This is a genomic window from Luteimonas sp. A649, assembly GCF_054072735.1.
In genome coordinates this window covers 1-54685 of the sequence record NZ_JBSVRQ010000003.1, presented here as the reverse complement: position 1 = coordinate 54685, position 54685 = coordinate 1, and the positions used below count along the sequence as shown (strand labels likewise).

General features: G+C 68.2%; 60 protein-coding genes and 1 pseudogene (1 of these 61 cut by a window edge). 11 read left to right on the top strand and 50 right to left on the bottom strand.

Annotated elements, in window-relative coordinates; all coding sequences use genetic code 11:
• Positions 1-230, bottom strand: the 5' portion of a protein-coding gene (locus ACW5E8_RS12155; protein ID WP_456965795.1) for a response regulator. The gene continues 145 nt to the left of window position 1, outside the view; the window shows 230 of its 375 coding nt (coding positions 1-230); its start codon is at positions 228-230; the stop codon falls past the left edge of the window.
• On the bottom strand, positions 227-2518 hold the full coding sequence (locus ACW5E8_RS12150) for a response regulator (RefSeq protein ID WP_456965794.1): 2292 nt from the start codon (positions 2516-2518) through the stop codon (positions 227-229). Before ACW5E8_RS12150 ends, ACW5E8_RS12155 begins: the two co-directional genes overlap by 4 nt.
• Before the next feature lie 184 nt (positions 2519-2702).
• On the opposite strand from ACW5E8_RS12150, the gene ACW5E8_RS12145 reads away from it, so the two are divergent.
• The 3 genes from ACW5E8_RS12145 to lpxH are packed head-to-tail and all read left to right on the top strand — an operon-like array spanning position 2703 to position 6635.
• Positions 2703-5303 (top strand): protein kinase domain-containing protein, encoded by a 2601-nt coding sequence (locus ACW5E8_RS12145; protein WP_456965793.1) that lies wholly within the window; start codon positions 2703-2705, stop codon positions 5301-5303.
• Positions 5300-5872, top strand: coding sequence for an ECF-type sigma factor (locus ACW5E8_RS12140; RefSeq protein ID WP_456965792.1), 573 nt, complete (start codon positions 5300-5302; stop codon positions 5870-5872). Before ACW5E8_RS12145 ends, ACW5E8_RS12140 begins: the two co-directional genes overlap by 4 nt.
• 25 nt (positions 5873-5897) lie before the next feature.
• Positions 5898-6635, top strand: coding sequence for a UDP-2,3-diacylglucosamine diphosphatase (gene lpxH, locus ACW5E8_RS12135; protein WP_456965791.1), 738 nt, complete (start codon positions 5898-5900; stop codon positions 6633-6635).
• A gap of 36 nt (positions 6636-6671) precedes the next feature.
• On the opposite strand, the gene ACW5E8_RS12130 is transcribed toward lpxH, so the two are convergent.
• The 10 genes from ACW5E8_RS12130 to ACW5E8_RS12085 all read right to left on the bottom strand — a co-directional run bounded on the left by ACW5E8_RS12130 (position 6672) and on the right by ACW5E8_RS12085 (position 20999).
• Positions 6672-8855 carry a TonB-dependent receptor plug domain-containing protein gene (locus ACW5E8_RS12130; protein ID WP_456965790.1) on the bottom strand — a complete coding sequence of 728 codons (2184 nt, stop codon included), beginning with the start codon at positions 8853-8855 and terminating at the stop codon, positions 6672-6674.
• A 174-nt stretch (positions 8856-9029) separates the two neighbouring features.
• The gene (locus ACW5E8_RS12125; RefSeq protein WP_456965789.1) at positions 9030-10574 is read right to left on the bottom strand and encodes a M23/M56 family metallopeptidase; all 1545 of its coding nucleotides are present in this window, start codon (positions 10572-10574) and stop codon (positions 9030-9032) included.
• Positions 10571-10948, bottom strand: coding sequence for a BlaI/MecI/CopY family transcriptional regulator (locus ACW5E8_RS12120; protein ID WP_456965788.1), 378 nt, complete (start codon positions 10946-10948; stop codon positions 10571-10573). Before ACW5E8_RS12120 ends, ACW5E8_RS12125 begins: the two co-directional genes overlap by 4 nt.
• A gap of 242 nt (positions 10949-11190) precedes the next feature.
• Complete coding sequence (locus ACW5E8_RS12115) at positions 11191-11997, bottom strand: ferritin-like domain-containing protein (RefSeq protein ID WP_456965787.1); 807 nt, start codon at positions 11995-11997, stop codon at positions 11191-11193.
• Positions 11998-11999: 2 nt separating this feature from the next.
• Positions 12000-13472: an amidophosphoribosyltransferase gene (purF, locus tag ACW5E8_RS12110; protein ID WP_456965786.1), complete on the bottom strand. Its 1473-nt coding sequence runs from the start codon at positions 13470-13472 to the stop codon at positions 12000-12002.
• A 33-nt stretch (positions 13473-13505) separates the two neighbouring features.
• The gene (locus ACW5E8_RS12105; RefSeq protein WP_456965785.1) at positions 13506-14603 is read right to left on the bottom strand and encodes an SPOR domain-containing protein; all 1098 of its coding nucleotides are present in this window, start codon (positions 14601-14603) and stop codon (positions 13506-13508) included.
• Positions 14604-14632: 29 nt separating this feature from the next.
• The gene (folC, locus tag ACW5E8_RS12100) at positions 14633-15946 is read right to left on the bottom strand and encodes a bifunctional tetrahydrofolate synthase/dihydrofolate synthase (protein ID WP_456965784.1); all 1314 of its coding nucleotides are present in this window, start codon (positions 15944-15946) and stop codon (positions 14633-14635) included.
• A gap of 4 nt (positions 15947-15950) precedes the next feature.
• Positions 15951-16595, bottom strand: coding sequence for a histidine phosphatase family protein (locus tag ACW5E8_RS12095; protein WP_456965783.1), 645 nt, complete (start codon positions 16593-16595; stop codon positions 15951-15953).
• On the bottom strand, positions 16592-18763 hold the full coding sequence (locus ACW5E8_RS12090) for a S46 family peptidase (protein ID WP_456965782.1): 2172 nt from the start codon (positions 18761-18763) through the stop codon (positions 16592-16594). The genes ACW5E8_RS12095 and ACW5E8_RS12090 overlap by 4 nt, the downstream gene beginning before the upstream one ends.
• Positions 18764-18800: 37 nt before the next feature.
• Positions 18801-20999, bottom strand: a complete 2199-nt coding sequence (locus ACW5E8_RS12085; RefSeq protein ID WP_456965781.1) for a S46 family peptidase — start codon at positions 20997-20999, stop codon at positions 18801-18803.
• 148 nt (positions 21000-21147) lie between these two features.
• Here ACW5E8_RS12085 and tdh point away from each other — a divergent pair, with 148 nt between their 5' ends.
• From tdh to kbl, 3 genes are all read left to right on the top strand, one after another.
• A complete protein-coding gene (tdh, locus tag ACW5E8_RS12080) occupies positions 21148-22182 on the top strand; it encodes an L-threonine 3-dehydrogenase (protein ID WP_456966012.1) in 1035 nt (344 codons plus the stop codon).
• A 68-nt stretch (positions 22183-22250) separates the two neighbouring features.
• Positions 22251-23243: a hypothetical protein gene (locus tag ACW5E8_RS12075; RefSeq protein WP_456965780.1), complete on the top strand. Its 993-nt coding sequence runs from the start codon at positions 22251-22253 to the stop codon at positions 23241-23243.
• Between the two features lie 48 nt (positions 23244-23291).
• Entirely contained in the window at positions 23292-24485 is a 1194-nt protein-coding gene (gene kbl / locus ACW5E8_RS12070; RefSeq protein WP_456965779.1) for a glycine C-acetyltransferase, read from the top strand.
• A 17-nt stretch (positions 24486-24502) separates the two neighbouring features.
• On the opposite strand, the gene ACW5E8_RS12065 is transcribed toward kbl, so the two are convergent.
• The 3 genes and pseudogenes from ACW5E8_RS12065 to ACW5E8_RS12055 all read right to left on the bottom strand — a co-directional run.
• The gene (locus ACW5E8_RS12065) at positions 24503-25258 is read right to left on the bottom strand and encodes a pseudouridine synthase (protein WP_456966011.1); all 756 of its coding nucleotides are present in this window, start codon (positions 25256-25258) and stop codon (positions 24503-24505) included.
• Positions 25255-25788, bottom strand: coding sequence for a hypothetical protein (locus ACW5E8_RS12060; RefSeq protein ID WP_456966010.1), 534 nt, complete (start codon positions 25786-25788; stop codon positions 25255-25257). Before ACW5E8_RS12060 ends, ACW5E8_RS12065 begins: the two co-directional genes overlap by 4 nt.
• 103 nt (positions 25789-25891) lie before the next feature.
• Positions 25892-26110, bottom strand: a pseudogene (locus tag ACW5E8_RS12055) (OmpA family protein); the annotation flags it as partial.
• Positions 26111-26541: 431 nt separating this feature from the next.
• On the opposite strand from ACW5E8_RS12055, the gene ACW5E8_RS12050 reads away from it, so the two are divergent.
• From ACW5E8_RS12050 to ACW5E8_RS12040, 3 genes are all read left to right on the top strand, one after another.
• Positions 26542-28572: an oxidoreductase gene (locus tag ACW5E8_RS12050; protein WP_456965778.1), complete on the top strand. Its 2031-nt coding sequence runs from the start codon at positions 26542-26544 to the stop codon at positions 28570-28572.
• A gap of 318 nt (positions 28573-28890) precedes the next feature.
• Complete coding sequence (locus ACW5E8_RS12045; protein ID WP_456965777.1) at positions 28891-29346, top strand: cell wall hydrolase; 456 nt, start codon at positions 28891-28893, stop codon at positions 29344-29346.
• A gap of 81 nt (positions 29347-29427) precedes the next feature.
• On the top strand, positions 29428-30039 hold the full coding sequence (locus ACW5E8_RS12040) for a glutathione S-transferase family protein (protein WP_456965776.1): 612 nt from the start codon (positions 29428-29430) through the stop codon (positions 30037-30039).
• A 151-nt stretch (positions 30040-30190) separates the two neighbouring features.
• Here the strand turns inward: ACW5E8_RS12040 and prpC are convergent, their stop codons facing one another.
• From prpC to ACW5E8_RS12015, 5 genes are all read right to left on the bottom strand, one after another.
• Positions 30191-31345 (bottom strand): bifunctional 2-methylcitrate synthase/citrate synthase, encoded by a 1155-nt coding sequence (gene prpC / locus ACW5E8_RS12035; RefSeq protein ID WP_456965775.1) that lies wholly within the window; start codon positions 31343-31345, stop codon positions 30191-30193.
• Between the two features lie 44 nt (positions 31346-31389).
• Positions 31390-32271 carry a methylisocitrate lyase gene (prpB, locus tag ACW5E8_RS12030; protein WP_456965774.1) on the bottom strand — a complete coding sequence of 294 codons (882 nt, stop codon included), beginning with the start codon at positions 32269-32271 and terminating at the stop codon, positions 31390-31392.
• A 99-nt stretch (positions 32272-32370) separates the two neighbouring features.
• Complete coding sequence (locus ACW5E8_RS12025) at positions 32371-33357, bottom strand: malate dehydrogenase (RefSeq protein WP_456965773.1); 987 nt, start codon at positions 33355-33357, stop codon at positions 32371-32373.
• A 101-nt stretch (positions 33358-33458) separates the two neighbouring features.
• On the bottom strand, positions 33459-34658 hold the full coding sequence (locus tag ACW5E8_RS12020) for an aminotransferase class I/II-fold pyridoxal phosphate-dependent enzyme (protein ID WP_456965772.1): 1200 nt from the start codon (positions 34656-34658) through the stop codon (positions 33459-33461).
• Positions 34659-34763: 105 nt separating this feature from the next.
• Entirely contained in the window at positions 34764-35258 is a 495-nt protein-coding gene (locus ACW5E8_RS12015; protein ID WP_456965771.1) for a peptidylprolyl isomerase, read from the bottom strand.
• 191 nt (positions 35259-35449) lie between these two features.
• Between ACW5E8_RS12015 and typA the strand changes: the two genes are divergently transcribed.
• Together typA and ACW5E8_RS12005 are read left to right on the top strand one after the other, a co-directional pair.
• Positions 35450-37279 (top strand): translational GTPase TypA, encoded by a 1830-nt coding sequence (typA, locus tag ACW5E8_RS12010; RefSeq protein ID WP_456965770.1) that lies wholly within the window; start codon positions 35450-35452, stop codon positions 37277-37279.
• On the top strand, positions 37276-37860 hold the full coding sequence (locus ACW5E8_RS12005) for a 2'-5' RNA ligase family protein (RefSeq protein ID WP_456965769.1): 585 nt from the start codon (positions 37276-37278) through the stop codon (positions 37858-37860). Before typA ends, ACW5E8_RS12005 begins: the two co-directional genes overlap by 4 nt.
• A 43-nt stretch (positions 37861-37903) precedes the next feature.
• On the opposite strand, the gene ACW5E8_RS12000 is transcribed toward ACW5E8_RS12005, so the two are convergent.
• The 30 genes from ACW5E8_RS12000 to ACW5E8_RS11855 form a co-directional block, all read right to left on the bottom strand.
• A complete protein-coding gene (locus tag ACW5E8_RS12000) occupies positions 37904-39298 on the bottom strand; it encodes a class II 3-deoxy-7-phosphoheptulonate synthase (RefSeq protein WP_456965768.1) in 1395 nt (464 codons plus the stop codon).
• Between the two features lie 67 nt (positions 39299-39365).
• The gene (locus ACW5E8_RS11995) at positions 39366-39884 is read right to left on the bottom strand and encodes a disulfide bond formation protein B (RefSeq protein ID WP_456965767.1); all 519 of its coding nucleotides are present in this window, start codon (positions 39882-39884) and stop codon (positions 39366-39368) included.
• An 85-nt stretch (positions 39885-39969) separates the two neighbouring features.
• Positions 39970-40344: a 50S ribosomal protein L17 gene (gene rplQ / locus ACW5E8_RS11990; protein ID WP_456965766.1), complete on the bottom strand. Its 375-nt coding sequence runs from the start codon at positions 40342-40344 to the stop codon at positions 39970-39972.
• A gap of 25 nt (positions 40345-40369) precedes the next feature.
• Positions 40370-41368: a DNA-directed RNA polymerase subunit alpha gene (locus tag ACW5E8_RS11985; protein ID WP_456965765.1), complete on the bottom strand. Its 999-nt coding sequence runs from the start codon at positions 41366-41368 to the stop codon at positions 40370-40372.
• Between the two features lie 49 nt (positions 41369-41417).
• A complete protein-coding gene (rpsD, locus tag ACW5E8_RS11980; RefSeq protein ID WP_456965764.1) occupies positions 41418-42053 on the bottom strand; it encodes a 30S ribosomal protein S4 in 636 nt (211 codons plus the stop codon).
• A 14-nt stretch (positions 42054-42067) separates the two neighbouring features.
• Complete coding sequence (rpsK, locus tag ACW5E8_RS11975; protein WP_132985250.1) at positions 42068-42457, bottom strand: 30S ribosomal protein S11; 390 nt, start codon at positions 42455-42457, stop codon at positions 42068-42070.
• Positions 42458-42469: 12 nt separating this feature from the next.
• Positions 42470-42826 (bottom strand): 30S ribosomal protein S13, encoded by a 357-nt coding sequence (gene rpsM, locus ACW5E8_RS11970; RefSeq protein ID WP_456965763.1) that lies wholly within the window; start codon positions 42824-42826, stop codon positions 42470-42472.
• A gap of 344 nt (positions 42827-43170) precedes the next feature.
• The gene (gene secY, locus ACW5E8_RS11965; RefSeq protein ID WP_456965762.1) at positions 43171-44508 is read right to left on the bottom strand and encodes a preprotein translocase subunit SecY; all 1338 of its coding nucleotides are present in this window, start codon (positions 44506-44508) and stop codon (positions 43171-43173) included.
• A 7-nt stretch (positions 44509-44515) separates the two neighbouring features.
• Complete coding sequence (rplO, locus tag ACW5E8_RS11960) at positions 44516-44950, bottom strand: 50S ribosomal protein L15 (protein WP_456965761.1); 435 nt, start codon at positions 44948-44950, stop codon at positions 44516-44518.
• Between the two features lie 4 nt (positions 44951-44954).
• Positions 44955-45152 (bottom strand): 50S ribosomal protein L30, encoded by a 198-nt coding sequence (gene rpmD, locus ACW5E8_RS11955; RefSeq protein ID WP_144892887.1) that lies wholly within the window; start codon positions 45150-45152, stop codon positions 44955-44957.
• Entirely contained in the window at positions 45145-45684 is a 540-nt protein-coding gene (rpsE, locus tag ACW5E8_RS11950; protein ID WP_456965760.1) for a 30S ribosomal protein S5, read from the bottom strand. Before rpsE ends, rpmD begins: the two co-directional genes overlap by 8 nt.
• Positions 45685-45860: 176 nt before the next feature.
• Positions 45861-46214, bottom strand: coding sequence for a 50S ribosomal protein L18 (gene rplR, locus ACW5E8_RS11945; RefSeq protein WP_456965759.1), 354 nt, complete (start codon positions 46212-46214; stop codon positions 45861-45863).
• Positions 46215-46243: 29 nt separating this feature from the next.
• On the bottom strand, positions 46244-46771 hold the full coding sequence (gene rplF / locus ACW5E8_RS11940) for a 50S ribosomal protein L6 (protein WP_456965758.1): 528 nt from the start codon (positions 46769-46771) through the stop codon (positions 46244-46246).
• Positions 46772-46784: 13 nt separating this feature from the next.
• Positions 46785-47180 carry a 30S ribosomal protein S8 gene (rpsH, locus tag ACW5E8_RS11935; RefSeq protein WP_456965757.1) on the bottom strand — a complete coding sequence of 132 codons (396 nt, stop codon included), beginning with the start codon at positions 47178-47180 and terminating at the stop codon, positions 46785-46787.
• A gap of 84 nt (positions 47181-47264) precedes the next feature.
• A complete protein-coding gene (gene rpsN, locus ACW5E8_RS11930; RefSeq protein ID WP_456965756.1) occupies positions 47265-47570 on the bottom strand; it encodes a 30S ribosomal protein S14 in 306 nt (101 codons plus the stop codon).
• A gap of 21 nt (positions 47571-47591) precedes the next feature.
• Complete coding sequence (gene rplE / locus ACW5E8_RS11925; RefSeq protein WP_456965755.1) at positions 47592-48131, bottom strand: 50S ribosomal protein L5; 540 nt, start codon at positions 48129-48131, stop codon at positions 47592-47594.
• 10 nt (positions 48132-48141) lie between these two features.
• On the bottom strand, positions 48142-48456 hold the full coding sequence (gene rplX / locus ACW5E8_RS11920; RefSeq protein WP_132985261.1) for a 50S ribosomal protein L24: 315 nt from the start codon (positions 48454-48456) through the stop codon (positions 48142-48144).
• Between the two features lie 22 nt (positions 48457-48478).
• A complete protein-coding gene (rplN, locus tag ACW5E8_RS11915; protein WP_456965754.1) occupies positions 48479-48847 on the bottom strand; it encodes a 50S ribosomal protein L14 in 369 nt (122 codons plus the stop codon).
• 12 nt (positions 48848-48859) lie between these two features.
• Positions 48860-49126, bottom strand: coding sequence for a 30S ribosomal protein S17 (rpsQ, locus tag ACW5E8_RS11910; RefSeq protein ID WP_132985263.1), 267 nt, complete (start codon positions 49124-49126; stop codon positions 48860-48862).
• A gap of 13 nt (positions 49127-49139) precedes the next feature.
• On the bottom strand, positions 49140-49325 hold the full coding sequence (gene rpmC / locus ACW5E8_RS11905) for a 50S ribosomal protein L29 (protein WP_132985264.1): 186 nt from the start codon (positions 49323-49325) through the stop codon (positions 49140-49142).
• Positions 49325-49738, bottom strand: a complete 414-nt coding sequence (rplP, locus tag ACW5E8_RS11900; RefSeq protein WP_456965753.1) for a 50S ribosomal protein L16 — start codon at positions 49736-49738, stop codon at positions 49325-49327. The genes rpmC and rplP overlap by 1 nt, the downstream gene beginning before the upstream one ends.
• Before the next feature lie 3 nt (positions 49739-49741).
• A complete protein-coding gene (gene rpsC, locus ACW5E8_RS11895) occupies positions 49742-50482 on the bottom strand; it encodes a 30S ribosomal protein S3 (RefSeq protein WP_456965752.1) in 741 nt (246 codons plus the stop codon).
• Positions 50483-50486: 4 nt separating this feature from the next.
• A complete protein-coding gene (gene rplV / locus ACW5E8_RS11890) occupies positions 50487-50822 on the bottom strand; it encodes a 50S ribosomal protein L22 (RefSeq protein ID WP_199363299.1) in 336 nt (111 codons plus the stop codon).
• Positions 50823-50832: 10 nt separating this feature from the next.
• Positions 50833-51099 (bottom strand): 30S ribosomal protein S19, encoded by a 267-nt coding sequence (rpsS, locus tag ACW5E8_RS11885; protein WP_132985268.1) that lies wholly within the window; start codon positions 51097-51099, stop codon positions 50833-50835.
• A gap of 6 nt (positions 51100-51105) precedes the next feature.
• Positions 51106-51933: a 50S ribosomal protein L2 gene (gene rplB, locus ACW5E8_RS11880; RefSeq protein WP_456965751.1), complete on the bottom strand. Its 828-nt coding sequence runs from the start codon at positions 51931-51933 to the stop codon at positions 51106-51108.
• A 10-nt stretch (positions 51934-51943) separates the two neighbouring features.
• On the bottom strand, positions 51944-52243 hold the full coding sequence (gene rplW / locus ACW5E8_RS11875; protein WP_456965750.1) for a 50S ribosomal protein L23: 300 nt from the start codon (positions 52241-52243) through the stop codon (positions 51944-51946).
• Positions 52240-52845, bottom strand: a complete 606-nt coding sequence (rplD, locus tag ACW5E8_RS11870; RefSeq protein WP_456966009.1) for a 50S ribosomal protein L4 — start codon at positions 52843-52845, stop codon at positions 52240-52242. The genes rplW and rplD overlap by 4 nt, the downstream gene beginning before the upstream one ends.
• 12 nt (positions 52846-52857) lie before the next feature.
• Positions 52858-53511 (bottom strand): 50S ribosomal protein L3, encoded by a 654-nt coding sequence (gene rplC, locus ACW5E8_RS11865; protein WP_456965749.1) that lies wholly within the window; start codon positions 53509-53511, stop codon positions 52858-52860.
• Between the two features lie 10 nt (positions 53512-53521).
• Entirely contained in the window at positions 53522-53833 is a 312-nt protein-coding gene (gene rpsJ / locus ACW5E8_RS11860; protein WP_024891232.1) for a 30S ribosomal protein S10, read from the bottom strand.
• A gap of 470 nt (positions 53834-54303) precedes the next feature.
• The coding region (locus ACW5E8_RS11855; protein WP_456965748.1) for an EF-Tu C-terminal domain-related protein at positions 54304-54685 on the bottom strand (382 nt) is incomplete at its 5' end.

Sequence of the window (54685 nt, the reverse complement as noted above, 5' to 3'; positions counted from 1 at the left end):
ACCGGGATCGAGGCAGTCCGCGCGTCGTCCTTGAGGCGCCGGGTGGTCTCCCAGCCGTCCATCACCGGCAGGCCCATGTCCATCAGGATCAGGTCCGGGGATTCGCCCAGCGCCATCGCCAGCGCCACGCGTCCGTCCTCGGCAATGAGGACGTCGTGTCCGCGCCGGATCAATCGCCGCGACAGCATGTCGCGATTCATTTCGTTGTCTTCGACCAGCAGGATCTTCATGGCGCGATACCGTCGGCCAGCACGGGGGCCGCATGCGCCGGACCGCGCACCGCGCGCCGCACCTCGTCTTCCAGTTCGCGGCCGCGATAGCTGCCTTTGGCGATCACCCTGGCGACGCGGGGCGACAGGTCGTATTCCTCATCGGGCGTCAGCTCTTTCGCAGTCAGCACGATGATGGGCACGTCGGCCGCGCCCAGTTCACCGTGCAGGGCATCGAGGAACGCGAAGCCGTCCATGCCCGGCATCATCAGGTCCAGCAGCACCAGGGCCGGGGCCATGCTGCCCACGCATGCGAGTCCTTCCGCACCATTGGCGGCTTCGACCACGCGCCATCCCTGTCGCTCCATCTGCCGACGCAGCATGCTGCGCGTGGTGGCGTCGTCATCGATCACCAGGATCGGCCGCGAGATGCCCGACGGCAGGTGGCGGGACACCACCTCCACCAGGCTGTCCTGGTGGACGGGCTTCACCAGGTAGTCGTCGGCGCCGATCGCCAGGCCAAGCGCCTGCTGTTCGGTCACCGAAATCATGACCACCGGGATCGACGCGAACTGCGGATCGGTCTTCAGCTCCGTCAGCACGCTCCAGCCATCGGCGCCGGGCATCAACACGTCGAGCAGGATGAGCTTGGGCGCCCGCTCGCGCGCCATCCGCAGACCGTCCCGGCCATTGCTCGCGAACTCCACGCGCAGGCCCTGGCGCAGCAGCATCCGGCCGATGACATCCGCGCCGGCGGCGTCATCGTCGATGACCAGCACGGTGCGCGCCTCGGCGACGGCCTGCTCCGTGGCCTGTTCCTCGGGCGTGGCGGCGGGATGCAGCTGTTCGGCGTCGCCGGATTGCGCCGGCAGGCGGATGGTGAAGGTGGTGCCGACACCCGGCGCGCTGCGCATGCCGACCTCGCCTCCCAGCATTTCGGCGAAGCGCCGCGTGAGCACCAGGCCCAGGCCGGTGCCGCCGTACTTGCGCGTGGTCGACACGTCGGCCTGCGAGAACGGCTGGAACAGGCCCCGCTGCTGTTTGGGGGAAATGCCGATGCCGGTATCCTCGACGTCGAACGTCAGCCAGTCGCCAGAGGTCCCCTTGGTGCGGCGCGCACGCAGGCGGATTTCGCCGTTTTCGGTGAACTTGGCGGAGTTCCCGATCAGGTTGAACAGCAGCTGCCGCAGCTTGGTGACGTCGGTGCGCATCGTCCCCAGCTCGCCCGCCTCGATCACGAAGCGGTTGCCCTTCTTGTCCACCAGCGGGCGCATCGTGGTGACCACGTCGTCGAGCAACGAGCGCACCTCGACGTCTTCCAGGTCGAGCTGCATCTTGCCGGCCTCGATCTTCGACAGGTCGAGCACGTCGTTGATCAGGCGCAGCAGGTGCTTGCCGGCCTTGTGGATCTTGCGCAGGTCCGGGACCAGCAGCTCCTCGCCCGACTCCTGCGCTTCCTCGACCAGCAGTTCGCTGTAGCCGATGATCGCATTCAGCGGCGTCCGCAGTTCATGGCTCATGTTCGCCAGGAACAGGCTCTTGGACTGGTTGGCCGCGTCCGCCTCTTCCTTGGCCTGGGCGAGCTGCACGCCCTTCTCCTCGATCTTGAGGTTCTGCTCCTGCAGCAGCCTGCGGCTGCGCACGAAGCGCTTGCTCTGCAAGTGGGAAAACATGCCGAACACCGCGGCGATCAGGAAGATGCCGATGATGCTGGCCACCGTCGACAGCACCGGCGATGCGAAGTCGATCTCGTATCCGGTGAGCCAGCCGCAGGCGATGATCCCCACCGCGATGCCCTGCACGCCGCGGCCGGCAAGGCGCGCGCCGCCCACGCCCATGTTGCCCAGGCTCATGCCCATCAACATCATGACGCTCGGCCACGGGCTGAAATGCATCGCCGCGACCAGGACCCCGACCATCACCGCATCGGCCAGCAGGTTGATGTGCTCGGCGCGCTTGGAATCGCGGCTGAGGCGGGCATGCAGGTAGGCCAGCTGCGGCCAGGCCACGCCCCAGGACAGCAGCAGCGCGATCACGAGCGTGCTGTCGCGTCCGCTGGCATGGAACACCGAATAGATGACCGCCGACAGCAGGGGCATGCAGGACATCCGGGAGAGGTAGTCGAGCCGGACGATCGGATGCAGGCTGGAGCGTGGGTTCGCCGCGCGTTCCCGGGGCATGCGCGCGAAGTCGGGCAGCAGGGGCGCCACGCTTCCACGTGCAGGTCTGGCCCCGATGTGCTGGCCCACGAACGGCCAATGCGGCGCCAACAGCGGCTGGCTCGTGGCGAATGCGTGCTGGGTGTCCATGCGATGCCCCTCGTCAGGTGGCGGGCGTTTTCGTGCCCGTTTCCCATGACTGCGCAGGACGGCGACGGATTTGATCATCGCAGTGGAATGACCGGTTCCGGTCGTCGTGCCCGTTTGTGGTGGAGTCCGGGCGAGGGCGCCACCGCGGCGCCTTCCTGATCCGGCACGGCAGGGGAGCCACCGGATGCAAGACCGCTATCTGCAGGCCAAGGCGCTTGCCATGGAAGCGCTGGAGCTTGCGCCGGAGGCCCGCGAGGCCTGGCTGGGGCAACGCATCGGCGACGACGCGGGCCTGCGCGCCGAAGTGGACTGGCTGATCGCTTCCGCCCACACCGGGCCCGACGATCCGCTGGCGCCGGGCTGGCCGCAGGCCGGCACCGCACCGCTGCACGAAGGCGCCCGCATCGACGCCGCGCAGGCCGGCCAGTACCGCATCCTGCGGCTGCTGGGCGAAGGCGGCATGGGCGTGGTCTACCTGGCCGAACGCGACGACGGCAACGCCCGCCAGCTGGTCGCGCTCAAGCTGCTGGCCAGCACCGGCCCGCAGGGCGAGCGGCTCGCCCTGCGCATGGTCGAGGAGCGGCGCATCCTGGCCTCGCTGCACCACCCCAACATCGCCCACCTGCTCGACGGCGGCAGCACCGGCGACGGCCAGCCCTTCATCGCCCTGGAATACGTGGAAGGCGAGCGCATCGACCGCTGGTGCCAGGCGCGCGCGCTGCCGCTGCGCGAGCGCGTGACGCTGTTCCTCAAGGTCTGCGCGGCGGTGGAACATGCGCACCAGCGGCTGGTCATCCATCGCGACCTCAAGCCCGCCAACATCCTCGTGACCCTGGAGGGCGAGCCCAAGCTGCTGGACTTCGGCATCGCCCGCCTGGTCGAAGCCAACGCCCCGGCCGATCCCACCGGCACCGCGCACCGCGCCCTCACCCTTGCCTATGCCAGCCCCGAACACGTCGCCGGCAAGCCGCTGACCACCGCGACCGATGTCTGGTCGCTGGGCATCGTGCTGTACGAGCTGCTGGCCGGCACGCGCCCGCACCAGGCCATGGAGTCCGGGCACCTGCTGCCCGATGCCATCGTCTCCGGCGACATCCGCCCGCCGAGCCACGCGCCACACACCGGCAACCATGATGCCGACCGCACCGCGCGCACGATCAGCCACGCCGTCGGCAGGATCCCCGCCGACATCGACGCGATCGTGCTCAAGGCGCTGCGGCACGCGCCCGAGCAGCGCTATCCGTCGGTGGCCGCCCTGTCCGAGGACCTGCGCCGGTTCCTGGAGTCGCGGCCGGTGTCGGCGCGACGCGGGCATGCGCTGTACCGGATGCGACGGTTTGCCTGGCGCCGGCGCTGGCCGCTGGTCGCGGCCTCGGTGCTGATGCTGATCGGTGTCGGCTTCGTGTTCGAGCGCGAACGCCAGCTGCAGCAGGTGATCGCCGAACGCGGCAAGGCGCAGGCGCTGGCCGGCTTCATGACCGAGCTGTTCGCCAATGCCGATCCGTCGCGCTCGCGCGGCGAGCAGATCACCGTGCGCGAGGTGCTCGATCGCGGTGCGATCGACCTGCGTGCCCGCACCGACCTTCCGCCCGACGTCCGCGCCGACCTGCTCCTGGCCATGGCCGAAGCCAACCATGGGCTGGCGCTGGATTCCGCTGCCGAGCCGCTGTTCCAGGAGGCGCTGGAGCTCAAGCGCCGCACCGGCACGCCGGTCGAAATCTCGCGCCTGCAGATGAAGCTGGGGCACGTCTACGCGCAGCAGGGGCGCAATGCCGATGCCATCCGCATCCATCGCGAGGCGCAGGCGGGCCTCTCGCAGGGCGATCCGGAGGAGTTCCTGGAACGTGTCCGCCACCGGGTGCGCGAGCTGCGCAACGAGGGACTCGCCAGCACCCGTCCCGGCGCCGAAATGGCGGTGGACCTGGAAGACGTGCTCGCCACGCTTGGCGAGCCGACCGACGCGTCACGGGCGATGATCCGCGCCGACGCGCTGGCGGCGCTGGCGGACGCGCGCCAGCACACCCGCGAGCTGGACCTGGCGCTTGCCGCCCACGAGGAATCCGTCGCGCTGCTTGAACGCCACTCCAGTGAGAGTCCGGTGGTGCTGCTGACCGCACACGCGAACCACGCCGCGCTCATGCTCGACGTCGACCTTGAACGCGGCATCACGATGTTCGAACAGCTCGACGCCGACTACGTGCGGCTGATCGGCGAGAACACGCTGTCGCGCGCCGTCAACCTCAACCAACTCTCGGTCGGCTATTCGCGTGCCAAGCGCAGCGAGGATTCCGCCCGGACCAGCGGCCTGGCCGTGGAGGTGGCACGTGCCACGACGAGTGCCGACAACCGCCTGTACCTGCAGCTCGCGGTGGGCCACGCGATCGGCCTGCGCAGCCTGGGACGCCACGAAGAATCAGCCACGCTGCTGCGCGAGGTGCTGCCCGGGCTCCGCAGCCGGTCCGCACCGGGCGTGGACGCGGTCAACCTGGCCTATGCGCTGTCGGCCCTGGCACGCGTACTCGTGGACCAGGGAGCGGATCCGGCGCAGGCCCGCGACATCGCCATTGAAGCCGAAGCCGTGCTGCTGCCGCATGCCGGCGACTACCTGGTGGTCTACGACGGCGTGATCGATCCACTCGCGCGCTCGTTGACCATGCTCGGCGCGCACGACCAGGCCAGCGCGGCCATGGCGCGCTACGCCGCCTTGCTGGACGCTCGCGGCGAGCCCGCGCAATCGCCCTGGCGAGTGAGCCTTGCAGAGCTGCGAGAGAGGCTCCGGCAATGAGCCCGGAAGCACCCCAGGGCGACGTGACTCGCCTGCTGCAGGCTGCCGCCGATGGCGAACCCGCGGCCATGGACCAGGTCGTGCACGGGCTGTACCAGGCCCTGCACCAGCTCGCCGCCGCGCAGCTCGGGCACGAGCGCCACGACCCCATGCTCAGCGCCACCGTGTTGATCAACGAGGCCTGGCTGAAGCTGTTCGCAGGCGCGACCCTGCCGGCGCTCGAGAACCGCGGACACCTGCTGGGGCTGGCCGCGCACGCGATGCGCCAGGTGCTGATCGACCACGCCCGCCGCCGCCTGTCGGCCAAGCGCCCGCAGGACCGTGATCGCATGCAGCTGACCGAAGTCGCCGAAAGCCTCGGCGAAGCCGTCGAACCCGATGCCCTGGAAGACGCCCTCAACCGCCTGGCGAGCCTGGACGAACGTCAGGCGCGGATCGTCGACATGCGCTTCTTCGCCGGCCTGACAGGCGAGCAGATCGCTGCCGCCACCGGCCTCTCCACCGCCACCGTGCAGCGCGAATGGCGCATGGCCCGCGCCTGGCTGCGCCGCGAGCTCGAAGTGGACTGAAGCCGCGGCGCTTTACAATCAGCGCATGACCACGCTCTTCGTCTCCGACCTGCACCTCGACCCGGCACGCCCGGAGATTACCCGCCTGTTCGGCGAGTTCCTCGACGGCGAAGCGCGGAGCGCCGACGCGCTCTACATCCTCGGCGACCTGTTCGAAGCCTGGGTCGGCGATGACGACCCCTCGGACACCGGCGCGTTCGTGGCCGACCACCTCGCCGCCCTCGCCGCCTTCGGCGTGCCCGTGCACTTCATGCACGGCAACCGCGACTTCCTGCTGGGCGCCGCCTACGCACGCCGCGCCGGCATGCGCCTGCTCGAAGACCCCACCGTCATCGACCTGCACGGACGGCGCGCGCTGCTGATGCACGGCGACACGCTGTGCACCGACGATGCCGCCTACCAGCAGTTTCGCGCGCAGACGCGCGACCCGGCATGGCAGGCGCAGTTCCTCGCACAGCCACTGGACGCCAGGCTGGCGTTCGCACGCCAGGCGCGCGCCGCGAGCCAGGCGCGCCAGGGCGAACTGCGCGACGCCGGCACCATGGAAACGATCACCGACGTCGCGCCTGACGCCGTCGACGCCGCGTTCCGCACGCATCCGGTGGACCTGCTGATTCACGGTCATACGCACCGTCCCGCGGTGCATGCGCTGGACGTCGAGGGCCGCGCCTGCACGCGCGTGGTGCTCGGCGACTGGTACGAGCAGGGGTCGGTGCTGCGTGTGGATGCCGACGGAGTACGGCTGGCGGACCTTGGGGCCTGAGGCTCCGTCGCTACCTGTCCTTCCGCCGAGCCGGCGTCAGAACGTGACTTCAAGGCTGGCACGGATACTGGCGTGCGACGCACGCCGGCGTTCGATCTGCTGCCGGCCGCTGACATCGAAGTACTCCGTTTCACTGTCGATATCCTGCTGCAGCACGTTGCCCGCGCTCAGCCGCAACCGGGCTCTTGTCGACAGACTTGCCAGCACGTACGCGTCGAGCTCCCGACGCGCGGATTCGCTTTCCATCTGGTGGATGCCGGTGCGCACCGTGCCGCCGCTGCGGTAGCTGTAGCTGGCACCCATCGACCAGGTGGCGTTGACCCTGTAATCCGTGGCCACGGTGGAGCTGAGGCGCGGTTGCTTGGCGATGCGATTGTCCGGTCCAGGCACATCATTGATCCGCGACCAGTTGCGGATCAGGTTGAAACGGAGATCAAGACCCGGCACGCCCAAGACCTTCACAAGCGGGACCTTGGCGTCCAACTCGATGCCCCAGGCGGTGGCATTGCCACCGTTGACCGGCATCGCGACCCAGCGATCGCCGACCAGGCGCGTTTCGGTACGGGTAACGTCTTCGATCATGCGCGCGTACCCGCCCAGGCTGAACGTCGTGCCGCCCTCGCCGTGCCGTTCGTAGGCGAGGTCCACGCCGGTGGCAAGTTCCGGCTTCAGCGCCGGATTGCCCACGATGTCGGGATCGAGTTCGCGGTTGTTGGTGGAGGTGTACGGCCTCGGGGTCAACACGCGGAGTTCCGGAGCGCGATAGCTGCGGCTCAGCCCGAGGCGGATCTGGTCGTTCGGATCCGACAGCCTCCATCGTGACTGGAGCACGGGCGAGAGCACGCTGGCGCTGTGGCGGATGGGCGCGAATTCATCGCCTTCGCTGCGCGTTTCGATGTGTTCCCAACGGGCACCCAGGTACAGGGACCAGGCGGGCGTCACCGTCCATTCGTCCTGCGCGTAGACCGCGACACGGCGGATCCCGGCATCGAACGACTGGTCGCGGATGCGTTCCGGAAACCCGTCGAATGCCAGCAGGTGCTGCATGCGCGATTCGCGCCGGCGGTCCAGGCTGGCCTCCCACCCTGCCTCCAGCGCATGCGCGCCTGCGTCGGGCCAGGTGTACTTTCCGGAGGACGTGACGTTGTGCACGCGTAGCCTCCCATTGGTCGCATCGTCCAGGTTCTGCCTGCCATCGGCCGCGTATCCCTGCTCGCGGAAGCGCGACTCCTCGCGGTTGCCGCCCAGGCTCAGCTTGCTGGCCAATGCGCCGCCTCGCTCGAACCCATGCGTCCATTCGAGGTCGGTGCGCAGCTGCACTACGTCGATGCCGGTGAACTGCCTGTAGTCCGTATGGTCGAGCTCCGGTCCTGACTGCGTGCGCCAGCCGATGTCGGCGTGCCTGTGGTGGTTGCTGGCATCGAGGAAGGTCCGCCAGCTGAGGCTGTCGCCATTCTCCAGGGTGAGGTTGAAGGCGGGTGACAGCGACAGGACATCCCGGAAGCCGCCCACCCGCAGGTGCGTGCTGCGATGCAGGTCCTGCCCCCCACCGGCGTCATGGCCGGTTTCAACACCGGCTTCCTCCACCAGGAACTCGCGCCGTGACACCGTGGCGTTCAACGCGTACCCACGGTGGTCATCACGACGGGACTGGCTCCAGGTGATGGCCGGCGTGGCTTGGCCGTTGGAGTCAGCCAGTCCGATCCTGAGTTCGCGCGAGTCCGTACGCGTGGCCTTGGCCAACACGATGTTGATCGTTCCGGCGATGGCCTCGGTGCGCATGTCCGCGGTGACCGTGCGCAGGATCTCGACCCGTTCGACCATGTCCGCGGACAGCGCACCCGGGTCGAAGCCGGCCGGTGCGGCTTGCCCATCGACCAGGATCTGGGTGTAGCCCTTGCCCATGCCCCGCAGGGTGATGGCGCCCGCGCTTCCGGGCGCGCCGGTGGTGACGGTGACGCCAGGCAACCGCCTGATCGCATCGGCCAGGGTGACGTCGCCATTGCGGAGCAGCTCGTCCCTGCCAACGACCATGCGCGATGCCGTATCGTCCCGCCGCGGATCGTATTGCGCGCCCTGCACCTGCACGCCCTGGAGGTCCTTCACCGCGGTCGGCTCCGTCGCGCCGATCTGGCCGCAGGCCAGAAGCGCCGGGGCCGCAAACCCGATGCGCAGGCAACTGTGCAGCGGCGGCCAAAAGAATGCGAAGCGTGTCTTCATCTGTGGAATCCAGGTCCTGTTCGATCGCGTTTCCGGGCGCACGTCGGCGCCGATACCCGGTCGACGGGCAAGCGCCGTCCCTCCCGGGTCCGGGAAGTGCACGTAAAAAGAGGTGGAGCCGCCGGCGGCTTGCCGGCCGGGACGCCGTTGCGGGCGGCGCTGCCTGCTAGCCGCTCATCGCAGCAAAGGCTCCGGGTCGACGCGTTGTCCGTTCAGCAGCATTTCCATGTGCAGGTGTGGTCCGGTCACCTTGCCGGTGGTCCCGGCACGACCGATCTGCGTGCCCGCCGCGACGCGCTGTCCGGGCTGGACATCGAAACCGTCCAGGTGCGCGTACAGGGTTTGCCAGCCTCCGCCGTGGTCGAGCACGACCACCGTCCCGTAATTGGCTCCATCCGGGTACCGCGTAGTTGCCGCCGTGACAATGCCGCTCGCGGGCGCAAGCACGGGGGTTCCGCGTTTCGCGGCAAAATCCACGCCGCGATGGGGCCGCGTGCGCACGCCGCCAGCGGCCCCGTACCCGCTGTTGATACTCGGCTCGGCGACGGGAAAGCCGAAGCGGACGGAGGAACCTGCAGGTCCAGCGACCGCGACCGACGCTGCCCCGGCGTCATCGTGTCGCGATGACGCGGCCGTCGACGCAACGGGCACCGATGGGCTGGTCGCGACGGCCAGCGGGTCGCTGACCGTCGACGCCGCACCGATCTGCACGGCGGCCAGCGCGCTGCCGGCCACCAGCGCGAGCGCCGCCAGCACGATGCGCAGCGGCAGGGCCAGGGACCGCCTCGAATCTCCCTGCACCATCTGCCGGATTCTCAGCTTGTGGCTTCCGGGATCGTGGTGCGAAAACGCCAGGAGCGGCGACGGTGTCGCTATCCGGGCCGACAGGCGCAGGGCTTCCAGATACGCCCCCGCATAGGCGCGGCGGGCCGCCTGATCCTCTCCCGTCGCGGCCGCATCGCAACACAGCTCCGCGGCGACCTGCACGCGCCCGGCGATCAGGCGCAGGAACGGGTTGAGCCAGAGCACCACGCCCACCAGACGCATCAAGGCTGCGCGCTGCGGATCGTACTGGGCCAAGTGGCTGGCCTCATGGCGAAGCACCATCGCCAGCTGGCTGTCGCTCAGGCGTTCCAACAGGGACGTCGGGATGACGATCGCCCGCTGCGGCCAACACACCACAAACGGGCTGACCGGGCTGGTGGTCGTCCTCAGCGCGATGCCCAAGCGATCTAGCCGCTGCCGCTCGGCGGTGCCCAGCGGCCCGGGCAAGGCGGCTGCATTCACCGGGCGCGAAGCCCGCACCAGGTGTCGGACGGCCAGCGCGCCCCTGCACGAGCGCACCGCCGCCACGCCGGCGCCGGTGACGTACAGCAGCAGGAGCAGCGGTTCCAACCGCGCCCAGATGCCTGACGGCGCTCGCACCTCGTGCAATCGAGCCTCGAGTCCGCCAGACAGCACGCCGGGATCGATTACCGACGGCAGTGGAACCGGGGACGACAGCGGCCAGACCACATCGGCCGGCATGAAGCCGTGGAACGCGATCGCCACTCCGGTCGGCAGCACCGCCAGGGCCCAGACGATGAACCAGTAGCCGCGCGCCGCGTGCGAGATGCGCAAGCCGCGATGCACGGCCAACCCGATCGTCCACGCCAGCATGCCCGCGAACAGGCAAGCGCCGGCATGAAGCCACCAGATATCCTGGATGGACGGGCTCATGGCTGCGCATCCCGATCCGGAGCGCGGAGAAGCGCCTCCAGCTCGTCGATCTCGGCTTCACTGAGCAGGCGACTGTCGGCAAATGCCTGGGCGGGCAATGGACCCTCGATCTCCAGCACGCGCCGGGCGAAGTCCCTGCTCAATGCCGCCAGGGTCGAGACCTTGCCGATGGCCGCGCGGTAGACGTTCAGTCCATGCGAATCGAGCTCCTCCACCAGGCCCTTTTCCACCATGCGCTCCAGCGTCTTGCGCGTGGACGAGTAGGACCAGCCGAGGACGGGAGACACGTGGTTGTGCAGCTCACGTGCACTGCAGGCCTCGTTCCGCCACAGGCACTTCAGCAGTTCAAGCTCGGTGTTCGAGGGGTGGCTCATCGGCGACGGCCCGCTTCATGGTTGTTGTCGCAACCATACGACACATGTCACACGTCGACAAGCAGGCCTTACGGGCCATGTGCTCCCAAGTCGCCACCGCCCGCCTGACACACGGGCGCATGGGGTACGCAGCCGGCATAAAGGGACCCGAAGGGGCACAGCCGGCGGAGTACCCCATGCGTCCGACGCCGCCCAGGCCTCCGCCATGCCGTGCCACGCATGCATCGACGCCACCCGAAACCTCAACCAGCGAGCTGCACCAGCGCCGCCAACTCGTCCTCGCTGAAACCCGCCGCACTGCGCGCATCGACGTTGAACGGCCCGTGCAGCACCGCGCGCGCGTACTCGGCCAGCAGCTCGCGGAAGCGCGGCTCCGGATCGATGCCCCCGCGCTCGCAGCACCAGCGGAACCACCGGCTGCCGGCAGCCACGTGCGCGATCTCCTCGCTCAGGATCACCTCCAGGATGTCGGCGGTCGCGTGGTCACCCAGCGCACGCAGCTTCACGATCATCCCCGGCGTCACGTCCAGCCCTCGCGCCTCCAGCACCCGCGGCACCAGCGCCATGCGTGCCAGGGCGTCATGCGCGGTCTTCTCGGCCATCTCCCACAGGCCGTTGTGGGCGTCGAAGTCGCCGTAATCGAAACCCATCGCCTGCAAACGCGCGCGCAGCATGGTGAAGTGACGGGCCTCGTCATCGGCCACCATCACCCAGTCGGCGTAGTACTGCGCCGGCATGCCGCGGAAGCGGTAGACCGCGTCCCAGCCCAGGTCGATGGCGTTGAACTCGATGTGCGCGATGGCGTGGATGAATGCCGCACGCCCCTCGTCGGTTCCGAAGCCGCGGCGCGGCAGCTCGCGCGGATGCACCAGGCGCGGGCGCGGCGGACGGCCGGGCATGCGGATCGGTTCGGGCGGCAAAGCGTCGCCGTCGACCTGCAGCGCCCCGCTCCGGAACGCCGCCGCAGCCGCGTGCGTCGCAGCCACCTTGTCCTCCGGGGATGCAGCCGCAAGACAGTCGCGCGCCGCGTCAAACAGCGAACCGCCCACGCTTACGCGCCCACGCGGCGCTTCTTCTTCGCCTCGTCGGAGCGCAGCTGTCGCAGTCGCTCGAAATAGCCCGGCTCGATGCCGGTGACGTACTCGCCGCTGAAGCACGAGCTGTCGAACTTCTTGCCCGGGAACTTGTGCCCCGCCACCGCCGCCTCGAGGTCGGTCAGGTCCTGGTAGACCAGCCAGTCGCAGCCCAGCAGCGTCTCGATCTCCTTCTCGCTGCGACCGTTCGCGATCAGTTCCTCGACCGAGGGCATGTCGATGCCGTAGACGTTGGGATGGCGCACCGGGGGCGCGGCCGAAGCCAGGTACACCTTGCGCGCACCGGCGTCACGCGCCATCTGCACGATCTGCTTCGAGGTCGTGCCGCGGACGATCGAATCGTCCACCAGCAGCACCACCCGGTTGCGGAATTCCAGCGGGATCGCATTGAGCTTGCGCCTCACCGACTTCGCCCGTTCGCCCTGCCCCGGCATGATGAAGGTGCGGCCGACGTAGCGGTTCTTGACGAAGCCCTCGCGGTACTTCACCCCGAGCACGTGGGCGAGCTCCATCGCCGAGTCGCGCGAGGTGTCCGGGATCGGGATCACCACGTCGATGTCGTGGTCCGGGCGCTCGCGCAGGATCTTCTCGCCCAGCGTCACGCCCATGCGCATGCGCGCCTTGTGCACCGAGATGTTCTCGATCATCGAGTCCGGGCGCGCGAAATACACGTATTCGAAGATGCACGGCGCATGTTCGCCGGCCTCGACGCACTGGCGCTGGTACAGCTCGCCGCGCGCGGTGATGACGACGCCCTCGCCGGGCTCGACGTCGCGCACGCGCTCGAAGCCGAGGATGTCCAGCGCCACCGACTCCGATGCCACCGCGTACTCGGTGCCACCGTCGGTCTCGCGCTTGCCGAGCACCAGCGGGCGGATGCCATTGCGGTCGCGGAACGCCACCAGGCCCAGGCCCAGCACCAGCGCCACCGCCGCATAGCCGCCGCGCGCGCGCCGGTGCAGGCCCTCGACCGCGTTCAGCGCCGCCTCGGGGGTCAGCGCGCGCTGGCGGTCGAGCTCATGCGCGAAGACGTTGAGCAGCACTTCCGAGTCCGACTCGGTGTTGACGTTGCGGCGATCGGTCTCGAAGACCTCGCGGCGCAGGGCGTCGGTGTTGATCAGGTTGCCGTTGTGCGCGAGCGCGATGCCGTAGGGCGAGTTGACGTAGAACGGCTGCGCCTCGTCGTGGCCTTCGCTGCCGGCGGTCGGGTAGCGGCAGTGGCCGATGCCCACGCGCCCCTCCAGCAGCGCCATCGCCGCGTCGTCGAACACGTCGCGCACCAGGCCGTTGCCCTTGTGCACGCGCAGGCGGGTGCCGTGGCCGGTGGCGATGCCCGCGGCATCCTGCCCGCGGTGCTGCAGCACCGTGAGGCCGTCGTACAGCGCGGCCGCGACTTCAGTGGTTCCGACGATGCCGACGATGCCGCACATGGAGGTCCTGCCAGGTCTTGGTTGGAGCGGTGATCAGGGATGCGAACGCACGAGGCCGTCGATGCCGAAGCCCGACTTCACGCGCGCCTTGAGCTGGTCGGCCTCGCCACGCGTGGCGACCGGGCCGGCCTTGACGCGGGTCAGGGTGCCTTGGTCGGTCTGCACGGTGTCGGTGAACGCACCGATGCCGGCAGCGCGCAGCTTGTCGCGCAGCGCGTTGGCATCGGCGACGTTGCCGAAGGCGCCGAGCTGCACCGCGAACCCGGTACCACTCGCGGCGGCAGGCGCCGAAGCCGCCGGAGCTGCGGGGCTCGCCGTCGTTGCCCGCGGGGCTGCGGCGTTGCCGGAAGACGCCGGCGTGGGCGCGTCCAGCGCGACCACCGTCGCCGAGGCGCGCGAGCCGATGCCGGTGGCGCGGACGCGCGCGGACTCGGCGTCGGCACGTCCTGCGTAGGGACCGATGCGCACGCGCCATGCATCGCGGCCGTTGACGCGCGTCTCCTCCACGTAGGCAGGCAGGTTCTCGCGGCGCAGGCGCTCGACCACGGTCCCGGCGTCGGCGCGCGTGGCGTAGGCACCGAAGTTCACCGCGTAGTCGCCTCCGGCCGTGGCGGCGGGAAGCCGCGGGGCAGGCGGCGTCGGGGCAGGCGTCGCAGGGGCAGGCTTGGGCGGCTCGGGCTGCGCGGGCTTCGGCGCAGGAGGTTCAGCCTGTGCAGCGGCGACCGGCTGCGTCGGCGCGGGCGCGACTTCGCGCGGCGACTCCGCCAGGGGTTCGGGAGCCAGCGGTTCGGCGGCCACGTCGCTGCCGGTGACCGGCAGGGCCTGCACGTCGGAGGCCAGGTCGGCGGCATCCTCGTGGCGGGCATCGCCTTCGGGGCGCGCGGTGGCGGTGTCGACGATCGCCAGGCTGCCGTCGTCGGCCAGCAGGCCGGCGCTGGTCGTGGCATTGGGCACCACCAGCGGCAGGTCGCGGGTGACGTAGTCGCCCGACGGGGTGGCAGGGACCTGCAGCGACAGGTCGGACACGCCGCTGTCGGGGGCGGGACCCTGCACCAGCATCGGCAGGAAGATCACGGCCAGCGCAATCAGTACCGCGGCGCCGACAAGGCGCTGTTTCAGTCCGGAGTCCATGGGCGCTCGCGCAGCAGGGGGCTGCGGAATTATACGGCCCCGCCCGCTCCAGCTTCTGAACCACCGGCAGCGAGCCACGCCAGCGCCGCGCCCGCGACGTGGAACGAGCCGAACGCGAGCACGCGATCGCCCTTGCGGGCCTGCGCCAGGGCCGCCTCCAGCGCGCCGGTCACGTCGGCATGGCGGGAACCATCGGTCGCCGGGGTGTTTGCAAGCGCCGCAGCGAGGGCGCGGGCGTCGCGACCCCGGCCGCCGGCACCGGCAATGCCCGCCAGGTGCCAGGAATCCACGCAGGGGGCGATGGCGTCGACCACGCCGGCGGCGTCCTTGTCGGCCAGCGCGCCGTACACCGCGATCGTGCGCGCCACGGGGGCTGCGCGCAGCCATTCCGCCAGGGCGCGCGCTGCCTGCGGGTTGTGGCCGACATCGACCAGCACCTCCACGCCCTCGCGCTCGAAGCGCTGCAGGCGACCGGGCACCTGCGCCGCGGCGATGCCGAGCGCCCAGGCGCCGTCATCGATGTCGAGGTCCAGCGCGCGCAGCGCGGCGACCGCGGCCGCGGCATTGCGCAGCTGCGCCGGTGCGGCCATGCGCGGCAGCGGCAGGGTCAGCTCGAAGCCCGGCTCGGACCACCACCAGGTGGCAACGGCCTTTGGACCGGCGTCGTTACGGCCGAAGCGGTAGTCGCTGCCGGCACGGATCGCGGACGCGCCGATGGCGTAGGCGTGGCCCAGGACGCTCGAGGGCGGATCGTCCTCGCCCAGTACCAGCGGCTTCCACGGCCGCGCGATGCCGGCCTTCTCGGTGCCGATGGACTCGCGATCGGGACCGAGCCAGTCCTGGTGGTCGAGGTCGACCGTGGTGATCACCGCCACGTCCGGATCCACCAGGTTGACCGCGTCCAGGCGCCCGCCCAGCCCGACTTCGAGCACCACGAGATCGAGGTCCGCGCGTTCGAACAGCCACAGCGCGGCGAGCGTGCCGTATTCGAAGTAGGTCAGCGTGGTCGCTTCGCGCGCCGCCTCGACCGCCCTGAAGGCCTGCATCAGGTCAGCGTCGGAGGCGTCGGCGCCGTCGATGCGCACGCGCTCGTTGTAGGTCAGCAGGTGCGGCGACGAGTACGCGCCCACGCGCTGGCCCGAGGCGGCGGCGATGGCCTCGATGAAGGCCACCGTCGACCCCTTGCCGTTGCTGCCGGCGACGGTCACCACGCGCCGTGCCGGACGTTCCAGGCCCATGCGCTCGGCGACCTCGCGCACGCGCTCGAGGCCGAGATCGACCTCGCGCGGGTGCCGCCCCTCGATCTCGCGGAGCCAGTCCGCAAGGCTGTGCAATGTGGCCATGGCCTCAGAGCGCCCGGTGCACCGCTTCCCCGAACAGAAGCGTGTGGTGGGCACAATCGTTCAGGCGCACCACCTCGAGATGGCCGGGATCCGGCCCCTCGAGCAGGTTCAGCGTGGCCGGCGCCTGGCGGAAGGTCCACAGCCGGAACAGCGGAAGGCCCAGCACCCGGCACAGCAGGACGCGGTTGACGGCGTCATGCGACACCACCAGCAGCGTGTCTTCCGGGCCGAGCCCTTCGCAGGCGTTCGCGAACGCCGGCCAGGCCCGTTCAAGCACTTTCTTCAGCGATTCGCCGCCGGGCATGTGGACCTTGTCGGGCGTGTCGCGCCAGGCCGCCAGGCGCTCGGGATCGGACTCGCGGATCTCGCTGGCGAGCTTGCCTTCCCAGGCGCCGTGGGCGATCTCCATCAGGCCCTGGTCGACCTCGAGCATGTCTGCACGCGCGTCGCCCAGCGCCAGCCGCGCGGTGTCGTAGGCGCGCCCCAGCGGCGAGGCCACGGCGCGGTCGATGCGCACGTCGTGCAGGCGCTCGGCGAGTCGCAGCGCCTGCTTGACGCCCGTCTCCGACAGCGGGATGTCCTCCTGTCCCTGGTAGCGGCCCTCGCGGTTCCAGTCCGTCTCGCCGTGCCGGGCCAGGAGGATCCTCACTTCCTGGGCTCCAGCCCGAGTTCGGCCAGCACGCGCGGCGCCGGGAAGACCTCCTGCATGATCCAGCGCATGTAGCGCTGGTCGACCGAGATCATCCGCGTCATCACCGGGTCGAACACCCAGTTCGAGGCCACCGACTCCCAGTTGCCGTCGAAGGCCAGGCCAACCAGCTTGCCGTGCGCGTCGAGCACCGGCGAGCCGGAGTTGCCACCAGTGATGTCGAGGTCGGCGAGGAAGTTCACCGGCACCGACTTCAGGCGACGGTCCTGCAGGCCGCCGTAACGCTTGTCCGCGATGGCCTCCAGCAGCTCCTTTGGCGCATCGAAGGGCTCCTCGCCGGTGTCCTTGGCGGGGATCTCCTCGAGCACGGTGAACGGCTGCTGCGGCGTGCCGTCGAGCTTGGTGTACGGCTTGACGTTGCCGAAGGTGATGCGCAGCGAGGAGTTGGCGTCGGGATAGACGAACTCGCCCTTGCTGGCCTTGTAGTCGGCGACCGCCTGCAGGTACACCGGGCGCGCCCGCAGGGCGTCGCCGGCGCGGGCCTTGCGCTCTTCCTCGAGCGCCAGCAGGGTCGGCATCACCGCCACCGCGTAGCTGATCGCCGGATCCTTGCTGGACTCGAAGGCCTCGCGGTCGGCCTGCAGCCACTTCAGGCGCATGTCGGTGCCGTCGGCCAGCTCGCTGCGCGCCAGGCGGTCGAGCGCGCGGTCGATGGCCTTGTCGTCGCCGCCACCCAGCCAGGTATCCACGGCTTCGACGCGCTGGCCTTCGGGCAGCTTCACGTATTCGTCCAGCCAGTAGCGCTGCAGGCCGCGGTCCATCCCGGCCACGTAGCGGCGCTCCATCTGGCGCACGGCGCCTTCCAGCGTCGGCAGGTCGCGCTCCTGGTAGCCCTGTTCGCGCTCGGCGTCGGGCTTCTCGCGCTCGATCGCCAGGCGGTAGGCGCGGATCGCGGTCGACAGCACGCCGGTGCCGTTGAACTGGCCGAACACCAGGTCACGTTCGCGCGTGGCGCGACCGGCGGCGTTGAGTTCCAGCAGCTGCGCGTAGGCATCGAGCACGGCCTGGCCGTCCTCGCCCTGCTCCTTTGCCCAGGCAAGCACTTCCGCTTCCTGCCGTTCCTTGGCGGCCATCGCGCCGGTGCGCTCGAAGCCGGCGAGCTGGCTGTCGTAGTTCTTGTAGACGTTCTCCCAGCCGCGCATGGTGCTGGCGTACTTGACCTCGATGTCGGCATTGTCCTTGCCGGCGTCGGCGACCATCTTCTGCAGCGCCTTGTAGTGGCGGACGATGGTCGGGTACTGCCAGTCCTGCGTGTCCTGGAACTCGCTGGCCAGCGCGTAGCGCGCGGTGCGGCCCGGGTAGCCGGCCACCATCACGAAGTCGCCCGCGCCCAGCGGCTTGTCCGCGAACTCGAGCCAGCGCTTGGGCGCGTAGGGAACGTTGTCTTCGGCGAACGCGGCCGGCTTGCCGTCCTTGCCGACGTAGGCGCGGTAGAAGGCGAAGTCGCCGGTGTGGCGCGGCCACATCCAGTTGTCGACTTCGCCGCCGTAGGCGCCGACGCTGCCCTGCGGCGCGTACACCAGGCGCACGTCGCGGATCTCGAGGTTCTTGAACAAACGGTAGGTATTGCCGCCGGCGAAGCTGTACAGGCGGCAGCGGTAGCCTTCATCCGCTTCGCAGGAAGCCACCAGCGACTTCTCGATCGCGTCGAGCGCATTGGTGCGGCCGATGGCGTCGGCGGCGCCATCGACGGCGGCCTGCACCTGCGTGGTGACGTCCTCGATCGACTCCAGCGCGAAGATGCGCGAGTTCGGCCCGGCGCTGATCTCGTCGGCCGCGGCGGCGGCGTAGAAACCGTCGCGCATCAGGTTCTTCTCGGGCGTGGAGTTGAGCTGGATGGCGCCGTAGGCACAGTGGTGGTTGGTCGCGACCAGGCCCTGCGGCGAGACGAAGCTCGCGGTGCAGCCGCCCAGCGAGACCACGGCGCCCAGGGGATCCCCGGTGAGGTCGGCCAGCTGCTCGGGCTTGAGCTTGAGCCCGGCCTTCTTCAGCGGCTGCGCGATCTCGGGGAGCTGCTGCGGCACCCACATGCCTTCGCCTGCGTAAGCGGGACTGGCGGCTGCGGCCGTGACGGCCGCGGCGGCGGCGGCGATGAGGGTCTTGCGCATGCGTGCGTATCCTGGATTCTGATGGATGGGTCGGAGTCTAGCGGCCGGCGGCGGCGGCCGGGAGTGCGCGGTCGGCCTGGTCGAGCGGCAGGCCCATCTCGCGCAGCAGCTGCGGAGCGGGATAGACGCGGGCCATGATCCAGCGCATGTAGCGGGCGTCGACGTGGATCGCGCGCTTGTAGCGCGGGTCGAATTTCCAGCTGGCGCTGACCGCCTCCCAGTTGCTGTCGAAGTTCAGGCCGACCAGGCGCCCGCGGGCGTCCATCACCGGCGAACCCGAGTTGCCGCCGGTGGTGTCGAGGTTGGTGAGGAAGTTGACCGTCTGGGTGCCCAGGCCTGGATCCATGGTGGCGCCGAAGTCGCGGCGTGCAATGGCGTCCAGCAGCGGGTCGGGGGCATCGAACGGGGCCACGCCGGTGTGCTTCTCGACGATGCCCTCGACGGTCGTCAGCGGCGACCAGCGGACCGCATCGCGCGGCTGCAGGCTTTCGATGCGGCCGTAGCTCACGCGCAAGGTGGAATTGGCGTCGGGGTAGACCGCCCTGCCCTCGCTGCGCGCGTGGCCGATCATGCCGCGCATATAGGCCGGGCGCAGGCGCAGGAGTTCGCCGGCGCGCGCCTTGTCCTCGCCTTCGAAGCGCAGCACCGCGCGCTGCAGGGTGGCGGCGGCGCGCATCAGCGGATCATCGGAGCCTTGCACCTCCGCGGGATCGGCGGCCATCAAGCGCAGCCGCTCGTCCTCGGCCGCCAGCGCGGTGCCTGCGTACAGCGACTCCAGCGCGGCTGCGGTGGCCGAGGCATCGGCGCCGAACACGGCCTCGATCTCCGGCACGCGCTGGTCCGCGGGCAGCGCGCGGTGGCGGACCAGCAGCTCGGACAGGATCGCGCGCTCCACCGCGGGCGCGTAGCGACGCTGTGCCTGGCGCAGGGCGGCCTCGATCCGGGCCTCGTCGCGCAGCTGGTAGCCACTCTCGCGCTCGGCGTCGGGCTTGCCGCGCTCCAGCGCCAGGCGCTGCAGCTGCATGGCGCCGCGCAGCAGCTGGGTCTGGGCCTGCATCAGGCCGAACAGCTGGTCACGCTCGCGGGTCGCGCGCGCGGACGCGATCACCGTCGCGGCGGCGTCGATGTCGGCGCGCACGGCGGCGGCATCGGGCTGGCCTGCGAGCCACGTGGACATCGCCGACTCCTGCCGGCGGCGTTCGGCCACGGCGTCGCTGCGGCGCAGGCCGTCGAGCTCGCCCTGGGCGCGCTTGAGGGTGTTCTTCAGGCCCGCCACCTGCGCGGCATAGCGCACCTCCGCGTCGGCATCACCGGCGGTGCCAGCGTCGACCGCCGCCAGCAGCGCGGTCATCAGCTCCACACGCGACGGCAGCTGCCACTCCACCTGGTCCGCGAACTCGGCGGCGGTGCGGTGGCGGAAGGTGCGGCCGGGATAGCCGGCCAGCATGGCGAAGTCGCCTTCGGCCAGCGGCTCCGTCGACACGGTGAGCCACGCCGAAGGCTCGTATGGCACGTTGTCCGGCGAATACGCCGCCGGCTTGCCGTCCGGCCCGACGTAGGCGCGGTAGAAGGTGAAGTCGCCGCTGTGGCGCGGCCACATGAAGTTGTCGATCTCGTCGCCGTAGCTGCCGATCGCATCCGGCGGCGCGTAGGCCAGGCGGACATCGCGGATCTCGAGCTGGCGCACGAGGTGGAAGTCGGTGCCGTAATACATGTCGGCGACGCTGCAGCGGTAGCCGGGCTCGGCCTCGCACTCGGCCACGGCGGCCTTGGACGCGGCTTCGACGGCGTCGTGGTAGGCGCGTCCGGTCTTGCCGCGGGCGTCGGCGAGGATGCGGTCGGTGATGCGCTCGAAGCGGTCGGTCACCAGCACCCGCGCACCCGGGCCGGCGGAGAGCTCCTCGGCGGGCGTAGCGGCGTTGAAGCCGTTCACGATCAGGTTGTTTTCCGGCGTCGAATTCAGCTGGATCGCGCCGTGCGCGCAGTGGTGGTTGGTGACGACCAGGCCCTGCGGCGACACGAAGCTCGCGGTGCAGCCACCCAGCGACACCACCGCACTCATCGGCGGCCGCGAGAGATCGGACAGGTTCGCCGGATCGCCCTGGAACCCCGCCCCGCGCATGGCGGCCTCGATCTCCGGCAGCTGGGACGGCAGCCACATGCCCTCGTCGGCGTGGGCGGCGGCGGCGGGAAGCAGGAGTGCGGCAATGGCCGCAGTGGTGAAGCGCAGGCGCATGGGATCCCCGGTGGTCTGGACAGCCCGCGACCTTAGGCCGTCCCGGCCGCCGCAGGCAAATGCCGACGGTCACCGCCGGGGGCAGCGGTACAATGCGCATCCCAGCCCATCGATCGGCCCTACCATGTCGCAGCCGCAACACGCCGCCATCCCCACCACCATGAAGGCGCTGGTCAAGCGCGAGCTCGCCAAGGGCATCTGGATGGAGGAAGTCCCGGTGCCCGAGCCGGGCCCCAACGAGGTCCTGATCCGCCTCGAGAAGACCGCGATCTGCGGCACCGACCTGCACATCTACCTCTGGGACGAGTGGGCGCAGCGCACCATCCCGCAGGGCCTGGTGATCGGGCACGAGTTCGTCGGCCGCGTGGTCGCGATGGGTCCCGGCGTGACCGGCTATGCCATCGGCCAGCGGGTCTCGGCCGAAGGCCACATCGTCTGCGGCCACTGCCGAAACTGCCGCGCCGGGCGCCAGCACCTGTGTCCGAACACGGTCGGCATCGGCGTCAACCGCAACGGCGCCTTCGCCGAATACATCGCGATGCCCGCCTCCAACCTGTGGCCGATTCCAGACCAGATCCCGAGCGAGCTGGCCGCGTTCTTCGACCCCTACGGCAACGCCGCGCACTGCGCGCTGGAGTTCGACGTGGTCGGCGAGGACGTGCTGATCACCGGCGCCGGCCCGATCGGCGTCATGGCCGCGGGCATCTGCAAGCACATCGGCGCGCGCAACGTGGTGGTCACCGACGTCAACGACTTCCGCCTGAAGCTGGCCGCCGACATGGGCGCCACCCGCGTGGTCAACGTCAGCAAGACCTCGGTCAAGGACGTGATGGCGGAGCTCCACATGGACGGCTTCGACGTCGGCCTGGAGATGAGCGGCAACCCGGCGGCCTTCAACGACATGCTCGACTGCATGTACCACGGCGGCAAGGTCGCCCTGCTGGGCATCCTGCCGCGCGGCGCCGGCATCGACTGGGACCGGATCATCTTCAAGGGGCTCACCGTGCAGGGCATCTACGGCCGCCGCATGTACGAGACCTGGTACAAGATGACCCAGCTGGTGCTGTCGGGCTTCCCGCTGCACAAGGTGCTCAGCCACCAGCTGCCGGCCGACGAATTCCAGAAAGGCTTCGACCTGATGGAGTCGGGCAAGTCGGGCAAGGTGGTGCTCGACTGGCGTTGAGCCGTCCGTTTCACGCCGCGGACAGCTGATCGCCGCGGTCGAGACTCCAACCAGGGAAGGTGGTGCACGTGTTCAAGCTGTTCTCACTGGTGGCACTGCTGGCCACTCCGGGCGTCGCGACGGCGGGCGACCTGCGATGCCCGGAGGTCGAAGCACCGCCTGCACCGGTGTGCGTGTCGACCCCCTACGGGCCAGCGTATGCCGACACCGAAGAAGAGGCCAAGCGGGCGGCGGGTGCGCTCGGCGACGCGGCGCAGCAATACGCGATCCACTTCGGCCGCGCACCGGCGGGCGCATTGATCCTGAGCACGCACCTGGACCCGCTCGTCGCCCGGAACTACGCCCGGGCCCACGGGCTCGACTACGCCCAGGTCTGGCTGCCCGCCAGTGCGAAGCGGACCATGACCGAGCGCGCCATGCGCCAGGCAGGGCTCAATCGCGAACGGATCATCCGGGCCCTGGCTGGCGCTGCGGAACAGGAGGCGACCACGCTGCGTCATGAGGTCGGCCATGCGATGTATGCCGCCATGTACTGGCCGGACGCCGTGCAGTCGCTGCAGGAGCGTTACGGCACGCCAGCCCCGGACTGGCTGGACGAAGCGGCTGCCATCCTCATGGAGCCGCCCGAAACCCAGGCGCGCCACGTGGGATCGTTCATCGACGCGGCGAAGCGCCGACCGCGGACCATCCCCGATCTGGGCGATTTCCTCCAGGCCGAACATCCGGTCCGATCGGCCGCGCTCGGTCGCGCGCTGTCCCGCGGACCGCGGTCCGGATCGGGCGTGCAGATGACGGTCGCGAGCGGTGGCGGATTCCCCGGCCTCGACAGCTTTTACGGACAATCGCTGCTGCTGGCCCTGTTCCTGGCCGAGACCAGTGGCGACCCGCGCATCCTCGTCCCGATCAGCGCTGCAATCGCCAGCGGCGCCACGTTCGACCAGTGGCTGGCTTCGGACGGTGAGGCGCACGGGCTGCCGAACGACCTGCCCGCATTGCAGGCCCTGTGGGATGGCTGGCTGCAAAGCCAGGTGTTGCAGCGGGGTCGCGGCGGCAAAGGCTGAAGGCGACACGTAGAATCCGGGATCCGTTTTCGCGAAGGCGTCCCGACCATGTCCATCACCCAGCGCTACGCCGACACCCTCGACGAGATCCGCGAGGCCGGCCTGTTCAAGGCCGAGCGCATCATCACCAGTCCGCAGTCCGCCGAGATCACGCTGGAGGACGGGCGCAGCGTGCTGAACTTCTGCGCCAACAACTATCTCGGCCTGGCCGATCATCCGGACGTCATCGCCGCCGCGCGCGACGCCCTTGATACGCACGGCTTCGGCATGGCCTCGGTACGCTTCATCTGCGGCACCCAGGACCTGCACAAGGAGTTGGAGAAGACGATCGCGGAGTTCTTCGGCAAGGAGGACACCATCCTCTACGCCGCCTGCTTCGACGCCAACGGCGGCCTGTTCGAGCCACTGCTGGGCGAAGAGGACGCGATCATCAGCGATTCGCTCAACCACGCCTCGATCATCGACGGCGTGCGCCTGTGCAAGGCGAAGCGCTACCGCTACGCCAACTGCGACATGGTGGACCTCGAGAAGCAGCTGCAGCAGGCCCGCGCCGATGGCGCGCGCACGATCATGATCACCACCGACGGCGTGTTCTCGATGGACGGCTTCATCGCCCCGCTGGACGAAATTACGGCGCTGGCAGCGAAGTACGAAGCCCTGGTCCATATCGATGAGTGCCATGCCACCGGCTTCCTCGGCGCCACCGGCCGCGGCTCGGCCGAGGTGAAGGGCGTGCTCGACCGCATCGACATCATCACTGGCACGCTGGGCAAGGCCATGGGCGGCGCGCTGGGCGGCTTCACCACCGGCAAGGCGGAGGTCGTCGAGCTGCTGCGGCAGCGCTCGCGCCCCTACCTGTTCTCGAACTCCTTGCCGCCGCACGTCGTGGCCGCGGGCACGAAGGCGTTCCAGATGCTGGATGCGGCCGGCGACCTGCGCGAACGGCTGGCCGAAAACACCAGGTATTTCCGCGAGCGCATGACCGCCGCAGGCTTCGACATCAAACCCGGCACCCATCCGATCAGCCCCGTAATGCTCTACGACGCACCACTGGCGCAGCGTTTCGCGGAACGCCTGCTCGAAGAGGGCATCTACGCGATCGGCTTCTTCTTCCCGGTCGTGCCCAAGGGCCAGGCGCGCATCCGCACCCAGCTCTCGGCCGCGCACACGCGCGAGCACCTCGACCGGGCCATCGACGCGTTCACCCGCATCGGCCATGAGCTCGGGGTGCTGAAGGCCTGAGACGGTCCGGCCAGTCCTCAGGCCGCGGCAGGCGTGGCTGGCGGCGTCAGCCCCGCCAGCTCGGCCTCGTCCAGGGCGCGCCACGCGCCCTTGGCCAGATCGCCCAGCACGACGGGGCCGATCGCCACCCGCACCAGCCGGAGCACCTCCAACCCGCAGGCTGCCAGCAGGCGGCGGATCTGGCGGTTGCGGCCCTCGTGCAGCACCACTTCAAGCCAGGCGTTGCGGCCGCCCTCGCGCAGCACGCGCACCGACGCGACCGACAGGCGCTCACCATCGCAGCGGAGGCCGCGCACCATCGCCTCGAGCAGGGGTGTTCCGGGACAGGTGTCGACCTGCACGTGGTAGGTCTTGTCGGGACCGAACGCGGGGTCGGTGATGGCCGCGGCCCATGCCGGATCGTTGGTGAACAGGAGCAGGCCTTCGCTGGCCTGGTCCAGGCGCCCCACGGGCGCGATCCAGCCCAGGCCGGCACCGTCGAAGCAGCGGTAGACGGTATCGCGGCCACGTTCGTCGCTCGTCGTGGTCACCAGGCCACGCGGCTTGTTCAGCACGAGGAAGCGTGGCGACAGCGCCTCCGCATCCACGCCGTCAACGCGTATGCGCGCGGAACCGACTGCAACCGGATGCTCCGGATCGCGCACCAGGCGCCCGTCGACCGTGACCCTTCCGTCGCGGATCCTCCGCTCGGCCTCGCTGCGCGAACAGATGCCGCGCTTGGACAGCACGCGCGCCAGCCCATGACGGGCACCCGGGCGCGCGCCCGACCTCAGCGGGGTTCGCCGTCGGTGGTGGTGGGGGCCGGCTGGCCGTCGGCCGCCGCGTCGGGCGCTGCGTCGGCCGGGGGCGCGACAGCCGGCGCGGCTCCTCGCGCAATGCGCACACCGCGGGACTTCATCCAGGCATCGAATTCGTCGGCGGTCATCTGCCGGCCGTTCTGGTTCATGTCGAAGCGCCAGGGTCCGTTGTCGAATTCGGTCCGGGGCTTGTACGCGGCCGGGTCGTTCGGATCGGCCACGCTGGCAGGCGTGGCGATGGCGACGTTGCGGCATCCCTCGATGCGCCGGCGCAGCAACACCTCATCGACGGTCTGCGATTCGTCATAGGCGTGCCCGAGCACACCGCTGTTGGCGCCAAGCATGTACGACGGCGCCGTCAACTCGAGCGCCAGCGGCGCGAGCACGGTCACGCGCTGCACGCTCGCGCCCGCGTTGGGCAGGCCAGCGCAATCCACCGCCGCCGTTGCCAGGCCGGGGGCCGCCAGGCCCGCTGTCGCCACCACAAGCCACGTCAGACGCTTCATCACCTGTATCCACTGCTGGTATCCGGCCGGAAGTGTAGCAGCCGCCAGATACACGAAGCCCGGCACAAGGCCGGGCTCCGTGGTGTCACCTGTGCCGACGCCCTCAGTTCTGGACGTTCAGCTCCGTGCGGCGGTTGATCGCACGGCCTTCCGGGTTGTCCGAACCGTCGTCATTGGTGTTCGGCGCGATCGGGCGGCTCTCGCCGTAACCGGTCGGACCCACCATGCGCGCGCTGTCGATGCCGTTCGAGGCCAGGTAGTCGTACACCGCCTTCGCGCGGCGCTCCGACAGGGCCTGGTTGTACGCATCGGTGCCNCAGCTCGGCATCGAGCGACCACGCCGGCGAGATGAACTTGCCAACGCCCAGCGTTCCGAACGGCGCATTGCGGGTGTCGCGGTCGCTGTCCTGGATGTTCATGCCGACGCCGCCGGTCAGGTACCAGCGATCATCGAACTCCTGGGCGGAGGCCGCATGGGTGACGCCGAAACCGGCCAGCAGGGCCGCACACAGCAACTTCTTGTTCATCATGATTGTCGCTCCTTCGAATATGGACCGGACCGGCACCAGCCGAACCGCATCACGATTGTGAGGGGGACGGCCGCCACCGGGGCCGCCATCGGTCTGCAGGTTAGGTTCGGGGATGTGAAGGCGGCGTTAACGTTGGTCTAACAAATCCTTTTTCCCCCGGAGACCGGACCACTTGCCGGCGGGTACCGCTCCCTGCATGGTAGGGGATTCCATACGCCCGCGAATGCAAATGGCCGACGCCACGCCCTACCCCCACCTTCTGGCTCCACTGGACCTCGGCTTCACCGTCTTGCGCAACCGGGTACTGATGGGTTCGATGCACACCGGCCTGGAGGACCGGCGCGGCGACTTCCCGAAGCTGGCGGCCTATTTCGCCGAACGCGCCGCCGGCGGCGTGGGGCTGATGGTCACCGGAGGCTTCGCTCCGAGCCTCGACGGCTGGCTCAAACCCTTCGCCGGGAAGCTCACGCGCCGATGGGAGGTGGCCCGCCACCGTCAGGTCACCGCGGCCGTGCACGAACACGACACCCGCATCTGCATGCAGCTGCTGCACGCGGGACGCTACGCCTACCACCCGCTGTCGGTGTCGGCGTCCGCGCTGAAGGCGCCCATCAATCCATTCCGGCCGCGCGCCCTGTCCGCGCGTGGCGTGGAGCGCCGGATCGACGCCTTCGCCCATGCCGCGCGCCTGGCACGCGATGCCGGGTACGACGGCGTCGAGGTCATGGGTTCGGAGGGCTACCTCCTGAACCAGTTCACGGTCGCGCGCACCAATCGCCGCGACGACCGCTGGGGCGGCAGCGTCGAAAACCGGATGCGTTTCGCAGTGGAGACGGTGCGCCGTGTGCGCGAGGCCTGCGGCCCGGACTTCATCATCATCTACAGGCTGTCGATGCTCGACCTGGTCGAGGATGGCAACGACTGGCGGGCGATCGTGGCCCAGGCGCGCGCCGTCGAGGCCGCGGGCGCAACGATCATCAACACCGGTATCGGCTGGCACGAGGCGCGCGTGCCGACGATCGCCACATCCGTGCCGCGCGCCGCCTTCGCCGGCGTCACCGCGCGCCTCCACCCCGAGGTTTCCGTGCCCCTGGTGGCGACCAACCGCATCAACATGCCCGACGTCGCGGAAGCGATCCTCGCCGCCGGGCAGGCCGACATGGTCTCGATGGCGCGCCCCCTCCTGGCCGATCCGGAATGGGTGGCCAAGGCCGCCGCCGGCCGCGCGGACAGCATCAATACGTGCATCGCCTGCAACCAGGCCTGCCTGGACCACGTGTTCCAGAACCGGCGCGCGAGCTGCCTGGTCAATCCGCGCGCCTGCCACGAGACCGAACTGAGCTACCTGCCCACGACTGCGCCGAGGCGGATCGCCGTGGTGGGTGCCGGACCCGCCGGGCTGGCCTGCGCCACGGTCGCGGCCGCGCGCGGCCACGCGGTGACCCTGTTCGAGGCCGGCGACGCCATCGGCGGCCAGTTCAACCTCGCGCGGCGCATCCCCGGCAAGGAAGAGTTCGATGAAACGCTGCGCTACTTCCGCCACCGCGTGGAGGCAACCGGCGTCACGCTGCGCCTGGGCACGCAGGCGACGCCCGCGCTGCTGGCCGGCTTCGACGACGTGGTCCTGGCCACGGGCGTGGTTCCGCGAGCGGTTGATTTCGAGGGCCATGACCATGCCACGGTGGTCGGCTATGTCGACGTGCTGCTTGGCCGGATCGTTCCCGGCAAACGGGTGGCAATCATCGGGGCGGGCGGGATCGGCTTCGACGTCGCGGAGTTCGTGGTCCACGAAGGTCCATCGCCCAGCCTCGACACGGCGCGCTGGATGGAGGAATGGGGCGTCGACCTTGCCTCAGGCACGCCCGGCGGCCTGAAGCCCGCGCGACCCGAACCTCCTGCGCGCGATGTCTGGCTGCTGCAGCGCAGCGCCGGGCGCCCGGGCGCGCGGCTGGGCAAGACCACGGGCTGGATCCACCGGGCCACCCTCAAGGCCAAGGGCGTGCGCATGCTTGGCGGCGTGGAGTACCGGCGCGTGGACGACGCCGGCCTGCACGTCTCCATCGACGGCGTCGATCAGGTGCTGGAAGTCGACCATGTGGTGGTCTGCGCCGGGCAGGAACCGCGCCGCGAACTGCTCGCGGCACTCACGGGCGTGCAGGCCGAGGTGCACGTGATCGGAGGCGCCGACGTTGCCGCGGAGCTCGATGCCAAGCGCGCCATCGACCAGGGAAGCCGGCTCGCGACGAGGCTTTAGGGCCCGAAGCCGAAGCGAGTTTCCGCAGCCCGGGTTGAATATCCCATTCAGCTTCCGGACGAAAGCGCAAATGCCCGGCCAACCCCTGTTCAGCCGGGATTGCGAAAACCGGCAGTAAGGTGCGCCCACTTTCTCCGCCGCGTCTTCGGCGGAACCGGTTCGACCCGCAGTCCCGCGGGCTTCGCGCCCGGGCAGCAAAGCGCCAGAGAGTGCCGCCGCCCTCCCCAACACGCCAGGCCGTTCCGCACTGCGGTGGCCCGGGCCCTCAACGGGTCCGGCCATGGCTGCGCGTTCGGCGCAACGGAGCAAGGAGCCGTCATGAAACTCGCCTGGATCCTGTGGCTGGCATCGGTACTGCCTCCACCGGCCGCAGATTCACTGTGCCTCAGCACAACGCTGTACCTCGAAGCACGCGACCAGTCCGTCCTGGGCCAGCGCGCCGTGGCCGAAGTGGCCCTGCGACGCGCCGACAGCGGCCTGTGGGGCGACTCGGTGTGCGACGTGGTGACCGCGCGCAAGCAGTTCGCGCCGACCATCGTCTCGCCGCGCACGCGCCTGACCAATACCGAGGCCTGGTCGCAGTCCGTGACCATCGCGCTGGAGTCGCAGCGCAACTGGGCGCTGCCGGCCGACGAGCGCAAGGAAGTGGTGCCCGGCGCCAGTCACTTCCTGGCCCACGCGATCGCGAGCCCGAGCTGGCGCAACGCCTATCAGGTTGCGACCATCGGCGACCATACGTTCCTGCGGGTGCAGAACCTGAAGCCGAAGTCCTGACGACGCTGCGGCGCCCGGGCATGCCTTGAGCCTGTCGCGGGCAGGGTCGATGATGGCGGCTTCCTACACGCGGAGCCGCACATGAAGCTGTATTCCAAGCCGGGCGCCTGCTCGACGGCCGTCCATATCGTCCTTCAGTGGGCCGGTGGTCCGTTCGAGGTCGAGATCCTCGATGGTCCCGCAATGAAGGCGCCCGCCTTCCTCGCCATCAACCCTGCGGGCGCGGTGCCGGCGCTGATCGACGGCGACTTCGTGCTCACCCAGAACGCCGCGATCATGGGCTACATCGCCGACACGCATCCGCAGGCGGCTTTGGGCGGTGATGGATCCCCGCGCCAGCGCGCCGAAGCCACGCGCTGGCTGTCGTTCGTCAACTCCGACCTGCATCCGGCGTTCAAGCCGATCTTCTCGCCCGTGCGCTACATCGACAACGAGTCCCAGCACGACGCCGTCAAGACGGCCGCGAGGACGATGGTCCGCGGACTCATGGAAACCGCCGACAAGCGCCTGGCCGGCAACGACTGGCTGGCCGGCTTCCGCAGCTTCGCCGATCCGTACTTCTACATGACCCTGCGCTGGGCGCAGGGCACCGGCGTGGACATGTCCGGACTCGAGCACATCGCCGCGTTCAAGGCACGCATGGAGGCCGACGCGGGCGTGCACGCCGCGCTGAAGGCCGAAGGCCTGGACTGATCCCCGCACCTTCTTGTGGGAGCAGCTACAGCTGCGATCCGGGCCTGCGGGAAGGTCGCAGCCATAGCTGCTCCTACAGGCCGGGGGCGAACCACGGGATACAAAAACGGCGCCCACGTGGCGCCGTTTTTGCAGGTCCGGTCCGAGGCGATCAGTCGCGTTCGGCCATCGGCACCCAGTCGCGGTTTTCCGGCCCGGTGTAGTTCGCGCTCGGCCGGATGATCTTGCCGTCGATGCGCTGCTCGACCACGTGCGCGCTCCAGCCGCTGGTCCGCGCGATCACGAACAGTGGCGTGAACATGGCCGTCGGCACGCCCATCATGTGGTAGCTCACCGCGCTGAACCAGTCGAGGTTGGGAAACATCTTCTTGATGTCCCACATCACCGATTCCAGGCGCTCGGCGATGGCATACATGCGGGTGTCGCCCTGCGCTTCCGACAGATCCTTCGCGACCTGCTTGATGATGCCGTTGCGCGGATCGCCGACGGTGTACACGGGATGGCCGAAGCCGATCACGACTTCCCTGCGGCCGACGCGCTCGCGGATGTCGGCCTCGGCTTCGTCGGGGGTGTCGTAGCGCTTCTGCACCTCGAACGCGACCTCGTTGGCGCCACCATGCTTGGGCCCGCGCAGCGCACCGATGGCACCGGTGATGCACGAATGCATGTCGCTGCCAGTGCCCGCGATCACGCGCGACGCGAACGTCGATGCGTTGAACTCGTGCTCGGCATAGAGGATCAGCGAGGTGTGCATCGCGCGCACCCAGCTCTCCGGCGGCGGCTCGCCATGCAGCAGGTGCAGGAAATGGCCGCCGATGGAGTCGTCATCGGTCTCGACGTCGATGACCCGGCCGTTGTGGCTGTAGTGGTACCAGTACAGCAGCATCGAACCCAGCGACGCCATCAGCTTGTCGGCGATGTCGCGCGCACCGGGGTGGTTGTGGTCGTCCTTCTCCGGCGCCACGCAGCCGAGCACCGAAACGCCGGTGCGCATCACGTCCATCGGGTGCGCCGACGGTGGCAGCTCTTCGAGCGCGGCCTTCACCGCTGCCGGGATGCCGCGCAGCGACTTCAGCTTCGCCTTGTAGCCGGCGAGCTCGGGCTTCGACGGCAGCTTGCCGTGCACCAGCAGGTAGGCCACTTCCTCGAACTCGGCGGCGGTCGCGAACTGCGTGATGTCGTAGCCGCGGTAATGCAGGTCGTTGCCGCTGCGCCCCACGCTGCAAAGCGCGGTGTTGCCGGCGGCCGTGCCCGACAGGGCCACCGACTTCTTCGGCTTGGGCAGGTTGCTCGGGGTTTCGCTCATCAGGGTCTTGCTCCGTATAGGCAGTGGGATCGGCGCGGGCGCGCTCAGTCCTTCGAGAACAGCGCGTCGAGCTTTTCCTCGTAGGCGTGGTAGCCCAGGAAGTCGTACAGCTCGGCGCGCGTCTGCAGGGTGTCGATGATGTTCTTCTGCGTGCCCTCGCGGCGCACGGTCTCGTAGAAGTTCAGCGCCGCCTTGTTCATGGCGCGGTAGGCGCCGCAGCAGTACAGGGCGATGTCGACGCCCGCGTCGCCCAGCTCATCGGTGGTGAAGAACGGGGTCGAGCCGAACTCCGTGAGATTGGCGAGGATCGGCACCTTCACCGCGCTCTTGAACTTGCGGTAATCCTCGAGCGACTTCATCGCCTCGGGGAAGATCATGTCGGCACCGGCCTCGACGTAGGCGACCGCGCGCTCGATGGCCGAATCGATGCCCTCGACCGCGGCGGCGTCGGTACGCGCCATGACCACGAAACCGGCATCGGTGCGGCCGTCGACGGCGGCCTTCACCCGGTCGACCATCTCCTGCTTCGGCACCACTTCCTTGTTCGGGCGGTGGCCGCAGCGCTTCTGGCCGACCTGGTCTTCCATGTGCACGGCGGCGACGCCGGCGCGCTCGAAGCTGCGGACGGTGCGGGCGATGTTGAATGCCCCGCCCCAGCCGGTGTCGATGTCCACGAGCAGCGGCAGGCCGGTGGCCTCGACGATGCGGCGGGCGTCGATCAGCACGTCTTCCATGGTGCTGATGCCGAGGTCGGGCATCCCGAGCGAGTTCGCGGCCACGCCGCCACCGGAGAGGTACAGCGCCTTGTAGCCCGTGCGCTTGGCCATCAGGCCGGCATAAGCGGTGATGGCGCCCATCACCTGCAGGGGGGATTCGTCGGCAACGGCGGCGCGGAAACGCGCGCCTGCGGAGGTCGGCTCGGACATGGTGATCCTGGTTCGTACTGGGCCCGATATTCTAACCGGGCCCTGGAAACGAAGAAGCCGGGCATCGGCCCGGCTTCCTCGAACACCCCTACGCCAGGCTCAGCCCAGCAGGTGCGCCACGCCCTCGCGCTCTTCCTCGAGTTCGGCCAGGGTCTTGTCCATGGCGGCGCGGCTGAAGTCGTCGATCCCCAGGCCTTCCACACGCGTGTACTCGCCGTTCTCCGTGGTCACCGCCACGCCGTAGATCACACCCTCGGGAATGCCATAGCTGCCGTCGGACGGCACGCCCATCGTCACCCACTTGCCATTCGAGCCCAGCACCCAGTCGCGGATGTGGTCGATGGCCGCATTCGCCGCCGATGCCGCCGACGACAGCCCGCGCGCCTCGATGATGGCCGCGCCGCGCTTGCCGACCTGCGGGATGAACGCATTGGCGTTCCAGTCCGCATCGTTGATCTTGTCCTTCAGCGATTCACCCTTGACGGTCGCGAAGCGGTAGTCGGGATACATGGTCGGGCTGTGGTTGCCCCAGACCACCAGCTTCTCGATGTCGCCCACGGCCACGCCGGCCTTGTTGGCCAGCTGGCTCAGCGCACGGTTGTGGTCGAGGCGCAGCATCGCGGTGAAGTTCTTCGCCTTCAGGTCCGGGGCCGACTTCATGGCGATGTAGGCATTGGTATTGGCCGGGTTGCCGACCACCAGCACCTTGACGTCGCGGCTGGCGACCTTGTTCAGCGCCGCGCCCTGGGCGGTGAAGATCTTCGCGTTCTCCAGTAGCAGGTCCTTGCGCTCCATGCCCGGACCGCGCGGGCGCGCGCCGACCAGCAGGGCGATGTCGGCGTCCTTGAACGCGACTTCGGGATCATCGGTGCCGACCATGCCCGCCAGCAGCGGGAACGCGCAGTCTTCCAGCTCCATCATCACGCCCTTGAGCGCGGCCTGGGCCTTCTCCATCGGCAGCTCGAGCAGTTGCAGGATCACGGGCTGGTCGCGGCCGAGCATTTCGCCGGAGGCGATGCGGAACAGCAGGGCGTAACCGATCTGGCCGGCGGCGCCGGTGACGGCAACTCGGACGGGGGTTTTCATGGGGTGGCTCCGATGGTGCGTGGGATTGGAGGAACGCGTGTGCGGCGCAGGAAACGCCGACGTACCGAACCCCGCGGATCGGGGCCCGGAACGGGCCAGGCTCATGCGAGCTCGGCGAAAAACTCCTGGATGCGCGCAAGGCCCGGCGCCAGCTGCGGCGTCGGGCAGGTGTAGCTGATGCGCAGGCCGCGCGGCTCGCCGAAGGCCGAGCCGGGAACGCAGGCAACGCCCTTGGCCTCGAGCAGGGCGGCGCAGAACTCGACATCGTTGTTGATGACCCTGCCCGAGTGCGACTTGCCGAAAGCGCAGCTGATGTCCGGGAAGGCGTAGAACGCGCCCTGCGGCACCGGGCAGACCACGCCGGGAATGGCATTGAGCGCGGCCACGACCTGGTCGCGCTTGCCTTGGAACTCGGCGCAACGCGCGGCGGGCACGTCCTGCGGGCCCGACAGCGCCGCGGCGGCGGCGGCGGCCACGACTTCCGGCAGGCTGGTGATGTGGTTCGAGTTCATCGTGGTCACGGCCTGGGCCACGACCTCGGGGCCGGCCATCAGGCCGACGCGCCAGCCGGGCATGCCATAGGTCTTGGACAGCGAGTCGACGAAGATCACGCGCTCGCGCAGCTCGGGGCGGGCGTGCACGAAGTTGTGGTAGCCGACGCCGTCGAACACCATCGTGTTGTAGATGTCGTCGGTGATGATCCAGGTATCGGGGTGGCGGGCGACGACGTCGGCCAGGGCCGCGATCTCGTCCCTCGTGTACACCATGCCCGTAGGATTGGACGGGTTGTTGAACAGGAACACTTTCGGCTTCTTCGCAAGCGCGGCGTCGAGCTGTTCCGGCGTGAGCTTGTAATCCTGTTCCGCCGGGCACGGGAGCAGCTGGATGTCGGCGCCGACGATCTCGGCGATGTCCATGTAGCTGGTCCAGTACGGCGTGGCAAAGGCAAATCCGTCGCCCTCGTCCAACAGCGCTTCCGCCAGGTTGTAGAGGATGTGCTTCGCACCGACGCCCGTCGCGCAGTTGGCGCGGGTGTAGCCGGTGAGGCCCAGGCCGTCGAGGTGGCCGACGAAGGCGTCAAGCAGGCCGGCGGCGCCGCGGTTGCTGCCGTACTGGCCCGAATCGACGTCCAGTGCCTTGCGGGCGGCGGCATAGACATGCTCGCCGGGGAGAAAGTTGGGGACGCCGATCGAGAAGCTGATGATGTCGCGGCCTTCGGCCTTCAGGCGCTGGGCCGTCTCGGCCACGACCATGATCGCGCTGGGCTTGGCGCGACCCATGCGCTGGGCAAGCTGGGGCATTGCGAAAACCTCGGGAAGTGGAGTGGCGGGGCGCGCCGGGAAGGCCCGGAAAGCGCTGGTTGCAGCCGCTTATTCTAGCATCGCGCCCTGCCGGGGACCGCTGGCTCAGGCCGCCAGGATCCGGTTCCACTCGGCGACGCGGTCCGCCTTCGCGGCCAACACTGCGTCGGCATCGCCTTCGATCTTCACCGACTTGATGGCGTCGCCCTGCTTGACGGCATCGACCACGTCCAGGCCCTCGGTGACCTTGCCGAAGACGGTGTGCTTGCCGTCCAGCCAGTCGGTCTTGATGTGGGTGATGAAGAACTGGCTGCCGTTGGTGTTGGGGCCGGCGTTGGCCATGGACAGCACGCCGCGGTCGTGCTTCACGCCGTTGTTGGCCTCGTCCTCGAACTTGTAGCCCGGGCCGCCGGTGCCGGTGCCCTTGGGGCAGCCGCCCTGGACCATGAAGTCCGGGATGACCCGGTGGAAGCCGAGCCCATCGTAGAAGCCGCGCTTGGCGAGATTGACGAAATTGGCCACGGTCAGGGGGGCCTGGTCGGGGTAGAGCTCGACCTTGATCTGGCCACGGTCGGTGTCGAAAACGGCGTTCAGGGACATGTCGGGGATTCCTGGGGAGGTGTCTGGAAGGGGCTGGGCCCGGGCAGCGCCGGGCCACGGATCTGAAGTGGAGCCGCCCGGCCGCATTGCAACACTATGTAGCGGGGCGCCCGGCACAGTATAATGTCCGGCTTCCCCGCCACAGGCCCAATGCGCCCTGCCCCAAGAAGGCACGAGGTGCGGTTTCCCCGATGTCCATCGAACGCCTTCGCAATATCGCCATCGTCGCCCACGTCGACCACGGCAAGACCACCCTCGTCGATTGCCTGCTCAAGCAGTCGGGCACGTTCAGCGAACGCACGGTGACCGCCGAGCGGATGATGGACAGCAACGACCAGGAAAAGGAACGTGGCATCACGATCCTTTCAAAGAACACCGCCATCAACTGGAATGGCAACCGCATCAACATCGTCGACACCCCCGGACACGCCGACTTCGGCGGCGAGGTCGAACGCGTGCTGTCGATGGTCGACTCGGTGCTGATCCTGGTCGACGCGATGGACGGCCCGATGCCGCAGACGCGCTTCGTGACCCAGAAGGCGTTCGCGATGGGCTTCAACCCGATCGTGGTGGTCAACAAGATCGACCGCCCGGGCGCGCGCCCGGACTGGGTGATCGACCAGGTCTTCGACCTGTTCGACAAGCTCGGCGCCACCAACGAGCAGCTCGACTTCCCGATCGTCTACGCCTCGGCGCTGCACGGCTACGCCAGCATGGAAGACACCGTCCGCGACGGCGACATGACACCGCTGTACGAAGCGATCATGAAGCACGTACCTGCGCCGACGGTGGACCCGGACGGCCCGTTCCAGATGCGCATCAGCCAGCTGGACTACAACAACTTCGTCGGCCTGATCGGTATCGGCCGCATCCAGCGCGGCGTGGTGCGGACCAACATGGCGGTGAGCGTGGTCGACCGCCACGGCAAGAAGCGCCAGGCCAAGGTACTGCAGGTGCTGGGCTTCCTGGGCCTGGAGCGCGTCGAGGTCGATGAAGGCAAGGCCGGCGACATCCTCGCCCTCAGCGGCGTCGCCGACCTGTCGATCTCCGATACGGTCTGCGCACTCGATACGCCCGAAGCGCTGCCCGCGCTGACCGTCGACGAGCCGACCATCAGCATGACCTTCCAGGTCAACAACTCGCCGTTCGCCGGCAACAAGGACCGCAGCGGCGGCAAGTTCATCACCAGCCGCCAGATCCGCGAGCGCCTGGAGCGCGAGACGCTGCACAACGTCGCGCTCAAGATCGAGGAAGGCTCGGACCCCGACAAGTTCCTGGTCTCCGGCCGCGGCGAGCTGCACCTGTCGGTGCTGATCGAGACCATGCGCCGCGAGGGCTTCGAACTCGCGGTGTCGCGTCCGGAAGTCATCATCAAGACCATCGACGGCCAGCAGATGGAGCCGGTCGAGCAGCTGGTGGTCGACATCGAGGAAGTGCACCAGGGCGGCGTGATGGAGAAGCTCGGCATCCGCAAGGGCCAGCTGAAGAACATGGAGTCCGACGGCAAGGGGCGCGTGCGGCTGGACTACATGATCCCGGCGCGCGGCCTGATCGGCTTCCAGAACGAGTTCAAGACGCTCACCCAGGGCACCGGCCTGCTGTTCCATGTCTTCGACCATTACGGCCCGAAGGAACAGGGTGCGATTGCCAAGCGCACCAACGGCGTGATGATCGCCAATGCCGCGGGCGCCACCCCGGCCTACTCGCTGGGACCGCTGGAAGAGCGCGGCAAGCTGTTCGCGGCCGAGGGCGACCAGGTCTACGAGGGCCAGCTGATCGGCATCCACTCGAAGGACAACGACCTCACCGTCAATGCCATCAAGACCAAGCCGCTGACCAACATGCGCGCGTCCGGCAAGGACGACGCGATCAAGCTGACGCCGGCGATCAAGTACACGCTCGAGCAGGCGCTGGACTTCATCGAGGATGACGAGCTGGTCGAGGTCACGCCGAAGGAAATCCGCCTGCGCAAGAAGCACCTCAGCGAAACCGACCGCAAGCGGGCCAGCCGCGCGGCGTGAGCCAGGCGCTGTTTCCCGGCTGGCGGCCGGATGCCGAAGGCCGCGAACACCTGGCTGCGCTTGCGACCAGGCTCCACGCCGGGCAGCCGGCTGACGGGCGGCGCTTGCAGCCGCGCCGTCCGGACCAGTGGCACGCCACCCTTTGCATCATCGGTTACGACGCCAGGGAGCTGGTGACGCCCGCGCTGCTTGACGCCTTCGCCGTGACTGCGGCGCGCATTCCGGCGCATGGGTTCCAGATCGAACGGGTGGCGTACTGGTCGCAATCGGGGGCGGTCGTCGCGTTGCCGCACGCCAACCCCGCGCTGCAGGCGCTGTGCGACGCGACCCGCGACGCCATCCGGCAATGCGGCATTCGCCCGCTGCAGGTGACGACGCAGCCACACGTGACCCTGGCTTACCTGGAGCGTGGCCTGCCCGCACAGGCCTGGCTTGAAGACATCGCCTGCGGCGACGACGTGGTGCGCGTGGATCGCTTCGAGCTGCTGTTCAATCCCGGCGGCCGCTACGAGGCGTTGGCCGCGTGGCCGTTGACCGGCGCACCGCTTCCCGCCGCACCCGTGCAGGCGCGGCTGCTCTAGGGCGGCACGGCACCGGGTGCATGCCGCGCGGCGTGGACGCCGTTCAGGCCTTGATCGGCAGCTTCAGCTGCGCGTGCTTGCGCACGATCGCCATCGCGATCTCGAGCGACTGCTCGTAGTTGAGCCGTGGGTCCACCGCGGAGCGGTACGCCCGTTCGAGATCCACCTCGCCCAGGTCGCGTGCGCCACCCGTGCACTCGGTGACGTCCTCGCCGGTGAGCTCCAGGTGCACGCCGCCCAAGCGCGTGCCCGCCGCGGCGTGCAGGTCGAAGCTCTGTTCGATCTCGGTGCGGATGTTGTCGAAGCGGCGCGTCTTGTAGCCGTTGCTGGTCGACTCGGTGTTGCCGTGCATCGGATCGCAGATCCAGAGCACGCGGCGCCCATCGCGCTTCATCGCGTCCAGCAGGGGCGGCAGGCGGTCCGCGATCTGCGCCGCGCCCATGCGACAGATGAAGCTCAGTCGCCCCGGTTCGTCGTCGGGGTTGAGCAGGTCGACAAGCCGCAACAGCTCGTCCGGCGCCACCGTCGGCCCGATCTTCACCGCGATGGGATTGCGGATGCCGCGGAAGTACTCCGCGTGGGCACCGTCGTTGGCCGCGGTCCGCATGCCGATCCACGGGAAGTGGGTGCTGAGGTTGAACCAGCCCCACTGCCGCGGCACCTGGCGCGTGAACGCCTCCTCGTAGGGCAGCAGCAGGGCCTCGTGCGAGGTGAAGAAATCAACGCGGTTGAGGTTGTGCACCTCGGTGCCCGACAACGTCTCCATGAAGCGCACGGCCTCGCCGATGTTGCCGACCATGCGCTGGTATTCCTCGGCCAGCGGCGAATGCCCGACCCAGCCCAGGTCCCAGTACTCGGGATGGTGGAGGTCGGCGAAACCGCCGTCGATCAGGGAGCGCACGAAGTTCATGGTCATCGCGGAACGCGCGTGCGCCTTGACCATGCGTCGGGGATCGGGCGTCCGGGCCGCGGCCGTGAACTCGGGCGCATTGACCATGTCGCCGCGATAGGTCGGCAGCGTCGTCCCGTCGCGGGTTTCCGTGTCGGCGGAACGCGGCTTGGCGTACTGGCCGGCGAAACGGCCGACACGCACCACCGGCAGGCGCAGGCCGTGCACGAGCACCAGGCTCATCTGCAGCAGCACTTTCAGGCGGTTCGAGATCACCGCCGAATTGCAATCGCTGAAGTTCTCCGCGCAGTCACCGCCCTGGAGCAGGAAGCGTCGCCCCTCCTGCGCCTCGGCCAGCTGCTGCCGCAGCGCCATGATCTCCCACGACGTCACCAGCGGCGGCAGCGCACCCAGCTCGCCCTGGACGCGCGCGAGTTCCGCGGCATCGGGATACGTGGGCATCTGCAGCGCCGTGCGCGTGCGCCAGCTGTCCGGACTCCAGCCGGGGGCCAGGTTCACGGGACGGAGGTTGCGTTCGTTTGCGGGCATGGGATCGTCGTTGTTGCACTGCAGCGACAGCCATCATCCGCTCCAGCGCCGTGTATCGCAATGCCGGTCAGCGCCAGCTCCGCCGGCGACGCTGGAAGGCCGCGGCCACGAACAGCACCGCCAGCAGCACGAACCAGACCAGGCTCCAGGCCGGCATCGACAGGCCGAGGAAGGTCCAGTCGATGGTGCCGCAGTCACCGCTGCCGGTCAGCACCTTGCGGATCACGTTGCCCGTGGACATCGTTTCGCGCAGGAATGACAGCGGCGGCCCACAGCCCGGGATCTCGGGCGGGTTGTACTGGATCCAGACGTGGCGCCCGGCGATGGCCATGCCCACGGCGGCGGCCAGGAAGCCAAGCACGCCATAGATCGCCCTTCCCCCGCCCGACCGCGGCGCATGGAGCCCGGCCACGAGGAACACCAGGCCCAGGGCCGCGAACGCGATCCGCTGGAAGATGCACAGCGGGCACGGCTCCAGGCCCCAGGCGAACTGGGAGAAGATCGCAAAGCCGATCAGCGCCGCGCAGATCGCGAAGCCAGCCAGGCACTGCGAGCGGAAGGTCCAGCGGAACGGGTTCGGGGTCATCGATCGGCTCGCGCAAAACGGAGGCCAAGATAGCAAAAACCCCGGCACATGGCCGGGGTTGGTGCACGCGAAAACGTCGCCGTGCTTACTCGGCGGACGCCTGCGGCCGGTCGACGAGCTCGACGTAGGCCATCGGCGCGTTGTCGCCGTCGCGGAAACCGCACTTGATGATCCGCAGGTAGCCGCCCGGACGCTCGCGGTAACGCGGGCCCAGGTCGACGAACAGCTTGCCTACGGCTTCCTTGTCGCGCAGGCGCGAGAAGGCCAGGCGGCGGTTTGCGACGCCGTCGGTCTTGCCCATGGTGATGAGCGGCTCGGCGACGCGGCGGAGCTCCTTGGCCTTCGGAAGCGTGGTCTTGATCAGCTCGTGCTTGAGCAGCGACGCCGCCATGTTGGTGAACATGGCATCGCGGTGTGCGCTGGTGCGGCTGAACTTGCGGCCGGATTTCTGGTGGCGCATGGTCTTGGTTCCTGTCTGTCTGGTCTTAGCCGAGCATGCCGTGCGCCGAGACACCGGCCGGCGGCCAGTTCTCGAGCTTCATGCCGAGCGAGAGGCCACGCTGGGCCAGCACTTCCTTGATCTCGGTAAGCGACTTCTTGCCGAGGTTGGGGGTCTTGAGCAGTTCGACTTCCGTCTTCTGGATCAGGTCGCCGATGTAATAGATGCTTTCGGCCTTGAGGCAGTTGGCCGAACGCACCGTCAGCTCGAGATCGTCGATCGGGCGCAGCAGCACCGGATCGACGCCCGGGGCCTGGGCCTTCTGGTCGTTGCCTTCGCGGCGGGTGAAGTCACCGAAGACGCTCAGCTGGTCGGTGAGGATGTCGGCGGCGGTGCGCACGGCTTCCTCGGCATCGATCGTGCCGTTGGTCTCGATGTCGATTACCAGCTTGTCGAGGTCGGTGCGCTGCTCGACGCGGGCGGCTTCGACCTCGTAGGCGACGCGGCGGACCGGCGAGAACGACGCGTCCAGCATCAGGCGACCGATGACGCGGGTCTCTTCGTCCGGACGGCGACGCGCGGACGCCGGCTGGTAGCCGAAGCCACGCTCGATCTTCAGGCGCATGTTGATCGACGCGTCCTTGGTCAGATGGCAGATCACGTGCTCGCCGTTGAGCACTTCGACGTTGTGGTCGGTCTTGATGTCGGCGGCGGTCACGACGCCCGGGCCGGACTTGGCCAGGGTGAGCGTGGCGCTTTCGCCGGTGCCCATGCGGATGGCAACGTCCTTGAGGTTCAACAGCACCTCGAGCACGTCTTCCTGCAGGCCTTCGATGGTGCTGTATTCGTGCAGCACGCCGTCGATCTCGACCTCGGTGATGGCGAAGCCGGGAATCGACGACAGCAGGACGCGGCGCAGGGCGTTGCCGAGCGTATGGCCGTAGCCGCGCTCGAGCGGCTCGATCACGACCTTCGCGCGGTTTCCGGCGAGGCGCTCGATCTGGGGGCCACGCGGGCGCAGGACCTGGTTGGCGGTAACCGTCATGTTTCGTGTCTCCTGGGGCCCGCCGGCATCCGCCGGCTGGCCGGGTGAATTACTTCGAGTACAGCTCGACGATCAGCGCTTCGTTGATGTCGGCGGGCAGGTCGCCACGGTCGGGGACCGCCTTGAACACGCCGCTGAACTTCTTCGAGTCGACCTCGACCCAGGACGGCGACAGGTCCATCGTCGAGGACACCGTCAGCGCCTCCTGGACGCGCATCTGCTTCTGGGCCTTCTCCGACAGCGCGATCGCGTCACCGGCCTTGACCTGGTAGGACGGCAGGTTCACGGGCTTGCCGTTGACCATGACGCCACGGTGCGACACCAGCTGGCGCGCGGCCGGGCGGGTGATCGCGAAGCCCATGCGGTAGACGACGTTGTCGAGACGGGTTTCCAGCAGCTGAAGCAGGTTCTCGCCGGTGTTGCCCTTCTTGGTCGAGGCCTTCTTGTAGTAGTTGCGGAACTGGCGCTCCAGCAGGCCGTAGATACGCTTGACCTTCTGCTTCTCGCGAAGCTGGAGGGCGTAGTCGGAGAGCTTGCTGCGACGCGCGCCGGTGCCGGCACCGTGCTGGCCGGGCTTCTGCTCGAGCTTGCACTTGGAGTCAAGGGCGCGCGCGGGCGACTTCAGACCGAGGTCGGCGCCTTCGCGACGGGCGAGCTTACAGGTGGGACCGATATAACGAGCCATTTCTTATCGCCCCCTTAGACGCGACGCTTCTTCGGCGGACGGCACCCGTTGTGCGGGATTGGCGTCACGTCGATGATGTTGGTGATCTTGTAGCCCACGTTGTTGAGCGACCGGACGGCCGACTCGCGACCCGGACCCGGGCCCTTGATGCGGACTTCAAGAGACTTCACGCCGTAGTCGAGGGCGGCCTTGCCGGCCTTCTCTGCGGCGACCTGGGCTGCGAACGGGGTCGACTTGCGCGAACCGCGGAAACCCGCGCCGCCCGAAGTCGCCCACGAGAGCGCGTTGCCCTGACGGTCGGTGATCGTGATGATGGTGTTGTTGAACGAAGCGTGGACGTGGGCAACGCCGTCTGTGACGACGCGCTTGATCTTCTTCTTCGGCTTGGCTGCCGGCTTGGCCATGGTCGTGGTTCCTTATTTCCTGATGGCCTTGCGCGGACCCTTGCGGGTGCGTGCATTGGTCCGGGTGCGCTGGCCGCGCAGGGGGAGGCCACGGCGATGACGCAGGCCGCGGTAGCAGGCCAGGTCCATCAGACGCTTGATGGCCATGCCGATCTCGCGGCGCAGGTCGCCCTCGACCACGTACTTGCCGACTTCGGCGCGCAGGCGCTCGACGTCAGGCTCCGACAGGTCGCGGATCTTGGTGCTCGACGACACGCCTGCGGCTTCGCAGACCTGCTTCGAACGGGTACGGCCAATGCCGTAGATGCTTTGCAGCCCGACCCAGACGTGCTTCTGGGCAGGCAGGTTGACACCTGCAATACGCGCCATGCGCGGATCTCCAACTGATTGGGGCGGCCGGACGGGTAATCCGGCGCAGTGAACAAGAAATTGTATCAGGATCCCGGGGTGCAAGGAAGCCCGCGGCCGCCAACGGCGTCCGACAAGCCCGGCATGGGGAGTGTGCCCATGCTCCGGCGAAGGTTCCCGACTGGACTGGACCCCTTTCGGAGCCCTGCCCGCCCGTCGCTACTCTGGCGCCGGGACTGGCCTGGAACCACCTGCGCGCGGGACCGCCACGCAAGTCGCCCATCAAGGCCCCGCCGTGACACGGCCGGGCCTGGATCCCTGGAGACACCGGCCATGCCGGGCACCACGGGATCCGTTTTGAATCTTCAGCCGCGCGGCAAGCCGCGCGCGCCACCCTTCAGGTTCGCCTTCTTCAACAGGCTCTCGTACTGGTGCGACATCAGGTGGGCCTGGATCTGGGAGATGAAGTCCATCACCACCACCACCACGATCAGCAGCGACGTGCCGCCGAAGTAGAACGACGCATTCAGCTCGGTGCGCATGAACTCCGGCAGCAGGCAGACCAGCACCAGGTAGGTCGCGCCGGCGGCGGTGAGCCGCGTCAGCACGCCATCGATGTAGTCGGCCGTGGCCTTGCCCGGACGGATGCCCGGGATCAGCGCGCCGGACTTCTTCAGGTTGTCCGCGGTTTCCTGCGAGTTGAAGACCAGCGCAGTATAGAAGAACGTGAAACCGGCGATCAGGCCCGCGTACAGCAGGATGTAGAGCGGCTCGCCGGGCGACAGCGCCTGGCTTACCCGCTGCAGCCAGGTCGCCGAACCCGCCTGGCTGAACCAGGTCGAGGCCGTGGCCGGGAACATGATGATCGACGACGCGAAGATCGCCGGGATCACGCCGGCCATGTTGAGCTTCAGCGGCAGGAAGGAGCTCTGGTTCATGTACGCGTTGCGACCGCCCTGGCGGCGCGCGTAGTTCACCGTGATCCGGCGCTGGCCACGCTCGACGAACACCACGAAGTAGGTGAAGGCGGCCACGATCAGCGCGATCAGGATCACCGCGATCGGACTCATGTCGCCGTTGCGGGCGGCCTCGAACGTGGTGATGACGGCGCTCGGGAGCCCCGCCACGATGCCGGCGAAGATGATCAGCGACACGCCGTTGCCGACGCCGCGCTCGGTCACCTGCTCGCCCAGCCAGACCAGGAACATGGTGCCGGCGGTCAGCGCGATGATGGCGGTGAGGATGAAGCCGAGGCCGGGCGCATAGGCCACGCCCTGGCTCTGCAGCATCGTCGCGATGCCCGCCGCCTGGAAGATCGCCAGCGGGATGGCGCCGATGCGCGACCACTGGGTGATGCGGCGGCGGCCGGACTCGCCTTCCTTCTGGATCGCCTTCAGGCTCGGGACGATCTGCACGAGCATCTGGATAATGATCGACGCCGAGATGTAGGGGATCACGTTGAGCGCGAACAGGCTGAAGCGCTCGAGCGCACCACCGGAGAACATGTTGAACATGTCCACGATGGTGCCTTCGGTCTGCTCCATCAGGCGCAGCATGGCATCGGGATTGACGCCCGGCACCGGTATGTAGCACCCGACGCGGTAGACGATCAACGCCCCGAGGACGAACAGCAGGCGCTGGCGCAGCTCGGTGAACTTGCCGAGCCCGCCCATGCCCCCCATTGCGCTGCCGCTGCGTGCCATGCGCTGCTTACTCCTCGACCTTGCCGCCGGCGGCTTCGATCGCCGCGCGGGCACCGGCCGTGGCCAGCACGCCCTTCAGCACGAGGGCCTTGGTGGCCTCGCCCTTCAGGACGATCTTGGCGCGCTTGGCCGTGGCCGGCACCAGCTTCGCGGCGCGCAGCGCCTTGAAGTCGATGACGCCTTCCAGGCGCTCGAGCTGGTACAGCATGACCTCGGCGGTGTCGCCGGCGATGCGCGAGCGGAAGCCGACCTTGGGCAGGCGCTTGCGCAGCGGCATCTGGCCGCCTTCGAAGCCGGCCTTGATCTTGCCCTTGCCCGAGCGGGCGAAGGAACCCTTGTGGCCGCGGCCGGCGGTCTTGCCGAGGCCGGAGCCGATGCCGCGGCCGACGCGCTTGCGATCGGTGCGGGCGCCCTCTGCGGGCTGCATGGTGTTGAGCTTCATGTGCTTATTCCTCGACCCGGACCAGGTAGTGGACCTTGTTGATGAGGCCACGGACCTGGGGGCTGTCCTTCAGTTCGCGGACGCTGTTGAGCTTGCCCAGGCCCAGGGCCTTGACGGACAGGCGGTGCTTGGCCTGCGAGCCGCGCAGACCCTTGACCAGGCGCACCTTGACGGTGCCGGTGCCGGCTTCGTTCTTAGCCATGGACGATGTCCTCCACCTTCTTGCCGCGCTTGGCCGCGATGTCGCCAGGCGAGTGCATGCCGGCCAGGCCCTTGACGGTGGCCCGGACGAGGTTGATCGGGTTGCGCGAGCCGACGGCCTTCGCCAGCACGTCCTTCACGCCGACCGCTTCGAGCACGGCGCGCATGGCACCACCGGCGATCACGCCGGTACCTTCGGACGCGGGCTGCATGAACACGCGGGCGGCGCCGTGGCCGGCCTTCACCGTGTGGTACAGCGTGGCGCCGTTGAGGTGCACGGAGGTCATGTTCCGGCGGGCCTGCTCCATCGACTTCTGGATGGCAACCGGGACCTCGCGGGCCTTGCCGTAGCCGAAGCCGACCTTGCCGGCGCCGTCGCCGACGACCGTCAGCGCGGTGAAGGTGAACTGGCGGCCACCCTTGACGGTCTTGCTGACACGGTTGACCGTGATCAGCTTCTCGATCATGCCGTCGTCGATTTCTTCGCGGTTGCGGTCGCGGTCACGACCGCGCGGTGCGCGTTCTTCTGCCATTTCGATGCTGCCTGTATGTATTGAGGGATGTACGGCTCGTGGCCGCTTATGGTTGTGGTGTGGATCGGTGGACCGCGGCCCCGGGCAGAAGCCGGGAGGCGTCCGATGCAGCCCGCATCGGCAGGAGGCAAAGGGTGGGGACGGCGCCCCACCCTTTCAACACATTGTCTTGACGCTTAGAACTGCAGGCCACCTTCGCGCGCGGCGTCGGCCAGGGCCTTGATCCGCCCATGATACCTGTAACCGGAGCGATCGAAGGCAACTGATTCGATGCCGGCGGCCTTGGCCTTCTCGGCGATCGCGTGGCCGACCTTGGTCGCGGCTTCGGTGTTGCGGCCGTTCTTCAGGCCGTCGCGCACGTCGGCCTGGGTGGTGCTGGCCGAAGCCAGGACCTTCGAGCCGTCGGCGCTGAACAGCTGCGCGTACAGGTGCTGGCCGGTGCGCAGCACCGACAGGCGCGGGACGCCCAGTTCGCGGATGTGCGCGCGCGTCGACTTGGCGCGGCGCAGGCGGGCAATTTTCTTCTGCATGGTCTCGTTCTCCGAAAGCTGAAGGCCGATCAGGCCTTCTTGGCTTCCTTGCGGATGATGTTCTCGCCGGCGTACTTGACGCCCTTGCCCTTGTACGGCTCCGGCGGACGGTAGCCGCGGATCTTGGCTGCCACTTCGCCGACCTGCTGCTTGTCGGCGCCGTTGACCACGATCTCGGTCTGGGTCGGCGTGCTGATGGTGATACCCGCCGGCGGCTTGAACAGCACCGGATGGGAGAAGCCCAGCGACAGGTTCAGGTCCTGGCCCTGCATGGCGGCGCGGTAACCGACGCCCACCAGCTCGAGCTTGCGCTCGAAGCCTTCGGAAACGCCCTGCACCATGTTGGCGATGACCGAGCGCATGGTGCCGGTGATGGCCATGTCGGCCGGGGTCGCCGGCGACAGAACGGCCTGGCCGTCCTCCATGGTGAACTCGACGCCGGCCGGCATCGCCATCGACAGCGAGCCCTTCGGGCCCTTGGTCGCGACGGTACCGTCCTGGATCTTCAGCTCGACGCCCTTCGGAAGGGTGATCGGCTTCTTGGCAATTCGGGACATTGCGGTTACTCCCTTAGGCCACGAAGCACAGGACCTCGCCGCCGACGCCCTGCTGGCGTGCCTGCGTATCGGTCATGATGCCCTTCGAGGTGGAGATGATGGCGATGCCGAGGCCGTTGAGGACCTTCGGCAGCTCGGACTTGCCGCGGTAATGGCGCAGGCCCGAGCGCGAAATGCGCTGCATGCGCTCGATGACCGGACGGCCCTCGTAGTACTTCAGCACGATCTCGAGTTCGGCCTTGGCGCCGTTCTCGGTCACGTGCGCACCGGCGATGTAGCCTTCGTCCTGCAGCACCTTGGCGATGGCCACCTTGGTCTTGGAGGACGGCATCTTCACCGTCGGCTTGCCGACAGCCGCCGCATTGCGCATGCGGGTCAGCATATCGGCGATGGGATCAGTCATGCTCATTGATAGTTGCCTTATGAGTGCACCGATATCCGCAGGATTGCGAATTCGTGTTGGACCGGCCCATCGGGCCGGCTTGACGCAGTGTTACCAGCTGGCCTTGCGCAGGCCGGGGACGTCGCCACGCATGGTGGCTTCGCGCAGCTTGTTGCGGCCCAGGCCGAACTTGCTGTAAACGGCGCGCGGACGGCCGGTCAGCGCGCAGCGGGTGGTCTGGCGCGAGGGCGAGGAGTCGCGGGGCAGCTTCTGCAGCTTGACCGCGGCCTCCATCTTGTCCTCGAAGCTCGCCGACTCGCTGCTGACGATCTTCTTCAGCTCGTCGCGCTTGGCGGCGAACTTCTTCGCCAGCTTCGCGCGCTTCACTTCGCGGTTGACCATCGAGGTCTTTGCCATGGTGTGTTGTCCTGAAGTCTGTTAGCGGAACGGGAAGCGGAAGGCCTCGAGCAGCGCCTTGGCTTCTTCGTTGGTCTTCGCCGTCGTGGTGATGGCGATGTCCATGCCACGCAGGGCGTCGACCTGGTCGAAGTCGATCTCCGGGAAGATGATCTGCTCCTTCACGCCCATGTTGTAGTTGCCACGGCCGTCGAACGAGCGGGCCGAGACGCCACGGAAGTCGCGGACGCGCGGCAGCGCGACGTTGACCAGGCGGTCGAAGAACTCGTACATCCGGGCGCGACGCAGCGTGACCTTGCAGCCGATCGGCCAGCCGTCACGGATCTTGAACGACGCCACCGAAACGCGCGACTTCGTCACCAGCGCCTTCTGGCCGGAGATCTTGGCCATGTCGGCGGTCGCGTGCTCGAGCACCTTCTTGTTTGCGGCAGCCTCGCCCACGCCCATGTTGAGCGTGATCTTGCTCAGGCGCGGAACCTGCATCGGATTCGTGTAGCCGAACTGCTCGGTGAGCTTCGGCACCACTTCTTCCTTGTAGAACTTTTCCAGGCGGGTCGTCATTTCACATTCCTCAGGCGTCAATCGCCTCACCGCTCGAGCGGAACACGCGTACGCGGCGTCCATCCTCGAGGATCTTGGTACCAATGCGCTCGCCCTTGCCGCTGGCAGGGTTGAAGTGCATCACGTTCGACGCGTCGACCGGCGCTTCGCGCTCGATCACGCCACCGGGCTGGTTGGCCTGGGGGTTGGGCTTGGTGTGGCGCTTGATGATGTTCACGTTGGAGACGACGACCTTGTCGCCGAGCACGCGAACCACCTCGCCCTGCTTGCCCTTGTCCTTGCCGGCGGTGACGATCACGCGGTCACCCTTCTTGATACGGTTCATGTTGGCTTCCTCTTCGACCGGCTCAGAGCACTTCGGGTGCGAGCGAGACGATCTTCATGAACTTCTCGGAGCGCAGCTCGCGGGTCACAGGCCCGAAGATGCGGGTGCCGATCGGCTCCTGCTTGTTGTTGAGCAGCACGGCGGCGTTGCCGTCGAAGCGGATCAGCGAGCCGTCGGCACGGCGGACACCCTTGCGGGTGCGCACCACGACGGCGTCGTAGACTTCGCCCTTCTTGACCTTGCCGCGCGGAATGGCGTCCTTGATGGACACCTTGATGATGTCGCCGATGCCGGCGTAACGGCGCTTCGAGCCGCCCAGCACCTTGATGCACATCACTTCCTTGGCGCCGGAATTGTCGGCCACGGTGAGGTGGCTCTGCATCTGGATCATTTCGGAGCCTCCTTATTCAGCCGCGCGCGCGACGATTTCCACGACGCGCCAGTTCTTGGTCTTGGACATCGGCGCGATTTCCACCACGCGGACGGTATCGCCCTCGCTGCAGGAGTTCTCGGCGTCGTGGGCGTGCAGCTTGGTCGAGCGACGGATGTACTTGCCGTACAGCGCGTGCTTGACCTGACGCTCAACGAGCACCGTCACGGTCTTGTCCATCTTGTTGCTGACAACGCGGCCTTCGACCGTGCGCAGCTTCTTTTCGGTGTTTTCGGTCATGTCTGCCCGGTCCTTACTGCTTCGCGCCGAGCAGGGTGTTGACGCGAGCAATCTCGCGGCGTACCCGACGGGCGTCGTGGGTCTTGGCGAGCTGGCCGGTCGCCTTCTGCATGCGCAGCGAGAACTGCTCTTTCTGCAGCTCGAGAAGGTGCGCCTTCAGATCGTCCGAAGACTTCTGGCGGAGTTCCTTGATGTCCATCAGCGCACCGTCCGGGTCACGAAAGTGGTGGTGACCGAGAGCTTGGCGGCAGCCAGGCGGAACGCCTCGCGTGCGGTCGCCTCGTCGACGCCCTCGATCTCGTAGATCATGCGGCCGGGCTGGATCTGGGCGACCCAGAACTCCACGTTGCCCTTGCCCGAGCCCATGCGGACTTCGATGGGCTTCTTGCTGATCGGCTTGTCGGGAAACACGCGGATCCACATCTTGCCGCCGCGCTTCACGTGGCGACTGATGGCGCGGCGCGCGGATTCGATCTGGCGTGCGGTCAGCTGGCCGGTCTGGGTGGCCTTGAGGCCGTACTCGCCGAAGCTGACGGCGTTGCCGCTCCACGCCAGGCCGTCGTTGCGGCCCTTGTGCATCTTGCGGTATTTGGTTCGCTTGGGTTGCAGCATGACTTAGTCCCTCGCCTCGCGATCACGACGCGGGCCACGCGGACGATCGCGGTCACCGCGGTCGCCACGTTCGCCACGCGGCGAATCGTCCTGCTTTTCCTGGCCGACCTGGGCGAAGTCGAAGATCTCGCCCTTGTAGATCCAGGTCTTGATTCCAATGATGCCGTACTGGGTCTTCGCCTCGGCGAAGCCGTAGTCGACGTCGGCGCGGAGCGTATGCAGCGGCACGCGACCTTCGCGGTACCACTCCGAACGCGCGATCTCGGCGCCGTTGAGGCGGCCGGCGACGTTGACCTTGATGCCCAGCGCGCCCAGGCGCATCGCGTTGCCGACGGCGCGCTTCATCGCGCGGCGGAACATGATGCGGCGCTCGAGCTGCTGTGCGATCGACTCGGCGACCAGCTGCGCGTCAAGCTCCGGCTTGCGGACCTCGGTGACGTTGATGTGCGCCGGGACGCCCATCATCGCGCTGACTTCCTTGCGCAGCTTCTCGATGTCCTCACCGCGCTTGCCGATCACCACGCCCGGACGGGCGGTGTGGATCGTGACGCGCGCCGACTTCGAGGGCCGCTCGATCATGATGCGGCTGATGCCGGCCGCGGCCAGCTTCTTGCGAAGCATCTCGCGGACCTTCAGGTCCGAGACCAGATAGTCGGCGTAATCCTTCTTGCCGGCGTACCACTTGGAATTCCAGTCCTTGGAAATGCCCAGGCGGAAGCCGATGGGATGAACTTTGTGACCCATATGCTTACTTCCCCTCGCCGACAACGACGGTAATGTGGCTGGTGCGCTTGAGGATCCGCGTGCCGCGACCCTTCGCCCGCGCCATGAAGCGCTTCAGCGTCGGGCCTTCGTCGACCATGATCGCCTTGACCTTGAGCTCGTCGACGTCCGCGCCGAGGTTGTTCTCGGCATTGGAGGTGGCCGAATACACGACCTTGTAGATCAGGTGGGCGGCCTTCTTGTCGCTGAACTTCAGCAGGTCGAGGGCGCGCGAGGCCGAGAGGCCACGGACCTGGTCGGCGACCAGTCGTGCCTTCTGCGGGGAGATGCGCACGGTGCGCAGGATTGCTTTCGCTTCCATCGTCATCTCCTTAACGCGACTTCTTGTCGCCGCCATGACCCTTGAAGGTCCTGGTCAGGGCGAACTCGCCGAGCTTGTGGCCAACCATGTTCTCGTTGACGAGCACCGGGACGTGGTTGCGGCCGTTGTGGACGGCGATGGTGAAGCCCACCATCTCCGGGAGCACCATCGAACGGCGCGACCAGGTCTTGATCGGACGCTTAGTGTTGCCCGCGGCCTCCACCTTCTTGACGAGGTGGTGGTCGACGAACGGGCCCTTCTTGAGTGAACGTGCCATTGTCGATTAGCTCCTACGGTCGCGCACGATGAACTGCTGCGTCCGCTTGTTGTGTCGGGTCTTGTAACCCTTGGTCGGCACGCCCCACGGGGTGACCGGATGCGGGTTGCCCTGGCCGGCCTTCGCCTCGCCACCGCCGTGCGGATGGTCGACCGGGTTCATGGCGGCACCACGCACGGTCGGCTTGATGCCGCGCCAGCGCTTCGCGCCCGCCTTGCCCAGCTTCTGCAGGTTGTGCTCGACGTTGCCGACTTCACCGATCGTGGCGCGGCACTCGCTCGGGACGCGACGCATCTCGCCCGAACGCAGGCGCAGGGTGGCGTAGACGCCTTCGCGGGCGACCAGCTGCACGCCGGCTCCGGCGGCACGGGCGATCTGCGCGCCCTTGCCCGGCTTCATCTCGATGCAGTGCACGGTGGAACCGACCGGGATGTTGCGCAGCGGCAGGCTGTTGCCGGCGCGGATCGGGGCATCGTTGCCCGCGATCACCTGGTCGCCGGCCTTCAGGCCCTTGGGCGCGATGATGTAGCGGCGCTCACCGTCCACGTACAGCAGCAGCGCGATGTGCGCGGTGCGGTTGGGGTCGTACTCGAGCCGCTCGACGCGCGCGGGAATGCCTTCCTTGTCGCGCTTGAAGTCGATGATGCGGTAATGCTGCTTGTGGCCACCACCCATGTGGCGGGTGGTGATGCGACCGTGGTGGTTGCGGCCACCGGTCTTGCTCTGCGGCTCGAGCAGCGGCGCGTACGGCGCGCCCTTGTGCAGCTCGGGCGCGACCACGCGTACCGCGGAGCGGCGACCGGCAGAGGTGGGCTTGAATTTCATCAATGGCATGGGAGCTTCCTCAGGCCTTGGTGTTCATGACGTCGATCGACTGGCCATCGGCGAGCGTCACGTACGCCTTGCGCCAGTCGCCGCGACGGCCGTTGCGGTTGCGGAAGGCCTTTTGCTTGCCCTTCACGTTCAACACGTTGACCGCCTCGACCTTGACGTCGAACAGCTTTTCAACCGCGATCTTGATGTCGGCCTTCGTTGCATCGGTCGCCACTTCGAACGCGTACTGGTTGGACACTTCCTGCAGGCGCGCGGTCTTTTCGGACACGCGCGGCGCACGGATCAGTGCATAGAGCTTGGCGTCGTTCATGCCAGCCACTCCTCGATCTTCTTGATGGCGTCCGCGGTGACCAGCACGCTGTCGGCGCCGACCAGCGAAACCGGATCCAGGCCCTGGACGTCACGGATCTGCACATACGGCAGGTTGCGCGCCGACAGGTACAGGTGTTCCGAGCCGTCCTCGGTGACGATCAGCGGACGCCGGCCCAGCTCGAAGCCCTTCAGCTTCTCGACCAGCCCGCTGGTCTTCGTCTCATCGACCTCGAAGGTCTCGACGACCTGCAGGCGACCCTGGCGGTTGAGCTCGGAGAGGATGGCCATCATCGCCGCGCGGTACATCTTGCGGTTGACCTTCTGCTCGAAGCTGCGCGGCTTGGCCGCGAACGTCACGCCGCCGCCGACGAAGATCGGGGCCGTCAACGCGCCATGACGCGCGCCGCCGCCCTTCTGCTTCTTCGACTTCTTGGTCGTGCCACTGACTTCCGAGCGCGTCTTCTGCGCCTTGGTCCCGGCGCGGCCGGCGTTGCGATAGGCAACCACGACCTGGTGGACCAGGTCCCGGTTGAACTCGCGGCCGAACACCACCTCGGAGACCGACATCTTGCTGTTGCTACCCGTAATAGAGAGTTCCATGGTCATCTCTCCTTATCCTTTGCTCGCGGGACGCACGATCACGTCTCCGCCCGGCGCGCCCGGAACCGCACCCTTCACGGCGATCAGGCCGCGCTCGGCGTCGACCCGGACCACTTCGAGGTTCTGCGTGCTCTGGCGCACGGCACCCATGTGACCGGACATCTTCTTGCCCGGGAACACGCGGCCCGGCGTCTGGCGCTGGCCGATCGAGCCCGGCGAGCGATGCGACAGCGAGTTGCCGTGCGTCGCGTCACCCATGCTGAAGTTCCAGCGCTTGATCGTGCCCTGGAAGCCCTTGCCCTTGGTCACGCCCTGGACGTCGACCATCTGGCCCACTTCGAAAATGTCGGCCTTCACTTCGCCGCCAACCTCGAAGCCGCCGACCTGGTCGTCGGCAACGCGGAACTCCCAAAGGCCGCGACCCGCTTCGACCTTGGCCTTGGCCAGGTGACCGGCTTCGGGCTTGTTCACCAGCACCGCACGCTTGCTGCCGACGGTGACCTGCACGGCGCTGTAGCCGTCGGTCGCGCTCGTCTTCACCTGGGTGATGCGGTTGGGGGTGGCTTCGATCAGGGTCACCGGGATGGACTGGCCGTCCTCGGTGAACACCCGGCTCATGCCGGCCTTGCGGCCGACGATGCCCAACGAATGAATCTTCGCGGTCATGGTTCAGTCCTCAGGTCAGCTTGATCTGGACGTCGACGCCAGCCGCGAGCTCGAGCTTCATCAGCGCGTCCACGGTCTTGTCGTTGGGATCGACGATGTCGAGCACGCGCTTGTGCGTGCGGGTTTCGTACTGGTCACGCGCATCCTTGTCGACGTGCGGGGACGTCAGGATCGTGTAACGCTCGATTTTGGTCGGCAGGGGGATCGGGCCGCGCACTTGCGCGCCTGTCCGCTTGGCCGTTTCTACGATCTCGCTGGCAGAACGATCGATCAGTCGATGATCGAAAGCCTTCAGCCGGATCCGGATTTTCTGGTCCGCCATGACGGAATTCCTTCGTTGAAAGAGCGACGGGCCCGCGGCTGGGTGCGCGGAACCCCGGTGGATTCGATGGCCCAGGGAGGCAATGAACGCCCTCCGCAAACCGTTGCTGCAAAAAACAAGGCAGGCCGATCTACTCGGCCCGCCCAGACGGAGGAAGCGAACGTGACAATTCCCCTGGTCCGCTGGGTCCCGAAGAGCTTCGGGAGGGACCGGGGTACTGCCGCGCGACGTGTTCCATGTCTGGCGAAGACGAGGCGCATCCTGCACCTCATTTCGCAGTTCCGGCGAACTCCCGAAGGGATCCGCCGAAGTGGTCAGCGATTATAGCGGGCCCGCCAGGCAAAGCGCAACACCCGGAGAGCGGAAAAAGCCGTCGGCGTGAGCCGATGGCCGCTGGCGCTATCCGGCCCGAGGGCCGGCTCAACGGCAGCACGTATCGCGGCGGCCAACGGCCGCCGGGATACGCTGACTTACTTGATGACCTTGGCAACCACGCCCGCGCCGACCGTACGGCCACCTTCGCGGATCGCGAAGCGCAGGCCCTCGTCCATCGCGATCGGGTTGATCAGCGTCACCACCATCTTCACGTTGTCGCCCGGCATCACCATCTCGACGCCCTCCGGCAGCTCGCAGGCGCCGGTGATGTCGGTGGTGCGGAAGTAGAACTGCGGACGGTAGCCCTTGAAGAACGGCGTATGACGGCCACCCTCGTCCTTCGACAGCACGTACACCTCGGCCTCGAACTCCGTGTGCGGCTTGATCGAACCCGGCTTGCACAGCACTTGGCCGCGCTCCACGTCGTCACGCTTGGTGCCGCGCAGCAGCAGGCCGGCGTTGTCGCCCGCCTGGCCC

Coding starts and splice junctions, on each gene's coding strand:
- ACW5E8_RS12150 (WP_456965794.1), bottom strand. CDS start 2,518: ATGGACACCCAGCACGCATTCGCCACGAGCCAGCCGCTGTTGGCGCCG.
- ACW5E8_RS12145 (WP_456965793.1), top strand. CDS start 2,703: ATGCAAGACCGCTATCTGCAGGCCAAGGCGCTTGCCATGGAAGCGCTG.
- ACW5E8_RS12140 (WP_456965792.1), top strand. CDS start 5,300: ATGAGCCCGGAAGCACCCCAGGGCGACGTGACTCGCCTGCTGCAGGCT.
- lpxH (WP_456965791.1), top strand. CDS start 5,898: ATGACCACGCTCTTCGTCTCCGACCTGCACCTCGACCCGGCACGCCCG.
- ACW5E8_RS12130 (WP_456965790.1), bottom strand. CDS start 8,855: ATGAAGACACGCTTCGCATTCTTTTGGCCGCCGCTGCACAGTTGCCTG.
- ACW5E8_RS12125 (WP_456965789.1), bottom strand. CDS start 10,574: ATGAGCCCGTCCATCCAGGATATCTGGTGGCTTCATGCCGGCGCTTGC.
- ACW5E8_RS12120 (WP_456965788.1), bottom strand. CDS start 10,948: ATGAGCCACCCCTCGAACACCGAGCTTGAACTGCTGAAGTGCCTGTGG.
- purF (WP_456965786.1), bottom strand. CDS start 13,472: ATGTGCGGCATCGTCGGCATCGTCGGAACCACTGAAGTCGCGGCCGCG.
- ACW5E8_RS12105 (WP_456965785.1), bottom strand. CDS start 14,603: ATGGACTCCGGACTGAAACAGCGCCTTGTCGGCGCCGCGGTACTGATT.
- folC (WP_456965784.1), bottom strand. CDS start 15,946: ATGGCCACATTGCACAGCCTTGCGGACTGGCTCCGCGAGATCGAGGGG.
- ACW5E8_RS12090 (WP_456965782.1), bottom strand. CDS start 18,763: ATGCGCAAGACCCTCATCGCCGCCGCCGCCGCGGCCGTCACGGCCGCA.
- ACW5E8_RS12085 (WP_456965781.1), bottom strand. CDS start 20,999: ATGCGCCTGCGCTTCACCACTGCGGCCATTGCCGCACTCCTGCTTCCC.
- kbl (WP_456965779.1), top strand. CDS start 23,292: ATGTCCATCACCCAGCGCTACGCCGACACCCTCGACGAGATCCGCGAG.
- ACW5E8_RS12060 (WP_456966010.1), bottom strand. CDS start 25,788: ATGAAGCGTCTGACGTGGCTTGTGGTGGCGACAGCGGGCCTGGCGGCC.
- ACW5E8_RS12050 (WP_456965778.1), top strand. CDS start 26,542: ATGCAAATGGCCGACGCCACGCCCTACCCCCACCTTCTGGCTCCACTG.
- ACW5E8_RS12045 (WP_456965777.1), top strand. CDS start 28,891: ATGAAACTCGCCTGGATCCTGTGGCTGGCATCGGTACTGCCTCCACCG.
- ACW5E8_RS12040 (WP_456965776.1), top strand. CDS start 29,428: ATGAAGCTGTATTCCAAGCCGGGCGCCTGCTCGACGGCCGTCCATATC.
- prpC (WP_456965775.1), bottom strand. CDS start 31,345: ATGAGCGAAACCCCGAGCAACCTGCCCAAGCCGAAGAAGTCGGTGGCC.
- prpB (WP_456965774.1), bottom strand. CDS start 32,271: ATGTCCGAGCCGACCTCCGCAGGCGCGCGTTTCCGCGCCGCCGTTGCC.
- ACW5E8_RS12025 (WP_456965773.1), bottom strand. CDS start 33,357: ATGAAAACCCCCGTCCGAGTTGCCGTCACCGGCGCCGCCGGCCAGATC.
- ACW5E8_RS12020 (WP_456965772.1), bottom strand. CDS start 34,658: ATGCCCCAGCTTGCCCAGCGCATGGGTCGCGCCAAGCCCAGCGCGATC.
- ACW5E8_RS12015 (WP_456965771.1), bottom strand. CDS start 35,258: ATGTCCCTGAACGCCGTTTTCGACACCGACCGTGGCCAGATCAAGGTC.
- typA (WP_456965770.1), top strand. CDS start 35,450: ATGTCCATCGAACGCCTTCGCAATATCGCCATCGTCGCCCACGTCGAC.
- ACW5E8_RS12000 (WP_456965768.1), bottom strand. CDS start 39,298: ATGCCCGCAAACGAACGCAACCTCCGTCCCGTGAACCTGGCCCCCGGC.
- ACW5E8_RS11995 (WP_456965767.1), bottom strand. CDS start 39,884: ATGACCCCGAACCCGTTCCGCTGGACCTTCCGCTCGCAGTGCCTGGCT.
- rplQ (WP_456965766.1), bottom strand. CDS start 40,344: ATGCGCCACCAGAAATCCGGCCGCAAGTTCAGCCGCACCAGCGCACAC.
- ACW5E8_RS11985 (WP_456965765.1), bottom strand. CDS start 41,368: ATGACGGTTACCGCCAACCAGGTCCTGCGCCCGCGTGGCCCCCAGATC.
- rpsD (WP_456965764.1), bottom strand. CDS start 42,053: ATGGCTCGTTATATCGGTCCCACCTGTAAGCTCGCCCGTCGCGAAGGC.
- rpsK (WP_132985250.1), bottom strand. CDS start 42,457: ATGGCCAAGCCGGCAGCCAAGCCGAAGAAGAAGATCAAGCGCGTCGTC.
- rpsM (WP_456965763.1), bottom strand. CDS start 42,826: ATGGCGCGTATTGCAGGTGTCAACCTGCCTGCCCAGAAGCACGTCTGG.
- secY (WP_456965762.1), bottom strand. CDS start 44,508: ATGGCACGCAGCGGCAGCGCAATGGGGGGCATGGGCGGGCTCGGCAAG.
- rplO (WP_456965761.1), bottom strand. CDS start 44,950: ATGAAGCTCAACACCATGCAGCCCGCAGAGGGCGCCCGCACCGATCGC.
- rpmD (WP_144892887.1), bottom strand. CDS start 45,152: ATGGCTAAGAACGAAGCCGGCACCGGCACCGTCAAGGTGCGCCTGGTC.
- rpsE (WP_456965760.1), bottom strand. CDS start 45,684: ATGGCAGAAGAACGCGCACCGCGCGGTCGTGACCGCGACCGCAACCGC.
- rplR (WP_456965759.1), bottom strand. CDS start 46,214: ATGCAGAAGAAAATTGCCCGCCTGCGCCGCGCCAAGTCGACGCGCGCG.
- rplF (WP_456965758.1), bottom strand. CDS start 46,771: ATGTCCCGAATTGCCAAGAAGCCGATCACCCTTCCGAAGGGCGTCGAG.
- rpsH (WP_456965757.1), bottom strand. CDS start 47,180: ATGAGCATGACTGATCCCATCGCCGATATGCTGACCCGCATGCGCAAT.
- rpsN (WP_456965756.1), bottom strand. CDS start 47,570: ATGGCAAAGACCTCGATGGTCAACCGCGAAGTGAAGCGCGCGAAGCTG.
- rplE (WP_456965755.1), bottom strand. CDS start 48,131: ATGACGACCCGCCTGGAAAAGTTCTACAAGGAAGAAGTGGTGCCGAAG.
- rplX (WP_132985261.1), bottom strand. CDS start 48,456: ATGAACCGTATCAAGAAGGGTGACCGCGTGATCGTCACCGCCGGCAAG.
- rplN (WP_456965754.1), bottom strand. CDS start 48,847: ATGATCCAGATGCAGAGCCACCTCACCGTGGCCGACAATTCCGGCGCC.
- rpsQ (WP_132985263.1), bottom strand. CDS start 49,126: ATGACCGAAAACACCGAAAAGAAGCTGCGCACGGTCGAAGGCCGCGTT.
- rpmC (WP_132985264.1), bottom strand. CDS start 49,325: ATGGACATCAAGGAACTCCGCCAGAAGTCTTCGGACGATCTGAAGGCG.
- rplP (WP_456965753.1), bottom strand. CDS start 49,738: ATGCTGCAACCCAAGCGAACCAAATACCGCAAGATGCACAAGGGCCGC.
- rpsC (WP_456965752.1), bottom strand. CDS start 50,482: ATGGGTCACAAAGTTCATCCCATCGGCTTCCGCCTGGGCATTTCCAAG.
- rplV (WP_199363299.1), bottom strand. CDS start 50,822: ATGGAAGCGAAAGCAATCCTGCGCACCGTGCGCATCTCCCCGCAGAAG.
- rpsS (WP_132985268.1), bottom strand. CDS start 51,099: ATGGCACGTTCACTCAAGAAGGGCCCGTTCGTCGACCACCACCTCGTC.
- rplB (WP_456965751.1), bottom strand. CDS start 51,933: ATGCCATTGATGAAATTCAAGCCCACCTCTGCCGGTCGCCGCTCCGCG.
- rplW (WP_456965750.1), bottom strand. CDS start 52,243: ATGAACGACGCCAAGCTCTATGCACTGATCCGTGCGCCGCGCGTGTCC.
- rplD (WP_456966009.1), bottom strand. CDS start 52,845: ATGGAACTCTCTATTACGGGTAGCAACAGCAAGATGTCGGTCTCCGAG.
- rplC (WP_456965749.1), bottom strand. CDS start 53,511: ATGACCGCGAAGATTCATTCGTTGGGCATCGTCGGCCGCAAGGCCGGC.
- rpsJ (WP_024891232.1), bottom strand. CDS start 53,833: ATGGCGGACCAGAAAATCCGGATCCGGCTGAAGGCTTTCGATCATCGA.